The 55,390-nt window shown below is 68.8% G+C and carries 55 protein-coding genes and 1 tRNA gene (2 of these 56 cut by a window edge); 32 read left to right on the plus strand and 24 right to left on the minus strand.

The features are described 5' to 3' along the window. Positions 1-462 carry the 5' portion of a PA0069 family radical SAM protein gene (locus TSO352_RS18405; RefSeq protein ID WP_109108744.1) on the minus strand. The gene continues 630 nt to the left of window position 1, outside the view, so only the first 462 of its 1,092 coding nucleotides appear in the window; it begins with the start codon at positions 460-462; the stop codon falls past the left edge of the window. 50 nt (positions 463-512) lie between these two features. Further along, positions 513-1,394: a hypothetical protein gene (locus TSO352_RS18410; RefSeq protein WP_109108745.1), complete on the minus strand. Its 882-nt coding sequence runs from the start codon at positions 1,392-1,394 to the stop codon at positions 513-515. Between the two features lie 96 nt (positions 1,395-1,490). On the opposite strand from TSO352_RS18410, the gene TSO352_RS18415 reads away from it, so the two are divergent. Next, a complete protein-coding gene (locus tag TSO352_RS18415; protein ID WP_109108746.1) occupies positions 1,491-3,707 on the plus strand; it encodes a tetratricopeptide repeat protein in 2,217 nt (738 codons plus the stop codon). A gap of 152 nt (positions 3,708-3,859) precedes the next feature. Next, complete coding sequence (gene ahcY / locus TSO352_RS18420; RefSeq protein ID WP_109108747.1) at positions 3,860-5,158, plus strand: adenosylhomocysteinase; 1,299 nt, start codon at positions 3,860-3,862, stop codon at positions 5,156-5,158. A 250-nt stretch (positions 5,159-5,408) separates the two neighbouring features. Here ahcY and TSO352_RS18425 read toward each other — a convergent pair whose 3' ends face one another. From TSO352_RS18425 to TSO352_RS18440, 4 genes are all read right to left on the minus strand, one after another. Continuing rightward, a complete protein-coding gene (locus TSO352_RS18425) occupies positions 5,409-6,635 on the minus strand; it encodes a TIGR03862 family flavoprotein (RefSeq protein ID WP_109108748.1) in 1,227 nt (408 codons plus the stop codon). A gap of 136 nt (positions 6,636-6,771) precedes the next feature. Beyond that, a complete protein-coding gene (locus TSO352_RS18430; RefSeq protein ID WP_109108749.1) occupies positions 6,772-7,038 on the minus strand; it encodes a hypothetical protein in 267 nt (88 codons plus the stop codon). 264 nt (positions 7,039-7,302) lie between these two features. Beyond that, positions 7,303-8,349, minus strand: a complete 1,047-nt coding sequence (locus tag TSO352_RS18435) for an SH3 domain-containing protein (protein ID WP_247872239.1) — start codon at positions 8,347-8,349, stop codon at positions 7,303-7,305. 17 nt (positions 8,350-8,366) lie between these two features. Continuing rightward, positions 8,367-9,560, minus strand: a complete 1,194-nt coding sequence (locus TSO352_RS18440) for a hypothetical protein (protein ID WP_109108751.1) — start codon at positions 9,558-9,560, stop codon at positions 8,367-8,369. 332 nt (positions 9,561-9,892) lie between these two features. Here TSO352_RS18440 and TSO352_RS18445 point away from each other — a divergent pair, with 332 nt between their 5' ends. Continuing rightward, positions 9,893-10,213 (plus strand): ribbon-helix-helix domain-containing protein, encoded by a 321-nt coding sequence (locus TSO352_RS18445; protein WP_109108752.1) that lies wholly within the window; start codon positions 9,893-9,895, stop codon positions 10,211-10,213. A 31-nt stretch (positions 10,214-10,244) separates the two neighbouring features. On the opposite strand, the gene TSO352_RS18450 is transcribed toward TSO352_RS18445, so the two are convergent. Continuing rightward, positions 10,245-11,120, minus strand: coding sequence for a TIGR01459 family HAD-type hydrolase (locus TSO352_RS18450; RefSeq protein WP_109108753.1), 876 nt, complete (start codon positions 11,118-11,120; stop codon positions 10,245-10,247). Between the two features lie 68 nt (positions 11,121-11,188). Next, complete coding sequence (locus tag TSO352_RS18455; RefSeq protein WP_109108754.1) at positions 11,189-12,436, minus strand: glycosyltransferase family 4 protein; 1,248 nt, start codon at positions 12,434-12,436, stop codon at positions 11,189-11,191. A gap of 117 nt (positions 12,437-12,553) precedes the next feature. On the opposite strand from TSO352_RS18455, the gene TSO352_RS18460 reads away from it, so the two are divergent. Both TSO352_RS18460 and TSO352_RS18465 read left to right on the plus strand, forming a co-directional pair. Beyond that, positions 12,554-13,396 (plus strand): alpha/beta hydrolase, encoded by an 843-nt coding sequence (locus TSO352_RS18460; protein WP_109108755.1) that lies wholly within the window; start codon positions 12,554-12,556, stop codon positions 13,394-13,396. A gap of 70 nt (positions 13,397-13,466) precedes the next feature. Beyond that, positions 13,467-13,557: transfer RNA gene (locus TSO352_RS18465), tRNA-Ser, on the plus strand. Between the two features lie 632 nt (positions 13,558-14,189). On the opposite strand, the gene TSO352_RS18470 is transcribed toward TSO352_RS18465, so the two are convergent. Together TSO352_RS18470 and TSO352_RS18475 are read right to left on the minus strand one after the other, a co-directional pair. Next, positions 14,190-14,921 (minus strand): hypothetical protein, encoded by a 732-nt coding sequence (locus TSO352_RS18470; RefSeq protein ID WP_146210772.1) that lies wholly within the window; start codon positions 14,919-14,921, stop codon positions 14,190-14,192. Between the two features lie 17 nt (positions 14,922-14,938). After that, positions 14,939-15,607, minus strand: a complete 669-nt coding sequence (locus TSO352_RS18475; protein WP_109108757.1) for a recombinase family protein — start codon at positions 15,605-15,607, stop codon at positions 14,939-14,941. Positions 15,608-16,236: 629 nt separating this feature from the next. On the opposite strand from TSO352_RS18475, the gene TSO352_RS18480 reads away from it, so the two are divergent. The 9 genes from TSO352_RS18480 (at position 16,237) to TSO352_RS18520 (ending at position 27,315) form a co-directional block, all read left to right on the plus strand. Then, positions 16,237-17,610 carry an IS1595 family transposase gene (locus tag TSO352_RS18480; protein WP_158284548.1) on the plus strand — a complete coding sequence of 458 codons (1,374 nt, stop codon included), beginning with the start codon at positions 16,237-16,239 and terminating at the stop codon, positions 17,608-17,610. Between the two features lie 724 nt (positions 17,611-18,334). Then, positions 18,335-19,288 (plus strand): hypothetical protein, encoded by a 954-nt coding sequence (locus tag TSO352_RS18485; RefSeq protein ID WP_109108758.1) that lies wholly within the window; start codon positions 18,335-18,337, stop codon positions 19,286-19,288. Between the two features lie 268 nt (positions 19,289-19,556). Further along, positions 19,557-20,906, plus strand: coding sequence for an O-acetylhomoserine aminocarboxypropyltransferase (locus TSO352_RS18490; RefSeq protein WP_109108759.1), 1,350 nt, complete (start codon positions 19,557-19,559; stop codon positions 20,904-20,906). A 9-nt stretch (positions 20,907-20,915) separates the two neighbouring features. After that, positions 20,916-21,731: an alpha/beta hydrolase gene (locus TSO352_RS18495; protein WP_109108760.1), complete on the plus strand. Its 816-nt coding sequence runs from the start codon at positions 20,916-20,918 to the stop codon at positions 21,729-21,731. Between the two features lie 174 nt (positions 21,732-21,905). Next, positions 21,906-23,813, plus strand: coding sequence for a PAS domain-containing sensor histidine kinase (locus tag TSO352_RS18500; protein WP_109108761.1), 1,908 nt, complete (start codon positions 21,906-21,908; stop codon positions 23,811-23,813). Between the two features lie 72 nt (positions 23,814-23,885). Further along, positions 23,886-24,602: a 7-cyano-7-deazaguanine synthase QueC gene (gene queC / locus TSO352_RS18505; protein WP_109108762.1), complete on the plus strand. Its 717-nt coding sequence runs from the start codon at positions 23,886-23,888 to the stop codon at positions 24,600-24,602. A 352-nt stretch (positions 24,603-24,954) separates the two neighbouring features. After that, positions 24,955-25,431: a tripartite tricarboxylate transporter TctB family protein gene (locus tag TSO352_RS18510; protein WP_109108763.1), complete on the plus strand. Its 477-nt coding sequence runs from the start codon at positions 24,955-24,957 to the stop codon at positions 25,429-25,431. Beyond that, positions 25,428-26,930 carry a tripartite tricarboxylate transporter permease gene (locus TSO352_RS18515; RefSeq protein WP_109108764.1) on the plus strand — a complete coding sequence of 501 codons (1,503 nt, stop codon included), beginning with the start codon at positions 25,428-25,430 and terminating at the stop codon, positions 26,928-26,930. Before TSO352_RS18510 ends, TSO352_RS18515 begins: the two co-directional genes overlap by 4 nt. Positions 26,931-27,078: 148 nt before the next feature. Next, a complete protein-coding gene (locus tag TSO352_RS18520) occupies positions 27,079-27,315 on the plus strand; it encodes a hypothetical protein (protein WP_109108765.1) in 237 nt (78 codons plus the stop codon). Between the two features lie 19 nt (positions 27,316-27,334). On the opposite strand, the gene TSO352_RS18525 is transcribed toward TSO352_RS18520, so the two are convergent. Together TSO352_RS18525 and TSO352_RS18530 are read right to left on the minus strand one after the other, a co-directional pair. Continuing rightward, positions 27,335-27,700, minus strand: coding sequence for a cupin domain-containing protein (locus TSO352_RS18525; protein WP_109108766.1), 366 nt, complete (start codon positions 27,698-27,700; stop codon positions 27,335-27,337). A gap of 9 nt (positions 27,701-27,709) precedes the next feature. Further along, on the minus strand, positions 27,710-28,393 hold the full coding sequence (locus tag TSO352_RS18530; protein ID WP_109108767.1) for an HAD family hydrolase: 684 nt from the start codon (positions 28,391-28,393) through the stop codon (positions 27,710-27,712). A gap of 301 nt (positions 28,394-28,694) precedes the next feature. Here TSO352_RS18530 and TSO352_RS33560 point away from each other — a divergent pair, with 301 nt between their 5' ends. Next, positions 28,695-28,907 (plus strand): DUF1127 domain-containing protein, encoded by a 213-nt coding sequence (locus TSO352_RS33560; protein WP_199231651.1) that lies wholly within the window; start codon positions 28,695-28,697, stop codon positions 28,905-28,907. A gap of 206 nt (positions 28,908-29,113) precedes the next feature. Here the strand turns inward: TSO352_RS33560 and TSO352_RS18540 are convergent, their stop codons facing one another. Next, positions 29,114-30,250, minus strand: a complete 1,137-nt coding sequence (locus TSO352_RS18540; RefSeq protein WP_109108768.1) for a type III PLP-dependent enzyme — start codon at positions 30,248-30,250, stop codon at positions 29,114-29,116. A gap of 485 nt (positions 30,251-30,735) precedes the next feature. Between TSO352_RS18540 and TSO352_RS18545 the strand changes: the two genes are divergently transcribed. Beyond that, complete coding sequence (locus TSO352_RS18545) at positions 30,736-31,266, plus strand: MgtC/SapB family protein (RefSeq protein WP_247872243.1); 531 nt, start codon at positions 30,736-30,738, stop codon at positions 31,264-31,266. Here TSO352_RS18545 and TSO352_RS18550 read toward each other — a convergent pair. The 5 genes from TSO352_RS18550 to TSO352_RS18570 form a co-directional block, all read right to left on the minus strand. Beyond that, entirely contained in the window at positions 31,232-32,434 is a 1,203-nt protein-coding gene (locus TSO352_RS18550; protein ID WP_109108770.1) for a multidrug effflux MFS transporter, read from the minus strand. The genes TSO352_RS18545 and TSO352_RS18550 overlap by 35 nt on opposite strands. A 131-nt stretch (positions 32,435-32,565) precedes the next feature. After that, entirely contained in the window at positions 32,566-32,745 is a 180-nt protein-coding gene (locus TSO352_RS18555) for a hypothetical protein (RefSeq protein ID WP_109108771.1), read from the minus strand. A gap of 21 nt (positions 32,746-32,766) precedes the next feature. Beyond that, on the minus strand, positions 32,767-33,723 hold the full coding sequence (locus TSO352_RS18560) for a bifunctional riboflavin kinase/FAD synthetase (RefSeq protein ID WP_109108772.1): 957 nt from the start codon (positions 33,721-33,723) through the stop codon (positions 32,767-32,769). Positions 33,724-33,852: 129 nt separating this feature from the next. Then, positions 33,853-34,302 (minus strand): MaoC family dehydratase, encoded by a 450-nt coding sequence (locus TSO352_RS18565; protein WP_109108773.1) that lies wholly within the window; start codon positions 34,300-34,302, stop codon positions 33,853-33,855. A 477-nt stretch (positions 34,303-34,779) separates the two neighbouring features. Next, the gene (locus TSO352_RS18570) at positions 34,780-35,346 is read right to left on the minus strand and encodes a septal ring lytic transglycosylase RlpA family protein (RefSeq protein WP_109108774.1); all 567 of its coding nucleotides are present in this window, start codon (positions 35,344-35,346) and stop codon (positions 34,780-34,782) included. 186 nt (positions 35,347-35,532) lie between these two features. Between TSO352_RS18570 and TSO352_RS18575 the strand changes: the two genes are divergently transcribed. After that, positions 35,533-36,564: an alpha/beta hydrolase gene (locus TSO352_RS18575; protein ID WP_109108775.1), complete on the plus strand. Its 1,032-nt coding sequence runs from the start codon at positions 35,533-35,535 to the stop codon at positions 36,562-36,564. Positions 36,565-36,594: 30 nt separating this feature from the next. Beyond that, positions 36,595-37,620: a DUF6352 family protein gene (locus TSO352_RS18580; protein ID WP_109108776.1), complete on the plus strand. Its 1,026-nt coding sequence runs from the start codon at positions 36,595-36,597 to the stop codon at positions 37,618-37,620. A 207-nt stretch (positions 37,621-37,827) separates the two neighbouring features. Here TSO352_RS18580 and TSO352_RS18585 read toward each other — a convergent pair whose 3' ends face one another. After that, positions 37,828-39,000, minus strand: coding sequence for an AI-2E family transporter (locus TSO352_RS18585; RefSeq protein WP_109108777.1), 1,173 nt, complete (start codon positions 38,998-39,000; stop codon positions 37,828-37,830). A 125-nt stretch (positions 39,001-39,125) separates the two neighbouring features. On the opposite strand from TSO352_RS18585, the gene TSO352_RS18590 reads away from it, so the two are divergent. Continuing rightward, on the plus strand, positions 39,126-39,662 hold the full coding sequence (locus tag TSO352_RS18590; protein ID WP_109108778.1) for a CreA family protein: 537 nt from the start codon (positions 39,126-39,128) through the stop codon (positions 39,660-39,662). A 226-nt stretch (positions 39,663-39,888) separates the two neighbouring features. Here TSO352_RS18590 and TSO352_RS18595 read toward each other — a convergent pair whose 3' ends face one another. Beyond that, on the minus strand, positions 39,889-40,842 hold the full coding sequence (locus TSO352_RS18595) for a succinylglutamate desuccinylase/aspartoacylase family protein (RefSeq protein WP_109108779.1): 954 nt from the start codon (positions 40,840-40,842) through the stop codon (positions 39,889-39,891). Between the two features lie 212 nt (positions 40,843-41,054). On the opposite strand from TSO352_RS18595, the gene TSO352_RS18600 reads away from it, so the two are divergent. Further along, on the plus strand, positions 41,055-41,945 hold the full coding sequence (locus TSO352_RS18600; RefSeq protein ID WP_109108780.1) for an N-formylglutamate amidohydrolase: 891 nt from the start codon (positions 41,055-41,057) through the stop codon (positions 41,943-41,945). A gap of 33 nt (positions 41,946-41,978) precedes the next feature. On the opposite strand, the gene TSO352_RS18605 is transcribed toward TSO352_RS18600, so the two are convergent. Then, entirely contained in the window at positions 41,979-42,299 is a 321-nt protein-coding gene (locus tag TSO352_RS18605; protein WP_109108781.1) for a DUF1476 domain-containing protein, read from the minus strand. A gap of 162 nt (positions 42,300-42,461) precedes the next feature. Between TSO352_RS18605 and TSO352_RS18610 the strand changes: the two genes are divergently transcribed. The 4 genes from TSO352_RS18610 (at position 42,462) to TSO352_RS18625 (ending at position 45,129) form a co-directional block, all read left to right on the plus strand. Beyond that, positions 42,462-43,235: an NRDE family protein gene (locus tag TSO352_RS18610; RefSeq protein ID WP_109108782.1), complete on the plus strand. Its 774-nt coding sequence runs from the start codon at positions 42,462-42,464 to the stop codon at positions 43,233-43,235. Between the two features lie 122 nt (positions 43,236-43,357). After that, positions 43,358-44,122 carry a phosphoribosylaminoimidazolesuccinocarboxamide synthase gene (gene purC / locus TSO352_RS18615; protein ID WP_109108783.1) on the plus strand — a complete coding sequence of 255 codons (765 nt, stop codon included), beginning with the start codon at positions 43,358-43,360 and terminating at the stop codon, positions 44,120-44,122. Between the two features lie 54 nt (positions 44,123-44,176). Beyond that, entirely contained in the window at positions 44,177-44,419 is a 243-nt protein-coding gene (purS, locus tag TSO352_RS18620; RefSeq protein ID WP_109108784.1) for a phosphoribosylformylglycinamidine synthase subunit PurS, read from the plus strand. Positions 44,420-44,481: 62 nt separating this feature from the next. Then, entirely contained in the window at positions 44,482-45,129 is a 648-nt protein-coding gene (locus tag TSO352_RS18625) for a DNA-3-methyladenine glycosylase (protein WP_109108785.1), read from the plus strand. On the opposite strand, the gene TSO352_RS18630 is transcribed toward TSO352_RS18625, so the two are convergent. Beyond that, on the minus strand, positions 45,089-46,135 hold the full coding sequence (locus TSO352_RS18630) for a diacylglycerol kinase family protein (RefSeq protein WP_247872244.1): 1,047 nt from the start codon (positions 46,133-46,135) through the stop codon (positions 45,089-45,091). The genes TSO352_RS18625 and TSO352_RS18630 overlap by 41 nt on opposite strands. A 159-nt stretch (positions 46,136-46,294) precedes the next feature. On the opposite strand from TSO352_RS18630, the gene TSO352_RS18635 reads away from it, so the two are divergent. Then, the gene (locus TSO352_RS18635; protein ID WP_109108786.1) at positions 46,295-47,128 is read left to right on the plus strand and encodes a UDP-2,3-diacylglucosamine diphosphatase; all 834 of its coding nucleotides are present in this window, start codon (positions 46,295-46,297) and stop codon (positions 47,126-47,128) included. After that, the gene (locus tag TSO352_RS18640; protein ID WP_109108787.1) at positions 47,125-48,123 is read left to right on the plus strand and encodes a glycosyltransferase family 1 protein; all 999 of its coding nucleotides are present in this window, start codon (positions 47,125-47,127) and stop codon (positions 48,121-48,123) included. Before TSO352_RS18635 ends, TSO352_RS18640 begins: the two co-directional genes overlap by 4 nt. On the opposite strand, the gene TSO352_RS18645 is transcribed toward TSO352_RS18640, so the two are convergent. Then, positions 48,062-48,913: a YoaK family protein gene (locus TSO352_RS18645; RefSeq protein WP_109108788.1), complete on the minus strand. Its 852-nt coding sequence runs from the start codon at positions 48,911-48,913 to the stop codon at positions 48,062-48,064. The two genes, TSO352_RS18640 and TSO352_RS18645, sit on opposite strands and share 62 nt — an antisense overlap. 175 nt (positions 48,914-49,088) lie before the next feature. Between TSO352_RS18645 and TSO352_RS18650 the strand changes: the two genes are divergently transcribed. The 5 genes from TSO352_RS18650 to TSO352_RS18670 all read left to right on the plus strand — a co-directional run bounded on the left by TSO352_RS18650 (position 49,089) and on the right by TSO352_RS18670 (position 54,037). Then, positions 49,089-49,709: a LysE family translocator gene (locus tag TSO352_RS18650; RefSeq protein ID WP_109108789.1), complete on the plus strand. Its 621-nt coding sequence runs from the start codon at positions 49,089-49,091 to the stop codon at positions 49,707-49,709. Positions 49,710-50,122: 413 nt separating this feature from the next. Then, positions 50,123-51,424: a 3-deoxy-D-manno-octulosonic acid transferase gene (locus tag TSO352_RS18655; RefSeq protein ID WP_109108790.1), complete on the plus strand. Its 1,302-nt coding sequence runs from the start codon at positions 50,123-50,125 to the stop codon at positions 51,422-51,424. 10 nt (positions 51,425-51,434) lie between these two features. Continuing rightward, positions 51,435-52,433: a tetraacyldisaccharide 4'-kinase gene (gene lpxK, locus TSO352_RS18660; RefSeq protein WP_109108791.1), complete on the plus strand. Its 999-nt coding sequence runs from the start codon at positions 51,435-51,437 to the stop codon at positions 52,431-52,433. Then, positions 52,417-53,313: a lauroyl acyltransferase gene (locus TSO352_RS18665; protein WP_109108792.1), complete on the plus strand. Its 897-nt coding sequence runs from the start codon at positions 52,417-52,419 to the stop codon at positions 53,311-53,313. Before lpxK ends, TSO352_RS18665 begins: the two co-directional genes overlap by 17 nt. Before the next feature lie 52 nt (positions 53,314-53,365). Further along, positions 53,366-54,037, plus strand: coding sequence for a LysE family translocator (locus TSO352_RS18670; RefSeq protein WP_109108793.1), 672 nt, complete (start codon positions 53,366-53,368; stop codon positions 54,035-54,037). Positions 54,038-54,066: 29 nt separating this feature from the next. On the opposite strand, the gene TSO352_RS18675 is transcribed toward TSO352_RS18670, so the two are convergent. After that, positions 54,067-54,912 (minus strand): BglII/BstYI family type II restriction endonuclease, encoded by an 846-nt coding sequence (locus TSO352_RS18675; protein WP_109108794.1) that lies wholly within the window; start codon positions 54,910-54,912, stop codon positions 54,067-54,069. Positions 54,913-55,131: 219 nt separating this feature from the next. On the opposite strand from TSO352_RS18675, the gene TSO352_RS18680 reads away from it, so the two are divergent. Further along, positions 55,132-55,390 carry the beginning of a DUF3369 domain-containing protein gene (locus tag TSO352_RS18680; RefSeq protein ID WP_109108795.1) on the plus strand. It continues 2,813 nt past the right edge of the window, so 259 of the gene's 3,072 nt are visible here — the first part of the coding sequence; the start codon lies at positions 55,132-55,134; the stop codon falls past the right edge of the window.

Genomic DNA, 55,390 nt, shown 5'->3' on the forward strand with positions numbered 1-55,390 from the left:
CCGGGTGATGCCCTCCGTCCGTTCGATCGGCTGGTAGGGGTCGGTGTTGGCGCCCAGCGCCAGCGGCTGGCAGACGTAGGATTTCGCCCGCAGCTCCTTGGCCAGCAGCTCCGCCGCGTTGCGCTTGGCGAACAGCCGCGTCTCGAAATCCAGCCCAGGCGACAGGCCGAGATAGGCGTGGGTCGGCCGGGCGAAGCAGTAGATGCAGGCATGCTCGCACCCCTGGTAGGGGTTCACCGACTGGTCGAAGGCGACATCGGGCGACTGGTTGCGGGTGATGATCGACCTGGCCGAGGCGGCGGCGACGATGGTGCGGATGGGATCGGACAACGCCTCGTTGCCGCCCCAGCCGTCGCCGCTCCACCCGTCGTCGGTCAGGACACGGGTGTCGCGCTCGTACCGGCCGGTCGCGTTGCTGACCGCCCCCCGGCCCTTCATCGGCGGTCGCTGTATCTCGTCCATGCCCGCAGCTTAGCCGTGGCGGGGTGGAACGTAAAGAGAACAAAAGAGCCCTACAGCTTGCGGGCGGCCATCAGGCGGGCGTGGTGGTCGCGGATGCGCCGCTCCCAGCTCTTGATGAAGAAGACGCCGTCGCGCGCGGCGAAGGCGGCGAGCGCCCGGTCGCGGCCGGCCGGGCCGTCACCGGACGCGCGGTGGGCGGCGATGCGGTCCTGCATCTCCGCCCAGTCGTCGACGATCAGCCCGCCGCACGCGCGGTACAGCGGGTCGAGGATGCTGGTCCGCACCACCGGCACGGCGCCGACCGCCAGCGTTTCCCAGAAACGCAGCGTGTCGACGCCGTGCCCGCGCGGGCAGATCACATAGCGGGAACGGCCGAGCAGGCGCAGGTAATCGGCGTAGCCCAGCCGCTCCTCGCAGCGGTGGACGCCCGCGGTCGGGATGGCGTGGCGTTCCGGGGCGGTGTCGGCCATGGCGGTCAGCAGGACGTCGATCGGCCGTTCGTCCCACGGCAGCCCACCGACGGCGGCGAGGATCGCCGTCTGGTCGCCGTGCGGCCGCTCCCGTTCGGTGAAGCCGATGGGCAGTTGCAGGATCTTGTCCGACCAGAGCGGCAGGTTGGCGCCGCTCCACGACACCACGCGCTCGTCCTTCGCCAGATCGGCGAAGTCATGCGGGGTGGTGTCGCTGATGCCGGTCACCAGTCCGAACGGCACCGGGATGTGGGCCAGCGCCTTGGTGAAGGCGGACAGCCCGTCGGTCTTCACGAAGATCAGGTCGCCCGGCCTGATCGAGCCGACGTCCAGCCGGTCGTGATTGTGCAGCCGGGTGACCCCGGCGCGCCGGTAATGGTCCTCCGGCAGGTCCAGCACATGCGGGAACAGCGGCGGCAGGCTGTTGTAGCGCAGGAGACCGATCTCCGTGTCCGCTGGCATGGTTTTGCGTCCTCCCGCACTGGCGGCGGATGTCTTACCATGGCCCGGCAACCGCCGCCACGTCGGCACCGCCCCGGTAAGGATACAGCCCGCCCCATGGCCACCGTCGCGCAAGCCGTCTCGGCCGCCCTCGATCACCATCTGGCCGGCCGGCTGGAGCAGGCGGAACGGCTGTACGGGCGCATCCTGGCCGCGGTGCCCGGCCACGCCGACGCCAACCACCTGCTGGGGCTGCTGCTGGCCCAGACCGGGCGGGCGGAGGCCGGGCTGGTCCGGGTCGACGCCGCGCTGGCCGCCGATTCGACGGCGCCGGCCTACCACCTGACCCGCGGCCGGATTCTGCAGGCGCTGGGCCGCGACGAGGCGGCGGCGCACAGCCTGATCGCGGCGCTCACCCGTCAGCCGGATGGCGAGGAAGCGGCGGCGTTGCTGGCGCCGCTGCTGCGCGGGCTGGCCGAGCGCGCCTTTGACGCCGGGCAGCCGGTCGCCGCGGCGGCGCTCTACCGCCGCGCGCTGGCGCTTGCCCCCGACAGCCTGACCGCCGCCTTCGACCTCGCGCTCTGCGCGATGGGGGAAGGCCGGCTGCCCGAGGCGGCGCGGGCGGCGCGGGCGGCGGGCCGGCTCGACCCGACGGTCCAGCGCGCCGGCCTGCTGGAGGCGGAATGCTGGTCGGCGCTCGACCGGCCGGCAGAGGCCGCCGCCGCCGCCCGCCGCGCCGTGCTGGCCGGACCGGTCGAAGCGACGGCGCGGCTGGTGCGGGCGCTGGCCTTGCAGCGGTCCGGCGCCGGCGCCGCGGCCGCGGCCGCCTACCGCGCCTTCCTGGCGCTGGAGCCGGCCAGCGCCGCCGGCTGGGGCAACCTGTCCATCGCCCAACCGTCCGGGATGGCCGCCGCGACCATCACCGCCGCGCGCCGGGCGGCGGCCGTGCTGCCCGACGATGCCGGCCAGCGGGTCAATCTCTGCGCCGCGCAGTTGGCGGCGGAACAGCCGCTGGCCGCCGTCACCACCGCACAGCGCGGGTTGGCGCTCGACCCGTCGTCGGTGGAGTTGCTGCTGAATCTTGGCTCCGCGCTGTCGCTGCGTCACGCCGCCGACGCCGCCCGTCCGCTGCTGGAGCGCGCCTTGCGCCTGCGGCCCGGCGACCCGGCGGCGCTGTCACAGCTTGGGCAGGCGCTTGAGAGCCTGGGCGGGAGCGGCGCCGGCCCCCGGCTGCGTCGCGCGCTGGCCGCCTCCCCCGCCGACGCGGAGGGCTGGGCGGCGCTCGGCCGTGTCCGCCTGCGCAACGGCGCAGCGGATGAGGCGTTGCGGCTGGCGCGCCGGGCCTTGCGTCTGCGACCGGATACGCCGGCCGGCCTGCTGCTGGCCGGGGCCGCCGAGGAGGCGCTGGGCAACGAGGCGGCGGCGCTGGCCGCCTACGACCGCGTCATCCGCCGCACCCCCGGCGTCGGCGCCGCCTTCACCCGGCGCTCGATCCTGCTGCTGCGCCGGGCGGTCGGCGCCGCGCCGCCGTCGCGCACCGCCACGGTGGGAGCGGGCGGGCGGTTGATGGCGAGCCGGCTTGGCCAGGACGGGCGGTTCGGCAACCAGTTGCTGCAATACGGCACCCTGCGGGCCTGCGCCGGGCGGCTGGGGCTGGAGTTGGAGGTGCCGGACTGGATCGGGCGGACGCTATACGGATTGGACGATCCGCTGCCGGGTCCGCCGCTGCCGGTGCTGCTGGAAGGCGACCTCGATGTCGCGGCGGCGCTGGATGGGCGGTCGGACGCTTGCGCCGGGCGCGACGTCGTCGGCTATTTCTGCGGCGACACCACGGCGCTGGCGCCGCACCGGGCGCTGTTCCGCCGCCTGTTCACCCCCGCCGGACCGGTTGCGGCGCGGGCCGAGGCAGCGCTGGCGGCTCTGCGGGATGGCGGGCGGACGGTGGTGGCCATCCACCTGCGCCGCGGCGATTTCGGCGGCGACCGCTTCTGGATCGCGCCGGAGGCCTGGTATCTCGACTGGCTGGCGGCGCTGTGGCCGACGCTGGAGCGACCGGTGCTCTACCTCGCCACCGACGCGCCGGAGCTGGCGTCGCGCTTCGCCGCCTACCACCCGGTCTGCGCCGATGCCCTGGGCGATCCGCTGCCGGGGGCGGAGTTCTTCCTCGACCATTGGCTGCTGTCGCGGGCCGACGCGCTGGCCGTCTCCAACAGCTCCTTCTCGGTCACGGCGGCGATGCTGAACCCGCAGGCGCGGCTGTTCGTCCGGCCAGACCGCCGGCTGCGGCGGCTGGTCCCCTTCGATCCCTGGGGCAGCCCGGTGCTGTGGGAGTGACGATGGCTCCGCAGCATACCCAACATACATAAAGATATCTTTATGCTTGCGCGGTTCCGTCGCCGCTGATACACCCTTGGCCAATTCCACAGCGGCAAGGCCGGGGTTCCGGTCGGCCCGAATCACCACCTGTCTTCAGGAGTCACCCGCTCATGGCCGCCGAATTCACCGACTACAAGGTCAAGGACATCAGCCTCGCCAATTGGGGCCGCAAGGAGATCACGATCGCCGAGACCGAGATGCCGGGCCTGATGGCCCTGCGGTCGGAGTTCGGCGACTCCAAGCCGCTGTCCGGCGCCCGCATCGTCGGCTGCCTGCACATGACCATCCAGACCGCCGTGCTGATCGAGACGCTGACGGCGCTCGGCGCCACCGTGCGCTGGTCCTCCTGCAACATCTTCTCGACCCAGGACCAGGCCGCCGCGGCGATCGCCGCCGCCGGCATCCCGGTCTTCGCCTGGAAGGGCGAGACGGAGGAGGAGTTCTGGTGGTGCATCGAGCAGACGCTGCGCGGCCCGGACGGCTGGACCCCGAACATGATCCTGGACGATGGCGGCGACGTCACCCAGATCATGCACGACAAGTATCCGGCGATGCTGGACGACGTCCGCGGCCTGTCGGAAGAGACCACCACCGGCGTCCATCGTCTTTATGAGATGATGAAGAAGGGCACGCTGAAGGTCCCGGCCATCAACGTGAACGACAGCGTCACCAAGTCGAAGTTCGACAACCTCTATGGCTGCCGCGAGTCGCTGGTCGACGGCATCAAGCGCGCCACCGACGTCATGGTCGCCGGCAAGGTCGCCGTGGTCGCCGGCTATGGCGACGTCGGCAAAGGCTCGGCCGCCTCGCTGCGCTCCCAGGGCGCCCGCGTCATGGTGACGGAGATCGACCCGATCAACGCGCTCCAGGCCGCGATGGAAGGCTATCAGGTCATCACCATGGACGAGGCGGCGCCGCTGGGCGACATCTTCGTCACGGCGACCGGCAACGTCGACGTCATCACGATCGACCACATGCGGGCCATGAAGGACCGCGCCATCGTCTGCAACATCGGCCACTTCGACAGCGAGATCCAGATCGACGCCCTGCGCAATCTGGTCTGGGAAGAGGTCAAGCCGCAGGTCGACGAGGTCGTGTTCCCCGACGGCAAGCGCCTGATCGTCCTGGCCCAGGGCCGCCTGGTCAACCTGGGCTGCGCCACCGGCCACCCCAGCTTCGTGATGAGCGCCAGCTTCACCAACCAGGTGCTGGCCCAGATCGAGCTGTGGACCAACGCCGCCGCCTACGAGCGCAAGGTCTACGTGCTGCCGAAGCACCTGGACGAGAAGGTCGCCCGCCTGCATCTGGAGAAGATCGGCGCCAAGCTGACCACCCTGACCGACAAGCAGGCCGCCTACATCAGCGTGCCGACCGCCGGCCCGTACAAGCCGGACCACTACCGCTACTAAGCGCGTGTGGGCTTGATTGGAAAAAGGGCCGTCCCGGTGGGGCGGCCCTTTCTCTTTGGGGAGTGCGGGAGATGTCGGGCAAGATCGACACGGATGTCACGGATTTCACGGATGTTTTCCGGCAAGACCGCGCCGGCCAAAGAACACCCACTCCGGCAAGCCATAAGAAAAATCCGTGAAATCCGTGTCTAAATCCGTGACATCCGTGGAGATCTTGCCCCGGTGTTCCGAATCGACATCGAAGCCAAGCTCAGTCCGGCTCCGAAGTCTTGATCCCCAGCCACTCCACCATGCCCTTGCCGGCCGCGACGCCCATCGCGAAGCAGCCCTGCAGCAGGTAGCCGCCGGTCGGCGCCTCCCAGTCCAGCATTTCGCCGGCCAGGAACAGGCCGGGGCGGCGGGTCAGCATCAGGGCGTCGTCCAGTTCGGACAGGCGGACGCCGCCGGCGCTGGAGATGGCGCGCTCGATCGGGCGGACGCCGGTCAGCACCACCGACAGCGCCTTGATCTGGCGGGCCAGCGCCACCGGGTCGGTCAGGTCGGCGGCGGGGGCGAACTCGCGCAGCAGGGCGGCGCGCGGGCCGGTCAGCGACAGCGACTTCTTCAGGAAGGTCGACAGCGATTCGGCGCCGCGGCGGCGCAGGCGCTTGACCAACTCGGCCTCGGTCATGTCCGGCAGCAGGTCCAGCGTCAGGGTCGCCCAGCCCTCGGCGGCGATGGCGTCGCGTAGGGGGGCGCTCAGCGCGTAGACCGCGCCGCCCTCGATGCCGGTGTCGGTGATGACGAACTCGCCCTTCAGGCGACGGCCGGCGCCGGCCCGGTCGATGACGGAGAGGCCGACGCTCTTCACCGGCTGGCCGGCGAAACGCTCGCGCAGGTGATCGGACCACGGCACCTCGAAGCCCATGTTCGACGGCACCAGCGGGGCGATCCCGACCCCCAGCGCCTCCAGCCGGGGAACCCAGCCGCCGTCGGAGCCGGTGCGCGGCCAGCTCGCCCCGCCCAGCGCCAGCAGGGTGGCGCGCGGCGCGACGGTGACCGTCTCGTCGCCGTGGCGCAGGGTCAGGTTGCCCGCGGCGTCCCAGCCGGTCCAATCATGGCGGCTGTGCAGCGTGACGCCCAGCCCGTCCAGCCGCCGCAGCCACGCCCGCACTAGGGTGGAGGCCTTCATCTGCACCGGGAAGACGCGCCCGCTGCTGCCGACGAAGGTTTCGATGCCGAGGCCGGCAGCCCAGGCGCGCAGGTCATCCGGCGAGAATCCGGCGAGCAGCCGGCGGAACAGCGGCTCCGCCGCGCCATAGCGCGGGAGGAAACGGTCGAGCGGTTCGGAATGGGTCAGGTTCAGCCCGCCGCGCCCGGCCAGCAGCAGCTTGCGCGCTGGCGTGGGCGTGTGGTCGAACACGGCGACCCGCAGGCCGGCGGCCGCGGCGATCTCCGCCGCCATCAGCCCGGTCGGGCCGGCGCCGACGATCGCCACGTCAGGGGTGTGGTGGGGCAAGGCTGTTGGCTTTCGGCCGTATGGTTCGGCGTGTGTGGGCGTTTCGCCCCCTCCCGTCCCGGCTGTCAGCATGGGAAGGGAGGGGGCAAGAGCGGCAACCGGTGAGCGCCTGTCCTCAGTCCTCGTAATCCTGGTCCTGGGCGACCTCTTCGGCCAGATCGGCGGCGAGGTCGGCGAAATAGCCGGCGTCGACCTCCAGGCCGTTCTCCTCGCAGATGCGCATGAAGACGCGGTAGGCGTGCAGGATGGCGACGTCGAGAACGGCGAGATCCGCCTCCTCGCCGTGACGGTCGTTGATCTCCCGCTCCTGCAGGGTGGCGACGATGTCGTGCGAGGCGGCCTGAAGGACCGCATCCATGGCTTGCTTGTGTTGGGTCGACATCGTGGTGGATCCTTGTCCCGGTCGTGCTGCGCGCCCCCGCCCGGCCGGACCGGCGCCGCAGGACCGGCGGGGGGTGGTCGAACCGGCGGACGAGACTGGCGCGCCGGGCGTCCGTGTCGTCCGCAAAAGTTCGTCCTCCCCCTTGTTGTAGAATCCTTTTTCAGCCGCGAACAAGTCCCTTCGCGGGGACCTCCCGCCGAGTGCCACAGGCCCTTCCGGGTAGCTCCGTACCGCTTGTGTTCGAGCATTCGGTGGGGGGGGCGTTCAGCGCTTCGCCGGCGTCAGCAGGGCGGCGCCGACATAGCCCAGCGCCCGGCCGCCACGCCCGACCCTGTACCAGGAGCCGGCGGCCTCCAGCACGGTGACCCGCTCGCCTTCCTCCAGCACGTCCAGCACCTTGGCGTCGCAGACCGGGGCGACGCGCAGGTTGCTGGCGGCGCGCAGGCGGACGACGCTGCCGGCCGGCAAGCGGGGGCGCTGCACCCGCTCCGGCAGGTCGTCGGGCAGGGCGCAGCCGCGGTCTTCCCGATCGGCCTTGGCGTAACGGCCGGGCTTCGGCGCCGACGTGGCGGCGGGGGGCGATGCGGACGGCTCCGCATCCGGTGCCGTGGCCAGATGGCCGGTCGACACGTAGCCGAGCGGCCGGCCCTGGCGGCCGACCCGTTGCCAGCCGTCCACCGGCGCCCCGAACGCCTCCACCCGCTCGCCCTTCTCCACCGTGTCCAGCACCCGCCCATTGCCGTCGGGGGTGGCGCGCAGATAGAGGCCGGCGGTGGCAACGACGGTGCGCCGGGCCGGGGGAACCTTGGCCGGTTCCTTGGTGGTCTCCTTGGCCGCGGCCTTCGGCGCCTCCTGCGCCGGAGCCGTCTCGAGCGGCTGCGGCTTCACCGCTGGCGGCGGCGGCGGTGGTGGCGCGGTGGGTGCCGGCGACGCTGCGGTCACCGTTGGTGGCGACGGGGGCGGAGATGGCGGGGGCGGAGATGTCGGCTCGGGCGGTTTCGCCGCCGCGGCGGGTGGTGCGGTCATCGCCGGTGTCTTGGCCGGTGTCTTGACCGGCGCCGCCGTGCGGCCGGCGGGCGGGCCGGGCGGCGTGACCGGCGAGAGCGCGGCGGGCGCCTCCGGTGGGTGCTCCCACACCACGCCGGGCGTCAGCGGCGGCGTGCCGGGCGGTGGTGGGGCGGCCGGGGTCAGGCGGGGCAGGGCGACGATCGGGGCGGCGGCCGGGGTGAAACGCTCGCCCGGCGCCTGGGCGGCGGCGCTTCCGGCCGCCAGCAGCACCGCCAGCGCGAGGCCGGTCCACCCTGTCGCCATGGGTCCGCCAGCGCGCATCAGTCGAGCGTGACCCGGGCGATCAGCGTCGGCAGCGTCTGGCAGCGCAGCAGCCCGTCGAGCGTCTGATGCTCGGTCAGCCGCAGGGTCAGTGCGCAGCCGAAGGCGTTCACCGCCAGTTCGGTCTGCGCCAGCGTGCCGATGATGCTGGACGAGCGGGTGATGCTGTAGCCGGGGGCGCCCAGCTTGCCGGCCAGCGCGCCGTTGACCGGGTTGAAGCCCTCGACCTCCAGCGTCATCGGCCCCAGGTTGCGCACCACCGTCTCGGAGCTGGGATCCTCCTTGGTGGCGTAGAGCTGGACCGGGACGGCGCGGCGGCGGGCGATCCAGTCCTTCAGCGCCAGGTTGGCCAGCACGGCGTCGCGGCTCTGCAACGCCGTTTCCATCGCCATCTGGCGCAACGCCGGTTCGTTGCCGCCCAGCGCCGCTTCGAACGCGGCGATGCGGGCCGGGCGGTCGGACCCGGTCAGCTTGCCGCGCAGGTCGGCGATCTGGGCGATGCGCGCCTCGATGGCGCGGCGTTCGCTGTCGGCGCGGGCGGCCTCGGCCTTGGCGGCGGCGGTCTGCTGGGCCAGCCGTTCGTCCTCCTGCCGGCGCCGCGCGGTCTCGTCGGCCAGCCGCTGCGCCGCGTCGCGGTCGAGCTGCTCGCGCAGGCTCTTCGCCTCCGCCGTGCCGAGCACCACCGTGCGGCCGGGCAGTTCGGCGGCGGGCTTGCCGACGCCCTCCAGCACGCCCGCGTTCTGCGGGGTCAGGCTGACGGCCCAGCCGCCGGCGTCGCGGGTGGCGAGCGCGGTCGCGGTCCAGCTCTTGGCCAGCCCGGCTTCGGCGGCGGGGCGCAGGAAGGTCACCGGCCCTTCGCGGCTGTCGACGAGGTAGGTCGGGGCGCCCAGCACCACCCGCGCCGTCACGCGGGCGGCGGCACGGGCGTCGGGCGGCGTCGCGTCCTTGCCGCCGGCGGCGGCGGGCAGGGCCGGCAGCGCCTCCACCGTCAGCGATTCGACGCGCCAGGGCGGCGGGATCACTTGGTCGAGCTGGGCGCGGACCGCGGCCTCGGGGATCGGGGTGGCGGCTGATCCGGTCGTGACCGGTTCGGCGGCCCGCAAGCTCCCCACGGGCGGGGCGAGCGTGATCCAGCCGGCCGCCAAGCCCGCGGTGACGCGTGCCGCGATTCGCCCGTCCACCGGTCGCACCATCGCCGATCCTTCCCCTTTTGCCGCCTGACCGCCCCTGTCGGCCCGAGTCCGCCGAATGTCCGCCAACTCGTCTGCCGAACTCTGCCGGATCCGGAGGGTATTTCGGCACTGGTATAGCGAAGCCGCAGGCAAGGGAAGCAGCATTTCCCGGCAACCCTTCGCTCCGCGACCGTCGCCGATTCCCGTCTGCGCCCGATTGTCGCATCGGTCCGCGACCATGGGTCGAAATTGCGTTGGATGGCACACGCCACTTGCAATATCGTCACACAAATGGATGTATGTGCCCGCAATGGGCGGGCGGAACGCGCAACGTATGGGGAACAGGATTTCCGATGGCGGGCACGGGCGGAGGTAAGGAAGGGCCGGGGCTGCTCTGCCGCAACGTGAAGGTGAGCGGTCGCCGCACGAGTCTGCGGATGGAGCCGTACATCTGGGACTCGCTGAAGGAAATCTGCGAGCGCGAGCGGCTGACCCTGAATGAAATCTGCACCCAGATCGACGAGCGGCGCGGGGAGGCGAACCTGACCGCCTCGATCCGCGTCTTCATCGTCAGCTATTACCGCACCGCCATCGGCAACCGCGGCTTTTCCGAAGACGGCCCGTCGCCCCTGCTGCGCCGGGCCCTGGACGATGCGGTGCCGCTGGACGACTGACGGCCGCTCCCATGGGGCGCACCGCGTCCCGTCACCAGCGCAGGCTGGGCACCGCGTAGGTCGGCATGTGGCCGGAGGCGTCGGCCAGCGCCCGCAGGTTGACCGGGTCGACCCGCTCGCCCCAGGCGGCGCCCAGCTCCTCCTTGTGGATGCCGGCGGTGACCAGCGCCACATCGATGCCGGCGGCGTTGGCGCCGGCGACGTCGGTGCGCAGGCTGTCGCCCACCGCCAGGATGCGGCTCTTGTCGGCAATGCCCAGCAGCTTGAAGCAGCGTTCATAGACGGGGGCGTAGGGCTTGCCGTGCTGGCGTACGTCGCCGCCCATCGCCTCGTAGTGGGCGGCCAGCGTGCCGGCGCAGATCACCATCATCGGCCCGACCATGACGATCAGGTCGGGGTTGGCGCAGATCATCGGCAGGCCGGCGGCCAGGCAGGCGTCCAGTTGCGGCTGATAGTCGGCCACCGTCTCGCCGAAGGTGACGATGCCGGTGTTGACGACGAAATCGGCCTCGGCCGGGGTCGCCACCACCTGATAGTCCAGCCCGGCAAAGACATCGACGTCGCGCTCCGGCCCCATGTGGTAGAGCCGGCGGCCCAGCGCGGCGTGCCAGGGGTCGTCGCGGTCGCGCAGCGCCTCGTAGGTCGCCTCGCCCGAGGTCATGACGTGGTGGTAGCGCTCGCGCCCCAGTGCCATGCCGTTCAGCTTCTCGATCACGCCGGTGGTCCGGCGCGGCGCGTTGGACAGCAGGCACAGCGTCTTGCCGGCGGCGCGCAGGCGGTCCAGGCAGTCGGGCACGCCGGGATAGGGCTGTTCACCGTCGTGCAGCACGCCCCACAGGTCGAGGATGAACCCGTCGTAGCGGTCGATGACGTCGGCGAAGCCGGAGAGCTGTCGGATGTCGGCCATGGTGTCCGGTCGGTTGCTGGAAGGAGGGGCGCTGGCGGTAGGCGGCGGGCTCGCCGGCGGTGGTCTTGTCAGCGCGTGGGAGCCATCAGTTCGGCGTACACCGCCAGCGTGTCGGCGCACATGCGGTCCCGGGTGTAGCGGTCGGCGACGAAGGCCTGGGCGCGGGCGCCGATGGCGTCGCGCTGCTCCGGGGTCAGCGACAGCGCCTCGTCCAGCGCGTGGGCCAGCGCGTCGGCGTCGTCGGGCGGCACCACCCAGGCGGTTTCGCCGGGGACGACGGTCTCCTGGTAGGCGCCGATGGCCGACACGATGACCGGCTTGCCCATCGCCTGCGCCTCCACGATCACGCGCCCGAACGCCTCCGGCTCGCGCGAGGCGGAGACGACCACCGTCGACAACAGGTAGGCCGCCGCCATGTCGCTGCAATGGTCGGTCATCCGCACCACGCCGCGCAGCCCGGCGGCGGTGATGCGGTTTTCCAGCTCCTCCCGGTAGCCGGTGCGGCCCTGGTCGGAGCCGACCAGCAGGGCGATGACGTCCTTGCGCCCCAGCTTGGCCAACGCGTCGATCAGCACGGTCTGGCCCTTCCACCGGGTCAGGCGGCCGGGCAGCAGCACGACCGGGCGGTCGTCGGGCAGGTTCCATTGCCGGGCCAGCGTCACCAGCCGGGTCGGGCTGACCCGGTCGGGGGCGAAGACGTTGCGGTCGATGCCGCGGTGGATGACGCGCACCCGCGCCGGATCGACCGGGTAGTTGGACAGCACATGGTCGCGGATGAAGCCGGAAATCGCGATCACCCGCTCGCCCCGCGCCATCACCGAATTGTACCAGCGCTTCAGCCGGCCGCCGATCGGACCGCCGCCGAAATTGTAGGGCGCGTGGAAGGTCGTCATATAGCGCGCGCCGGTGACGCGGCAGGCCAGCCACGCGCTCCAGGCCGGGGCGCGGGAGCGGGCGTGGACGATGTCCACCTTGTGCTCGCGGATGATGGCGGCCAGCCGGCGGGCGTTGCGGCGGATGACCAGCGGGTTCTTGGAGGCCAGCGGCAGCGTCAGGTGGGTGATGCGGGCGCGGTCGAGTTCGCGCACCATCGTCCCGCCTTCCGACGCCACCAGCGGCGTGCCGCCGGCCTCCGCCAACGCCAGCGCCATGTCGATGCAGCCGCGCTCCGCGCCGCCGGTGACCAGGGTCGGCACCACCTGCAGCACCGTCGGCGCCCGCCCGCCCGGCCAATGCACCGGCCAGTTCGGGTGCGCATCCGGAGTGGCGGCGTTGCGCGGATCGTCGTCGGTGGTAAGTTGCGGTTCGAAATCCATGATGCCGGCTGCTCGCAAGGGGCGGCCCGGAGCGGTCGCGGGCAGCGGCCCACCGAGGCTCCATCGAGGCCGGTGTGCCGGGCCTTGCAGCCGGTGTCCGTTGTCGAGGGTGACCGTATGACCGAAACCGCAGCCGCCGCGGGCGGCGCGCACCATAGCCTAACGCGCGGTGCGGCGACCATAGCCTATCACCACACGCCAGCCGCCGCGTCCGGGCAGGGCTCGGCCCCGGACTCGGCCGCCGCGCCGGGCATCCTGTTCCTGGGCGGCTTCATGTCCGACATGACCGGCGGCAAGGCGATCGCGCTGGAACGCTGGGCGGTCGGGCGCGGCCTGGCCTTCACCCGGTTCGACTACCAGGGCCATGGCGCCTCCAGCGGCCGTTTCGCCGACGGCACCATCGGCTTGTGGGCCGACGACGCGCTGGCGGTGCTGGACCAGGTGACCCGCGGACCGCAAATCCTGGTCGGCTCCTCGATGGGCGGCTGGATGATGCTGCTGGCGGCAACGCGGCGGCCGGAGCGGGTGGCCGGGCTGGTCGGCATCGCCCCGGCCCCTGACTTCACCGAAGACCTGATGTGGGATGTCTTCGACGCCGACGTCCGCCGCCGGATCACGGAAGACGGCGTGTGGAACCGCCCGTCGGACTACGGCCCGGAACCGCAGCCGATCACCCGCGCCCTGATCGAGGACGGCCGCAACCACCTGCTGCTGCGCGGCCCCATCGGCTTCGCCGGCCCCGTCCGCTTGCTGCACGGCCAGCGCGACCCTGACGTCCCCTGGCAGCTCAGCCTGCGCATCGCCGAAGCGCTGACCACCGACGACGTCCACGTCACCCTGGTGAAGGACGGCGACCACCGCCTGTCCCGCCCGCAGGACATCGCCCTGCTGTGCCGCACCGTCGGCGCCCTGGTCGACCAGATCGCGGGTGTGCCCGCAGCCTCCGCCGAGGGCGTGTAAAAAACCGTCACCCGGATGCAATCGGGGGCTTGCATCGCCGGCCCCTGCTGGCTATAACCCGGGCCTCTGCGGAGGGGTGGCCGAGTGGTTGAAGGCGCACGCCTGGAAAGTGTGTATACGTCAAAAGCGTATCGAGGGTTCGAATCCCTCTCCCTCCGCCACTAACTTTCAGCCCTGCTAAGCGGTTGATTTCTCTGGAAAGTTGGCAGAGGAAAACAACCCGGTAGGGTACACGGATGGGGCACACGTTTGCCCCTCCGTTTCGTCCCCAGCAGACGGTAAGAGCTTCCGATCTGACCCTCTGCGGTGACGTGTTCGCAAAGCCCCCTAGAGACTCGATAGAGCGGCCATTTCCAGCGCCGCTACCCTGGTAGCTTCGCATCTTCCAAATCCCGCCAGAGCGCCGCCTATGGGCTTTTGAGAGGCGATGCGCCCCGGATGCTGTAACGGGTTCCTGTTTCCCGAACCGCGGTAGGCCCGTTTTCGTTCAATGATTGCTGGCCTATATTGCCTATAATCTCTGTAGGGAATTAAGGTGGTGGCCCATTGCGCGATGTGCAACTTTCAGTGCTTCCGACGTCCAAGGTCCACGCAACAGGCTGAACCCCAGATCGCAACCGATCAATCGGCCCTGCCTGCCCCAATTCCTCCAAACACGGTCGAGAAACGGCTATTGGCCTATAGCTACCAACGCCTACAGCATGGTCCGCGTTGATTGTGGATGTACCATTGGTACAGAAAGGGCCAAAGCCTCTAGGGTTTCCAAGGGGTCCAGCCAATTTTCCACTATCAATTAAAACTCATCCAGGCCATCCGAAGGCGGGGGAGGCACCCAAGGTCCAGCGGCTTTCACGGCACCGATAGCGGCCTCCAGCTCCGCGATGAGAACGCCCCGTGCTTCCTCGCTGGTAAGGCCCCGTGCCGCTGCAACCACTTGGTCAAGAGCCTTCGTGGCGAGTCCAAGGTAGTGGGCTTCACTGTCAATTTCTTTCAAACCGCCCTTGCCCTTGAAGTCTTCTGGCCCTCCCATGCGCTTCGCAATGTCCGGGTAGTCCTGCACCATCCACCGCCGTACAGTGTTGAAGCTGGTTCCAGTGCCAAGTTCTTCCGCAATTTCTCGGTACGTCTTCAGCTTTCCCCGGCCTTTGAGGTGCTTTCTTGCACGGATGTAGGCCCGGAACACGTTCTTAACTTCCTTGCCCTTCAGCGGCAACCCATGGGCCACATTCGCCTGTGCCGCCATCCATTCCGCGTCCGCCCTGGTGATGCCCTCGATGACGATTGCCGGTGCCATGGGGCTGCCGATGCTTTCCAGCGCGGCCAGCCGGTGCCAGCCGTCCACCACAAGCGGGACGCCCTCCACCACAGCGACCTTCACCGGGGCCATGTCCACGCCTGCCTTGTATTTCCCGGCATAGGCCCGGATCGTCGCCTCATCCAGCTTTGCCCGGACCTGTAGGGCGTCGTCACGGACCAGTTCGGCAATCGCCACAGTCCGCACCGCCTCGTTCACCGCCTCATCCATCGCCATTTTCATCCCGCTCAGTAGTCCAACAGCCGCTTGACCTGTGCGGCGCTGAAGGGCTTGCCCGTGGCTGTCGTATGCCCCAGGGCGGCCAGCTCGCCAGCGATTTCCCGAAGACTCCGCACCTTCCCCGTCTTGGGGTTCTTCCGGCTCAGGCGCTTCGCCTCGCGGACCAGCTCCGGGTTGGTGTCATCGTAGCCCTTACGCCCCTCCACACGCTTGCCGGCGCTGGCCGCAGCCCGGTCCCGTGCCCCTTTCAGTTTGGCGACCAAGTTCGCCTTCTCAAACTCTGCAACTGCCCCCAGGATTTGCCGAACCATCTTGGCTGTGGGGGTGTCTCCGGTGAAGGCGTCGGGATCGTCTGCTGCGATGAGTGTGAACCCCTGTCCGGTCAACAGCGCATAGCCCGTTTCCTGCACAATCAGGTCACGCGCGAACCGGCTGGCGTTTTCCACTACCACCGTCTTAACGCCGCTTTCTGTCGCCCAGGCCAGCAGGTCCGTAAAGCCTTTCCTCTGGTCAATGGGGTCCGCCCCAGACACCGCCGCATCGTAAAACTCGGCTGCGATTTCCAAGTCACTGCGAGCTGCATAAGCCTGAATGGCTTCTCGTTGCCGCTGGTCGCTGTCGCCCCCGACATTGGCCGCTGAACTGGTCCGAAGATAAGCTATTGCCGGGGTCTTCATTGCCGCATTCTCCAACAAATCCGCCCAGCATTTTCAATGCTTGCGGCGTGTTTTTTGTTCCTAATTCCTGAGAAAAAGGTACGGCAGGCCGTGGGTTACGGTCAATCGGAAATCGCAGGCTCGCGTTAACAGGGGCCTTCGCCAGCCCGATGCCCCGACCCGCTGGAAGCCAAAGCGCACTAGGTGAGGGGAATAACTGGCTGCCTCACTCGCTCGGTTGTAGGTGACATTCCTTGGAGGTAATCTCATAGGGAATGGTCGATGAGATTGAAAGGGCGCAGCATGGCAAGCAAAACGGGATATAAGAAACCCAGAACACCAGCCCAGCAAGCCGCGGACTTCAGAAGATCGAAATATTACAAACGCGGCTACACGAGCATGGCGGAGGTTGAAGTCGCTAAAAGAAGGGCATCTAATTGGGGCTTCATTGCACAGCTAGTTGATGCCTTGTTTAAGTTTTTCCGATGACGATTTGATTTCGTAGCTATATGACAGACACAGGTGCTGGCGCAGCAATGCTTTAGAAACAATGGCTTAGCGCTAAAACGCCTCCCCCCGCCTATGCCACTAGATATTGATTCAAATCCGGTGCGCCTTTCGGTAGAATGCCGGCCTCGCGGAGGTCGGTCGTGGACAACGAACGCTTTTACAAAATCTGCCGGGACTTCGACCTCAGTATCCACACTGATGCCGACGAGCTGACGCATCGTTTCACAGACGACGTCCAGGCCCGCGCCTTTCTGGAAGCCCTCGTCTGGCCCGACCAACCGTTCTGTCCGCACTGCGGCTCCGTTCGCGTCTACCGTTTCCGCCCGGTCAAGACGACCCGCGGCGGCGAAGCCCGCGCCCCGCGCGTTGGCCTTTTCGAGTGCGGGGATTGTGCCGCGCAGTTCTCCGCGACGACTCACACCCCGCTTCACGGGACGAAACTCCCCCTGCTGAAGTGGATAAAGGCGCTCTTCTACCTACTCAGCAGCAGCAAGGGCGTCTCGTCCGTCGTCCTGGCCCGCCATCTCGGCGTGACTCAGCCAACGGCCTGGAAGATGGCACACGCCATCCGTGAACTTCTCGACCATCGGCACGAGGCCGAGCCGGTTCTGGACGGCGAGGTCGAGATCGACACGAAGCGGATTGGCGGAGAGCCGCGCAAAGACGCCTACACGAAATACGTGTGGAATCCACGCGGCAAGGGGTCGGACAAGTCGATCGTTCTGGTTATGGCCGACCGGGACGGACGGGTCCGAACCAGTGTCGTTTCCGGTGAGTCGGCTGCCGAGTTGGCGCCAGCCATCAAGGCGGTTGTGAAGCCAGAAGCGCACCTGATGACCGACGGGGACAAGGCCCTCGCCGTCGTTGGACAGGACTTCGAAGGACACTCCAGCGTCAATCACGGAGCCGAAGAGTACGCCCGGGTCGAACGGAAGGACGGAAAGCCTCCGCGTAGACGGCGTCGCAATGGAAAGTTGCGGGACGACGAGCGAAACGTTCACGTCAATCACGCCGAGGGCTTTTCGGCTCTTCTCGAACGCAGCCGTTTCGGCGTCTACCATAGGTTTAGCCGCGTTCACATGAGTCGGTATCTCGACGAAGCCGCCTGGCTGTGGAGCGCGGCTTCGTCCGGAACCCTGACGACCGCTGAAGGACATTCACAGGGCGAAGTTCAGGCCGAACCGTTCGTTCTCCAGTTGATGACGTTGATGCCGCGGGCGTTCGGCCGGCAGGTCCGCTGGTCGGCGAAGGGCGGCCTGTTCTGGCCCCCGCCACTTCGGGCGGAAGATCCCCCAGCGCCGTCGCGGGCCCTGATGCTGGCTCGGGCGAAAGAGAAGAACGGCGCTGGACATGACCTCCCCCGGAAGGACCGTCCCGCCGGAATTTCTTCGAGGGGCTCTCGCCCTCTGCCCGCCCCCGTCCGGCTTCGGGCGACGTCTCCGCCGTTTCGACCGCTGCCGCCCGGCCGCCCGCCGCCGGATTTCACAGACGAAGAGATAGACGGCCTCTTCTGACGCCGCCGCGCCGACGGCCAGTGGCCAGTCGCGCCCGAGGTCCGTCTGGCCTACCTAAAAGTTGTCGACTCCTTCAGCGCCGATTGCCAACCGGCTCTTCATGATCTCACTTACCCACTACATATGGGGGTGTGTAGTCAACAATCCGCTTTCAAACCTGTGTCTGTCATATAGCTACGAAAAAATATTTCCAGAGCAGTTGGATGCTGTATTTCAGAGGCTAGGTATTTGTATCCTAGGTCTCAGGAGGCTGCTCGGCCAAATACTCTTTCTTCCCGTTACGGGAAAGAGGCGTTTCCGATGCATACAGATTTTGTTTTGCGCCCCAGACCCGCGAAATACATTCTATTAGTGTGCCCAATCCCCCGTGATGCAAGAACTATAATTTATGAAAGTTTTGTGCTGTGGGACGAATTCTACGAAAAAGCGGCCAGAAGTTTATTCCTAGTTCAAGGAGGGAAATCCTCTTTCGTGTCGCGTCTTGTCGAAAGGGAAGGGGCGCAGAAGCTGATAAGGTATAATCCGGCTATTATGCGTCCTCTTAATCACGAGGCTATTGATATGGAGAACCACCTTCATAATGATATAGGACAACGTATATTCGTAGATTGGTCTTGTTCTGGAGCCGCTATAATTGACAACTGGAGATGTTTGCATGGTAGAGAAGCTCTAGCGAATGGGTCCGATAATGGTCTGTGGAGAATAGCTATGGGGGAGAGATAAGGTGTGGAGTAGCCAGAAGTACTTTACAAAGGGGCAGCTTTATTGGGAGCATGCTACAAAATATGAGCGTGGATCTGAGCAATTTCTCCTTAATGTCGCGTTTTGTTGTGAGTTTGTTGTTCGAGGCGCCATCACGCATGTTAATCCAGCTCTTAACGCCGCGAATGACAGCGACAGTATCCTTTACGCCAGTGGTATTGCTCCCCAGAGTCCGCCTCGCACAATCGATCTCCGTTATGCTCTTGATCGTCTGCAACGGATTGCTCCTGAAATAACTAAAAGCGAATTGGAGAAAGTCGCAGTATTAATCGAGGCGCGTAATACAGAGCTTCATGGAGATACATCGGAGATCTCTGGCATATCTGCTAAAGAGATAATGCCAAGCATATACGCGTTCTTGATCAAGGCGTGTAAGGTTAGCAGTCAAGAAATATCTATTCTGATTGGTGCGGAAGAAGCTAAACAAGCAGAGGAAGTTGCGAAAGCTATCTCTAACGATAGGAACGCACGCGTTAGAGATTGGATTAGGATACATAAGGATAGGTTCTTCTCCCTTGCCCCTGATTTGCAGAAAGAAAAAAGAGAAAAATCAAAAGTAAATTATGAAACCGCAGTTCTGGCTAGCGGTCGTCACGTGAAGGTAGAAAAGTGTCCGTCTTGTGCGGAACTGGGGCTTCTTATGGGGGTTCCGGTTGGAGAAAGTTCTCCTATGCTGAGAGGTCAGGAGATAGTAAAAGAGGTGCGGGTATCTCCAATATCATTCGTCTGTAAATGTTGTGATCTGAACATAAAGGGCCTCGATGAGCTGATGTCTGCCAAATTTTCACATGAGTATTATGCGTTGAATGAAATAGATCCCATTGAACATTTCTCCATTGACCCTATGGATTACATTGATGTTGAGGAGGTTGCCAGGGAGTATGGAAGTGATATGTATGATTATCAGGATGAATGATGTAGACATCAAAAATGTTTTGCCGGTCAATATTAATTGTATCACCGAAATATCTCATATGTAAGCATCTGTCTGATGTCGTGCGCCTGCAAGCCGTGAACCGGTCTGCCGCCGCTTGACGCGCGCGTCACGTCTCCATACGCTTCCGCACCGTCAATGCCGCTGATTCGCGGGTTGAACAGGGCTGGCAAGAACAAGAATGAGGGCCGCTCACCGCAAGCGGCCCTCTCGTCCGCTCATAGGATCCGCTCACAGGGGAGGGAGGAGCATGGCCGGCGCCAAGTTCCTGAAGTTCGACACGCAGAGCCTGCACGCGGGGCAACGGCCCGATCCGGCGACCGGGGCGCGGGCGGTTCCGATCCATCTCACCTCCTCCTACGTCTTCTCCGACGTCGATCAGGCGGCGGCGCTGTTCAACCTGGAACGGCCCGGGCACATCTATTCGCGCATCTCCAACCCCACCGTCGCGGTGCTGGAGGAGCGGCTGGCGACGCTGGAGGGCGGGGTGGGCGCCGTCTGCACCGCCAGCGGACAGGCGGCGCTGACGCTCGCCATCATGACGCTGATGGGGGCGGGCGGGCACATCGTCGCCTCGTCGTCGATCTATGGCGGCAGCCGCAACCTTCTGGCCTACACGCTGCCGCGCTTCGGCATCACCACCAGCTTCGTCCACCCGCGCGACCTCGACGGCCTCCGCGCGGCGATCCGCCCGGAAACCCGGCTTGTCTTCGGCGAGGTGCTGGGCAACCCGGGGCTGGAGGTGCTCGACGTCCCGAAGGTCGCCGCCATCGCCCACGAGGCCGGCGTCCCGCTGCTGATCGATTCGACCTTCACCACCCCCTATCTCTGCCGTCCGTTCGAGCATGGCGCCGATCTGGTCATGCATTCCTGCACCAAATGGCTGGGCGGCCACGGCACCGCCATCGGCGGCGTGGTGATCGACGGCGGCCGCTTCGACTGGGAGGCGTCGGGCAAGTTCCCGACCCTCACCGAACCCTACGCCGGCTATCACGGCATCGACTTCGCCGAGGAATACGGCCCGGCCGCCTTCATCATGCGCGCCCGGGCCGAGGGCCTGCGCGACTTCGGCGCCTGCATGAGCCCGATGAACGCCTTCCAGATCCTGCAGGGCGTGGAAACCCTGCCGCTGCGGATGAAGGGCCACATCCACAACACCCGCAAGGTCGTCGGCTTCCTGGAAGGGGAGCTGTATTCGGACAAGGGCGGCAAGCCGGGTGCCGCCGCCGGGGCCGTCGCCTGGGTGTCCTATCCGGAGCTGGTCGACCACCCCGACCACGCCCTGGCGTCCCGGCTGCTGCCGCGCGGCGCCGGCTCCATCATCTCCTTCGGCATCCGCGGCACCGGCGAGGGCGGCAGCCGTGAGGCCGGCCGCCGCTTCATCGAGGCGCTGACCCTGTTCTCCCACCTCGCCAACGTCGGCGACGCCAAGTCGCTGGTCATCCATCCCGCCAGCACCACCCACGCCCAGCTCGACGCCGAGGCGCTGGCCGCGTCCGGGGTGGGGGAGGACATGATCCGCCTGTCCATCGGGCTGGAGGATTGCGACGACCTGATCGACGACCTGAAGCAGGCGCTGCGCGCCGCCACCAAGGGCTGAGGCCGCATCATGCTGCTGACCGTCAACGGCACCCCCGTCTTTGTCCACACCGGCGGCCGGGACGTCGACCTCTCGCGCCCAGCCGTGGTCCTGATCCACGGCGCCGGCATGGACCACAGCGTGTGGAGCCTGCAAAGCCGCTATCTCGCCCACCATGGCCGCTCGGTGCTGGCGGTGGATCTGCCCGGGCACGGCCGCTCCGGCGGGGCGCCGCTCGACAGCATCGCGGCGATGGCCGACTGGGTGGCCGCGCTGCTGGACGCCGCCGGGCTGGAGCGGGCGGCGCTGATCGGCCACTCGATGGGCGCGCTGGTCGCGCTCGACACCGCCGCCCGGCACGGCTCGCGCGTCGAAGCGGTCGCCCTGCTCGGGGTGGCGGAGCGGATGCCGGTCCATCCCGACCTGCTGGCCGCGGCGCGCGACGGCGACCCGTCGGCCATCGAGATGGTGATCGGCTGGGGCCACGGTCCGCGCGGCCATGGCGGCGGGCAGGGCGGCGGCTGCCCGACCCCCGGGCTGGCGCTGATCCCCGGTGGGCGGCGCCTGATGGCGGCGGTCAAGCCGGGGGTGCTGGGCGTCGATCTGGCCGCCTGCAACGACTATGGCAACGGCGCCGATGCGGCCCGGGCGCTGGCCTGCCCGGCGCTGTTCCTGCTGGGCGCGCTCGACAAGATGACGCCGGCGAAGGCCGGACGGGCGCTGGCGGCCCGCGCCGCGTCGGCGCAGGTTGTCGTGGTGCCGCAGACCGGCCATATGGTGATGACCGAGGCGCCCGACGCCACCCTGGACGCTCTGGCGGCGTTCCTGTCCTTGCGCCGGGGTTGACGGACCCTGCCAGGATCTGACCCAGGGTAATCCCCGAGTGGCGCGGCACGCACCATTCGTGGTGGGCTGCCGGCCGTCGCGGTTTGGAAGGGGCCGTCCGGCTGCAGCGCGTGTGGCGCCGCCCGGAGCGTCCCGGGCAACGCGTCGTCTCGCCGAAAGGGCCAGCCCGTGCCGATGAACGAGCAGTCGATCCGCGCCCTGTTCCGCAACGCCCGCGAGGTGGTTGCGGTGCTGGCGGCGGATGGCCGCGTGCTGCAGATCAGCGAGGCGGCGGCGGAGGTGCTCGGCCACCGGCCCGCGGCGCTGACCGGTGCGCCGCTCGACCGCCACATCCATCCCGACGATCTGGCCGAGGCACACCGCCGCCTTCAGGCGCGGATCGCCGCCCCGGCCGGCAGTTCCGGCACCGCCGTGTTCCGGTTCCGGCACGCCGACGGTGGCTGGCGCTGGCTGGAGGCGACCACACGCAACCATCTGGCCGATCCCGCCATCGGCGGGCTGGCGCTGAACATCCGCGACGTCAGCGACCGCATGGCGATGTCGGAGCGGCTGCGCGCCAGCGAGGCGCGTTATCAGACGCTGGCCGAATCGGCGCCGGTCGGCATCCTGCAGACCGATCCGGCCGGCCGGGTGCTGTTCGCCAACGCCCATGTCGGCGCCATCACCGGCCTGCCGCTGGACCGGCTGCTCGGCGACGGCTGGCTCGACGCCGTGCATCCCGACCACCGTGCCCGGGTGGAGGAGGACTGGCGGCGCGACCTGCCCGGCGGTGCCGGGGCGCCGCCGTTGCTGCTGAACGTCCCGATCGCGGACGACCGCGACGTGGCGGGTGGCGACCGGCCGGTGCTGTGCCGGCGTGTCCGGCTGGAGGACGGCAGCGGCTTCATCGCGACCATCACCGACATGAGCGAATATGCGCGCACCGCCCGCGCGCTGCTGCTGTCGGAGGCGCGCAACAACGCCATCCTCGACACCGTCGCCGACGCGATCCTGACCGTCGATGATCGTGGCGTCCTGCTCGGCTTCAACCGCGCGGCGGAGGCGATGTTCGGCGTGGCCGCGGCCGAGCTGCTGTGGCGGCCGCTCGACCGCCTGATCCCGCTGGACCGGCTGCGCGAGACCGGTGGCGTCCGGCTGGCGTTCGCGCCCGGCCAGACCACCGCGCTGATCGCCCGCGACCGCGCCGGGGAGGCCGAGCGCGCCGACGGCACCCGCTTTCCGGTCGAGCTGTCGGTCAGCGCCAGCGAGGTGGAGGGGCGGCGGCTCTACACCGCCATCGTCCGCGACGTCACCGAACGCCGGCGGGCCGAAGCCGAGCTGCTGGCGGCCAAGGAGGCGGCGGAGGCCGCCGACCGCGCCAAGTCGGTCTTCGTCGCCACCATGAGCCACGAGTTGCGCACCCCGCTGAACGCGGTGATCGGCTTCGCCCAGCTGATGGAGATGCGGATCGGCCTGCCGGGCGAGGTGGACCGGCTGCGCGCCTGCGTCGGCTCGATCCGCCACGCCGGTGAACAGCTTCTGACCATCATCGACGACATCCTGGACATGACCAGGGTCGAGGCCGGCGGGCTGTCGCTGGTCGAGCGGCCCGTCGATCTGGCGGAACTGGCGGCGCAAACCGTGGCGCAGTTGGAATTCCAGGCGGGCCGGACGCCGGTGACGGTGGAACTGCAGGCCGACGGCGACCTGCCGCCGCTGCGGGGCGACGAGCGGCGGCTGCGCCAGGCGCTGTGCAACCTGCTGTCCAACGCGATCAAGTTCAGCCATCCGCAGGGCACCGTCACCCTGTCGCTGGCGCAGGCGACGGACGGCTGGGTGGAGCTGGTGGTGCGCGACCACGGCATCGGCATGCGGCCGGAGGACGTCGCGACCGCCCTGACCCCCTTCGTCCAGATCGACCAGTCGATCAACCGGCGGTACGAGGGCATCGGCCTGGGGCTGCCGCTCGCCCTCCGGCTGGTGGAAGCCCATGGCGGCACGCTGGCGCTCGACAGCCGGCCGGGGCAGGGCTGCACCGCGACCGTCCGCCTGCCGCCGTGGCGCGTCATGACCGTCGAGGAGATGCTGGCCGCGCTGGGCTGATCTGTCCAACCGCGCGCATCTGTGCCAGAAGCTGTTGACGGGATGCGACGGCTTCGGAAGGGCAGGTGGGTGATGACGGGTCAGGGAAAAGTCCAGGATGCGGTGGTGCTGGTCAGCGGCGGGCTCGATTCGACGACGGTGGTCGCCATTGCCCAGGCCGAAGGCTATCGGGTCAACGCGCTGAGCTTTCGCTATGGCCAGCGCCATTCGGTGGAGCTGGAGGCCGCAAGACGGGTGGTCGCGGCGATGGGGGTGGATCGGCACGTCGTCGCCGACATCGACCTGCGCGCCTTCGGCGGCTCGGCCCTGACCGACGCCATCGACGTGCCGAAGCACGACAGCGCCGCCGCCTTGGGGGACGGCATTCCGGTCACCTACGTGCCGGCGCGCAACACGGTGTTCCTGTCCTTCGCGCTGGCCTGGGCGGAGACGCTGGGGGCGTCCGACCTGTTCATCGGCGTCAACGCCCTGGATTATTCCGGTTATCCCGATTGCCGGCCCGAATACATCGCGGCGTTCGAGACGCTGGCGAACCTCGCCACCAAGGCGGGGGTCGAGGGAACCAGCCGGTTCCGCATCCACGCGCCGCTGATGGCGCTGGACAAGGCGGCGATCATCCGCCGCGGGCTGGAGCTGGGGGTGGATTACAGCCTCACCCACTCCTGCTACGACCCGACGCCGGAGGGGCTGTCCTGCGGCGCCTGCGACAGCTGCCTGCTGCGGCTGAAAGGCTTTTCCGAAGCCGGAACGACCGACCCTATTCATTACGCTGGCGGAAAGAGCGCCTGAGCGGCGGGAACGTTTCGTCTCCGGTCATCCCGATCCTCCTCTCTCCGCATTTGCGTGTTGCGCCGGATAGTATGCCCGTTTCTCGGGAATGAGTGCACCGGTAGCCTGGATATTCGCTGCTGTATGGTGCTTTGCGGTAATTTTCTGACGCGTAAGCGGATGGAACGCGCTCGACGGCGACGGGTGTGTGGGTAATAATGCAACCAACGGATTCAGGGCCTCGGCTGCGCTGAAGCCGGGACCCTGCACGCCCGATCATACCGGTGGGGCGCCCGGCCGTGCGCGTGGCGCCGCGCCGTGTTGCCCTGGGGGCCGTCGCCCGCCTGAGAGAAAATTGGACACACCGCCTCCAATGACACACACCCGGACACCGCCGCGGCGGAGATCCCCTCGCCTGAGGTCGCCGCAGGATCTGGTCGCCGGCCTGCTGCTGAGCGCCATCGCGCTGGGTGGGCTCTGGCTGGCGCGCGATTGGGCCGCCGGATCGCTGGCCCTGATGCAGGCCGGCTTCTTTCCGCGGCTGATCTGCGCTCTGCTGCTGGCGATGGGGCTGGCGACGATGCTGCGCGGCCTGACCGCCGACGGGCCGCCGGCGCAGGGCTGGGCATGGCGGCCGTCGGTCGCGATCACCGTGGCGGTGGTGGCCTTCGCCGCGCTGCTCGACCGGCTGGGGCTGGTGCTGGCCATCCTCGCCCTGATCGGCATCGGCGGGCTGGCCGGCCGGCCGTTGCGCCCCGGCCCCCTGACCGCGCTGTGGGCGACGCTGGCCACCGGCTGCATCGCCATCTTCTCCTGGGGGCTGGGCTTGCCGCTTCAGATCTGGCCATGATCGACATCTTCGCCAACCTGTGGCTTGGGCTCGGGGTGTCGGTCGAGCCGATGAACCTGGTCTATTGCTTCCTCGGCGCGCTGATCGGCACCCTGATCGGAGTTCTGCCGGGCATCGGGCCGACGGCGACCGTGGCCCTGCTGCTGCCCATCACCTTCTACCTGCCGCCGGTCGGTGCCCTGATCATGCTGGCCGGCATCTTCTACGGCGCCCAGTATGGTGGCTCGACCACGGCGATCCTGGTCAAGCTGCCGGGAGAGTCCTCCTCGGTGATGACCTGCCTGGACGGCAACGCGATGGCGCGCCAGGGTCGCGGCGGGGTGGCGCTGGCCACCGCGGCGCTGGCCTCGCTGTTCGCCGGCGTCGTCACCACGCTGGTGATCGCGGTTGCCGGCCCGCCGCTGGCCGGCGTCGCGCTAGCCTTCGGCCCGGCGGAGTATGTCGCGCTGATGCTGGTCGGCCTGATCGGCGCGGTGATCCTGGCCCACGGGTCGGTGATCAAGGCGGTGGCGATGATCCTGATCGGCCTGCTGCTGTCGATGGTCGGCACCGACATCAACTCCGGCCAGATGCGCTTCACCTTCGACATCCCGCAGCTCTATGACGGGCTGGATTTCGTGCCGCTGGCGATGGGGCTGTTCGGCTTGGCCGACATCATCGTTAACCTGGAGGAGACGGAGGGCCGCGGTGTCGAACCGGCGCCGATCCACCGGCTGTGGCCGACCCTGCAGGACTTCAGGGACGCCTGGCCGGCCGCCCTGCGCGGCACGGTGCTGGGCGCCTTCCTGGGCATCCTGCCGGGCGGCGGTGCGACGCTCAGCGCCTTTTCCTCCTACGCGCTGGAAAAGAAGATGGCGCGCGACCCGGCGAGCTTCGGCAAGGGCGCCATCCAGGGCGTCGCCGGACCGGAGGCGGCGAACAACGCCGGTGCCCAGGCCAGCTTCATCCCGATGCTCAGCCTCGGCATCCCCTCGAACGCGGTGATGGCGCTGATGGTCGGCGCGATGATGATCCACGGCATCACCCCCGGGCCGCAGATCATGACCAAGCAGCCGGAGCTGTTCTGGGGTATGATCGCCAGCATGCTGATCGGCAACGTCATGCTGGTCGTGCTGAACCTGCCGTTGATCGGGCTGTGGGTGCGGCTGCTGCGCGTGCCCTACGCCTACCTGTTCCCGGCCATCCTGGTCTTCTGCTGCATCGGCACCTACAGCCTGAAGAACGACCCCTTCGACGTCCTGCTGATGGCCGGTTTTGGCGTGTTCGGCTATGCGCTGAAGAAGCTGGACTGCGAGCCGGCGCCGCTGCTGCTGGGGTTCGTGCTGGGCCCGATGCTGGAGGAGAATCTCAGCCGCGCCATGCTGCTGTCGCAGGGAGACCTGACGGTCTTCGTCACCCGGCCGATCAGCGCCGGGTTGATGGCGGTGGCCGTCGGCCTGCTGGCGCTGATCCTGCTGCCGACCTTCCGCCGCCAACGCGAGGTGGCGTTCAGGGACTGAACGGGCGCGGCCAGGCTTCCGCCGCGCCTCGCACCGCGCGTGACGAATCCTGCGACGGGCCGCCGCAGGATTCCCGTCTTGCCCAACAAGATAAAATTTTATATAAAAGCGCTACGAATTGACGCCAATGCCGGCAAGGGGACCCATCATGGCCGCCACCGCGTGGATCGGACAACGCCTGACCACCCGCACCGGACGTCTTGCCGTCGCGCGCGAGCATCGGCGGGCCAACGTTCGCAAGCGCGCCTGGTCGCGCGATGTCGCCCGGCTGATGCTGGTCGCCTCGGTCCTGGCGCTCGGTGTGCTGGCGGTGGAGATCAGCCGCAAGGCGGTCACCATCCTTGGTCACAGCGCCGCCCAGAACTCGGTCGAGATCACCGGCTGACCAGCCCGTCGCGGAACCGTTACGGCAGCACCACCACATAGCGCTTGGTCGTGGTCGTCACCACCGTCCAGCGGCCCTGGAAGCCGGGCTCGATCACGAAGCGGTCGCCCGCCTTCAGCGTCCAGGAGCGGCCGTCGTCATGGGCGACGACGCTCTCGCCTTCCAGAATCTCGCAATACTCCCACTCGTCGTAGGCGATCCGCCAAGCCCCGGGCGTCGACCGCCATGTCCCGGCGAAGCGCTTGCCATCGGCCGACTCATAGCCGTTCCAGGTGGTGAAGACCGGCGCGCCTGCGAGGATGCGGTCGGCGGCCGGGCCGCCGGTTTCCGGTTCGATGCCGCTGGGGTCGGCGAGGGGGGCGAGGGCCGGGATCGGGGGCGTCATGGCTTCACCTCACCACGCCGCCAGCAGCGGCGGCAGGTCCAGCACCGAATCGATCCGGCGGTAATGGTCGTCGGGCACGTCGGCGTCCTCGTGCGCCCAGGTGATGGCGTAGGGGACATGGACCGCGTGGGCGCCGATGGCCAGCACCGGCAGGATGTCGGAACGCACCGAGTTGCCGACCATGACGAAGCGCTCCGGATCGACGGCGTGCCGCTCCAGAACCCGCTTGTAGGTCGCCGGGTCCTTTTCGCTGACGATCTCCACCGCGTCGAAATGGCCGGCGAGGCCGGAACGGGCGATCTTGCTCTCCTGGTCGAACAGGTCGCCCTTGGTGATCAGGACCAGGCGGTAGCGGTAGGCCAGCGCCTCCACCACGTCGGCGACGCCGGGCAGCAGTTCGACCGGATGCTCCAGCATCGCCTTGCCGAAATCGATCAGGCTTTGCAGGTCGCGGGCCGGGACATGGCCGTCGGTGACGGAGATCGCCGTCTCGATCATCGACAGCACGAAGCCCTTGATGCCGTAGCCGTAGACGCGGAGGTTCGCCCGTTCGGCCTCCAGCAGGCGGCGGTCGATGTCGGTCGGGTCGGCGACGTGCGCAAGCAGGGTGCGGAACCGCTCCTGCGTCATCGAGAACAGCGACTCGTTGTGCCAGAGCGTGTCGTCGCCGTCGAAGCCGATGGTGTCGATCATGAGCGTGCCAACCCGTGTGCCATATTCGTCCGTAAGTAAAACAATACATGACCCAAGATGGGTCGACTTGTCCAGGGGGCAGCGTTCATTGTCCGTAAGGCTGACGGTAAGTATCCGGAATGACGCTTTTGCCACAGGTCGGTGACATTGCGTGGCGAGTTCTTCGCTGCCTGCAAAGCGGGCATGTTGCCGCAAGGGGTGGCAACATGGCTGAGAAGAGCGTAATTATCTTTCCACAGACAGAGGAAGCGATCGCCGACCGGCGGGCCCCTCATAAACAAGACATCTGGGAATCATCACCATGGCCACCCTTCTGCATTCGGCCGACGCCGGCCGCAGCACCTCGTCTTTCGCCCACGTGATCGAGGCGGCGTCCAACATGCTGGGCCTGTGGCGCCAGCGCATCGTCACCCGCCGCGAACTGGGCTATCTCGACGACCGTATGCTCCAGGACATCGGCTTCAGCCGTCTGGACGCCGATCGCGAAATGTCGAAGCCGTTCTGGCGCGAATGAGCGCCTCTACGCCGGCCGGCGAACACATCGAAAAAGGCCGCCCCCGTTGATCGGGAGCGGCCTTTTTCTTTGCCCATAACTCGGCACCGCCCAAAAAACGGGCTGCCTGAAAAAGCGTCGGCTCAAAACGAAACAGCCCGCCGGCCGGGATGAAACGGCGGGCGGGCTGGTGCTGTCGGGAGCGGGGGCCGAAACCCCCGTGCTCCTCAGATGCAGTAGTGGTGCAGCGGCTCGAAGCCGTTGAAGCAGACGGCCGAATAGGTCGTCGTGTAGGCGCCGGTGGCGTGGATGCGCACGCGGTCGCCGGCCTTCAGCCCCATCGGCATGCGGTAATCGGCCCGCTCGTACAGCACGTCGGCGCTGTCGCAGGTCGGACCGGCCAGGATCACCGCCTCGCGGTCGTCGGCGGGGTCATCGCCCAGCACCTCGATCGGGTACTGGATCGCCTCGTCCATCGTCTCGGCGAGACCGCCGAACTTGCCGATGTCGAGGTAGACCCAGCGCTTGGGATCGTTGGCCGACTTGCGCGACACCAGGACCACTTCGCTCTCGATCACGCCGGCGCTGCCGACCATGCCGCGGCCGGGCTCGACGATGGTTTCCGGCAGGTGGTTGCCGAAATGGTTGCGCAGCGAGTCGAAGATCGCCTGGCCGTAGGCCGTGCATTCCGGCACGTCGGTGCGGTAGCGGGTCGGGAAGCCGCCGCCGAGGTTGATCATGCCCAGATCGACGCCCAGCACCTCAAGCTCGCGGAACAGCTGCGCCACCTGGAAGATGGCGTGGTCCCACTGCATCAGGTCCTTCTGCTGCGAGCCGACATGGAACGACACGCCATAAGGCTGGACGTCCATGTCGCGGGCCTTCAGCAGCAGCTCGCGCGCCATCGGCAGATCGCAGCCGAACTTGCGCGACAGCGGCCACTCGGCGCCCTCGCCCGAGGTCAGGATGCGGCAGAAGACGCGGGCGCCGGGGGCGGCGCGCTCGATCTTCTCCAACTCCGGCTCGCTGTCGAAGGCGAACAGGCGCACGCCCAGTTCGAAGGCGCGGCGGATGTCGCTTTCCTTCTTGATGGTGTTGCCGAAGGAAATGCGGTCCGGGGTGGCGCCGGCGGCCAGCGCCATCTGGATTTCCGGGACCGAGGCGCAGTCGAAGGCCGAGCCGAGGCGGGCCAGCAGGCTGAGGATTTCCGCGGCCGGGTTCGCCTTCACCGCATAAAAGATGCGGGCGTCGGGCAGGGCATCGTGCAGATCGTTGTAGTTCTGCTCGACGACGTCCAGATCGATGACGAGGCACGGGGTCTGCGGGCGCTGCTCTTCGAAAAAGCGCGCAATCTTCTGGGTCATCTCAGTCTCCTGGGACGCAAGATGATGGAACGGAAAGGTGAAGTCGGGGGGACGGAGCGGCCCGGCGCTCGACCGATCAGCAGGAATAGACGCTGATCAGGCGCTCAGGCCGCCAATACTGGATTGCCCCGTACAGAACCCTGTTCTGTTCGTATTACCCAGAATGGTCAAATTTCGGAGACGGGTGAGCACGCGCCCACCCACAACAACATCAACCATCGTAACCTCCAAGTCGCCGCCTTGTTTAAGGGACGGTCGGGGATCACGCGTTACGTCGTTGCATAACCACATCTCGGAGACGCCGAGGGGCGGGCCAGCGGCACGTGCGCTTGCGAGTTCGCGTTACATAGATCCAACGCGTCCGAATGCAAAGTGAAAAATGCCGCCGGTCCCAAAAAAGTGGCAGGTCTGGGGGCGCTGTAAAAAACCGGAGTGATTTCATGGGCTTGACTACGGTTCTGACGACGGGCGAAATCGGGCTCCGCTTGTTGGCCGCGGCCCTGTGCGGGGCGCTGCTGGGGCTGGACCGCGAGATGCGGGGAAAGGCGGCGGGGCTGCGCACCCACACGCTGATCGCCGTCAGTTCCGCCGTCACCACGCTGGTGGCGCTGGAGTTCTTCGTCGACCTGCAAGCGCCCGAGGGCAAGGGGTCCAGCGATCCGGTGCGCGTCATCCAGGGGGTGGCGCAGGCGGTCGGCTTCATCAGCGCCGGGGTGATGTTCCGCTCCGGCGACAGCGTGCATGGGGCGACCACCGCCGCGGTGATCTGGGTGGCCGGTGCCCTCGGCATCGCCTGCGGCGCCGGTTACTACCTGTTGGCCGGGATGGCGCTCGGCCTGTGCCTGCTCGTGACCATCCTGTTCACGGTCCTGATGCGCCTGTTTCCGGCGGGGCGCGGCAAGCGGGAGGACGACTCGGACACCGACGGCCGGGAGAGCGCCCGGTGGGCGCGGGAGCGGCGGCGGGCGGGCGGCGGGCGGATCAGGCGGATCGCCCGCTCCTCGCCGCGGGGATGACCAGCAGCCGGTGCGACAACAGGGCGCCCAGCGCCACCAGCCCGATGGTGCCCATCATCGGCAGCGCGCTGCCGTCGTTCAGGTGGCCGACGACGATGCCGATCGCCGCGGCGATGGCCATCTGCGCGAAGCCCAGCAGGGAGGAGGCCAGACCGGCCATGGTCGGGTAGGGGCCGACGGCGTTGGCCGTCGCGTTGGGCAGGGTCAGCCCGGTTCCCAGGATGAACAGGAAGACCGGCACGACGATGGCCAGCAGGTGCGGCACCCCGGCCAGCGCCAGCCCGGCGCCGAGCCCGCCGCCGCCCAGCGACACCAGCGTGCCGATGCGGATCATCCGGGCGCCGCCCAGCCGCGGCGTCAGCCGCCCGGCCAGGAAGGTGCCCAGCATGTAGCCCAGCACGACCGCGCCGAAGCTGGCGCCATACTGCGCCGGCGTCAGGTGCAGCCGGCCGATCAGCACGAAGGACGAGCCGGAGATGAAGGAGAAGATGCCGCTGTAGGAAAAGGCCACCACCAGCACATAGCCGATGAAGCCGCGGTTGCGCATCAGCATCAGGTAGTTGCCGGCCAGCCGGCCGGGGCGCAGCGCCTCTTCGTCGCGGTGGATGTTGGTCTCGCCCAGCATGCCCCACACCGCGGCCAGGATGCCGCAGGCGAACAGGGTCAGCAGCACGAAGTTGGCCCGCCAGCCGAACCATTCGGTCAGTACGCCGCCCAGCATCGGCCCGACCGCCGGGGCCAGTGCCATCGCCATCGACATGTAGGCCAGCACGGTCGCCGCCCGCTCGCGCCCGAAGACGTCGCGCACCACCGCCCGCGCCACCACCGGACCGCAGCAGGCGCCGAGCGCCTGGAAGAAGCGGGCGACGATCAGCGCGTCGATGCTGGGAGTCATGGCGCAGACCGCGCTGGCGGCCAGATAGATGGTCACCCCCACCAGCAGCGTCGGCCGCCGGCCGAAGCGGTCGGACATCGGGCCATAGACCAGCTGCGACACCGCGAAGCCGACCAGGAAGACCGACAGGGTGAGCTGCACGGTGGCGACGTCGGTGTCGAACACCCGCACCAGGGCCGGCAGCGACGGCAGATAGAGATCGGTGGACAGCGGGCCGAAGGCGACCAGGGCGGTCAGCAGGATGCGGATCGGCAGGGAATCGGGGCGCGGCATCGGAACTCGGCAGACGGGCCTCGGGCAAGGCGGGGAGCGGAAACGCGGCCGTACTGTATCAGATGAAACGAAGTCCGCCACCCGCCCGATCGGTGACGCGCCCGATCGGAAGCCCGTCATGCCGGCCCGGATCAGTTCTTCGCCGGCAGCACCATGCGGATGCAGCGGGACAGCACCGTGTTGCCGGTCATCTCGCGGTAGTTCTGGATGATGATCGGCTCCGCCGCCTTGCATTGCTCCAGGCTGGCGAACTCCAGCGTGGTCGGACCGCCTTGGTTCAGCATGAACAGCAGCATCAGCACGCGTTCCATCGCACCAATCCTCCCTTCGGGTCAGTCTTGCGGGTGTCCGTCGGCGGCCAGCGTGGCACGGGCGGCGGCGGCGTCCTGGACGATCTGGTCCTTCAGCGCGTCGAAGCTGGGGAACTTCATCTCGGGCCGCAGGAAATCGATCATCTGCACCCGCAGGTGCAGGTCGTACAGATCGAGGTCGACGTCGAACAGGTGGGCCTCCAGCCGGGCCACCGTGCCGTCGACGGTCGGCCGGGCGCCCAGGTTGGCGACGCCGGGCAGCCAGACGGTCTTGCCGCCGCGGTCGATCCCGGCCCGCACCGCGTAGACGCCGAAGGCCGGGCGCAGATATTCCCCCAGCTCGATGTTGGCGGTGGGGAAGCCGATGGTGCGGCCGCGCTGGTCGCCATGGACCACCCGGCCCTCGATCTCCCACGGGTGGCCCAGCACATAGGCGGCCTCGCGCGGGCGGCCGGCGCTCAGCGCGTCGCGCACGCGGGTGGAGGAATAGACGCCGCCGCGGTCGTCGGACACCGGCCCGACCTCGGTCACGCCGAAGCCGTGGGCGCGTCCGGCCTGCAGCAGGAAGGCGGGGTCGCCGGCGCGCCTGTGCCCGAACAGGAAGTCATAGCCGCAGACGACGTGCCGCACGCCCAGGCCGCGCAGCAGGACATCCTCGACGAAGGCCTGGGCGGTCTTGTGCCGCAGCTCGTCGTCGAAATGGCAGACGATCAGCTGGTCGACGCCCAGCGCTTCGACATGGCGGGTCTTGACGCGGAAGGGCGTCAGGCGGAAGGGCGGATCGTCGGGGCGGAAGACGCTGCGCGGGTGCGGTTCGAAGGTCAGCACCGCGGACGGGGCGGCCATCTCCGCGGCGATGCGCTGGGCGGTGCCGATGACCGTCTGATGCCCGCGGTGCACGCCGTCGAAATTGCCGAGCGCCACGACGGCGCCCCGCTCGTCGGCCGGCAGGTCGGCGGTGTGTCTGTACAGTCGCATGCGCGCCCCGATGCTGTGGGCGGGTCCGGACAGGCTCCGGCTCCGCTGGCTAGGGCGTCTATATAGACCGCCGCCGGCGCGGGGTAAACGCGCCGGCGGCGTTTTGGAGCCGGAACCGGGTCTTGCCGTTCAGCCGCGCGACGGAACCATCAGCAGCGCCTCGCCCTCGACCACCACGGTCTCGCCGACGGTGCAGACGGTCTTGATGACGGCGCGGCGCTTTTCCGGGACCAGTTCGGTGATGGTGGCGCGGGCGGTGACGGTGTCGCCGGCGCGGACCGGCGCCTTGAACTTCAGCGTCTGGCTCATGTAGATGCAGCCCGGCCCCGGCAGCTTGGTGCCCAGAACGGCCGAGATGAAGCCGACCGTCAGCATGCCGTGGGCGATGCGGCCCTGGAACATGGTGGTGGCGGCGTATTCCTGGTTGATGTGCACCGGGTTGGTGTCGCCGCTGATGCCGGCGAACAGGACGATGTCGGCCTCCGTCACCGTCTTGGCAAAGCTGGCCGTCATGCCGACGGCGAGGTCTTCGATGCAGTAGCCTTCGGTGTCCTTGCGGACCTGACGCACGTCGTCCATCACACGGTTCCTTTTTCTCTCTCGGTGCCTGCCCGGCGTCGGGCACGCTGGCGCCGCCGCCTTGTGCTGCGGCGCGTGGTGTGCACCGCAACGTGGGGAATGGCACCACGTCTCCTCCAAAAAAGCAAAAAAATCTCTAACGCCGCCTCAAAGAACCGCATCGGTCGTTCGCCTGCACAAGATCGGGCGGGTCAGGGACAGGCGCAATGGAAGGGGGCGGGGTGGGACAGGATTACTTCACGAGTTGGGAACCTGCCAAGAAGCCGCGCGTCATCAACCACTTACCCGAAAAGCTTACACCCGGCGACCGGAACGCTGCCCTTGGCCAGCGATTGCCGGACGCCTTGCCGATCCGGTCACAGTAAGATCTCGGATGTTTCAGATGCCGGACCATTTGGAGACGATTGGTTTGGCGACGCAACCTTTTCCGGCGCAGGAAGACGGCGAATCGGGAGCCGTCTTCGCTGCGCCGCAGCATTACTTGCCGGACCCCGAATGCGACACCTTGTCGCGTCCGCTGCTGCCCGACGCCTTGTTGGGGCGCTCGGCCACCTGCGGGGCGGGGGCGACCTGATCGACCTTCGCCTCGACCTTGTCGCGAACCTCCTCGTTCGGCTGTTCGGACGGCTTGGCCTCCACCGTCACCGGCGCCGTGCCGTCGTCGATCATGTCGAGTTTCCGGGCGGCGTTGCGCGACAGGTCGATCACCCGGCCGTCGACATAGGGGCCGCGGTCGTTGACGATGACGTCGACGCTCTTGCCGTTGTCCTCGTTGGTCACCGTCGCCTTGGTGCCGAGCGGCAGCGCGCGCGAGGCGGCGGTCGGCTTGTTCTGGTTCATCGGTTCGCCGCTGGCGGTGGTCCGCCCGTGGAACTTCTTGCTGTAGAAGGACGCCTCCCCCTTGTGGACCAGCACGTCTTCGCCATTCTCGTGCTCGACGTGGACCGGCGGGACCTTGGCCTTCTGGCCGGCTTGCGCCGGTGCGACGGCGCTAGTAAAGGTTGCGGCGGCGATGGCCATGGCAATGATGTGTTTCGCGTTCATCTGTGCACCTCCAACGGCGCACCAACGGAAGAGAAGGAAAAGAGTTCCCTTCCCGATGCCGGTGCAAGACTTCCGTAGGGTCTCGCCTGTTGGCCTTTTATCAATTAGGTCCCATGCCGGACTTCATAATGGACGGCTGCCGCACGGACTGCTCCAATCGGCGAAGACATTGAAAAGAGGACTGGAATGGGCGACATCGCCTTGGACGGGGATCGGGAGGGGACGGCCGCGCCGGCGGTGGTCCGCCATGCGACGATGGCCGACGGCGTGCGGCTGCGCGTCGTCGTCCGTCCGGTGCCCGGCCGGGTCCGCGGCACCGCGCTGGTGCTGACCGGCCGGGCCGAGTTCATCGAGAAATACACGGAAACCGCCGATGCGCTGGCCGCGCGCGGCTTCCGGGTGATCGCCGTCGACTGGCGCAACCAGGGCCTGTCGGACCGGCCGCTGGCCAACCGGCAGATCCACCACATCACCGACTTCGCGACGCTGGTCGACGATCTCGACGCCCTGCACGACCAGATGGTGGCGCCGCTGGTCGCGGAGAGCGGCGGGCCGCTGGTGCTGCTGGCCCATTCGATGGGCGGGCTGGTGGCGACGCTGGCGCTGGCCCGCCACGCCACCGGGGCGCCGGGAACCGACCCGGACCGCTACGCCGCCGTGCTGCTGTCGGCGCCGATGTACGCGATCAACACCGGCCCGCTGCCGCGCTGGCTGGTGCGGGGGCTGGCCTCGCTGGGGCTGGCCTGTGGCTGGGCGGAACGCTACGCGTTGGGGCAGGGCGACTACGACCCGGCGGAGGGGCGCTTCCGCCCCGACAATTCCATCACCTCCGACCCGCGGCGCTACGCCGCCTTCCATGGCCCCTTCGCCGAACGGCCGGAGTTGCGCGTCGGCGGCGTCAGCTTCGCCTGGGTGGCCGCCGCGCTCGACGCGGAGGACGCGCTGTGCGGGCTGCCGCTGGAGCGGGTGCGTACGCCGGTGCTGCTGCTGTCCGCCCCCGCCGACCGGGTGGTGCGCGCCGACGCCTGCCGGGCGGTGGCGGCCCGGCTGGGCAACGCCCGCCTGATCGAGTACCCCGACGCCCGGCACGAGCTGCTGATGGAGCGCGACGCCATCCGCGACCGGGTGTGGACCGACATCGACGCCTTCCTGGACGCGGCGCTGGACGGCGCCGGCGACAAGACGCTTGCGCCGGCGGGCGGCTCTGTCGTGGGATAGGCGCCTTCAGGACCAGAGGTGCCCCTCAGCATGACCGATTTCTGGACGGCGTCCGGCTTCCACCTGTTGACCCGCGACGCCGACAACCATCTGGCGGTGACGCCCGATTTCCTGCGCGCCTATCTGCTGCGCCCGGAGATGCGCCCGCCGGAGGAGGCCTGCGACGCCGAGCGCACGCTGCACGCGGCGCTGCTCGACGACCCGGCGCGGCCGGTGCCGGCCCCGCTGCTCGACGCCATGGCCGACGCCGACGCGCGTGACAACTGGCGGGTCTGGCTGGGCTTCCGCGACCGGCTGCGGGCGGCGGGGACGCTGGAGGGCTGCTACATCCGCCTGTTCCGCGACGGCGTGCGCGGCGTGCCGGGGCTGTTCATCGACCAGCTGGTCCATGCCATCCTGCGCGGCGTGCTGGACGAAACCCCGTCCGGCCTGCGGGCGCGGGCGGGCGAGCTGTTCTTCCGCGAGCAGACCGTCTCGGTCGCCGACGGCCGCGTCCGTCTGGCCGACGCCGAGACGGTCGAGACGATGTCGGCCATTGGGGCGACATCCGGCGGCTTCGGCTCGCTCGGCCGGCTGGTGGCTGAGGCGGGGACGCCGCTCCGCAGCGTCGAGCTGGACATCCTCGACGAGACCAACCACCCGCTCTATTGGGGCCGCGACGCCCGGCACGACACCGTGCTGGACATCACCTTCGCCGCCGCCGGGCTCGACGCGCTGGCCCGCGTGCTGGAGGCGTGGGTGGCGCATTTCCTGGGGACGGCGGTGTCGATCCAGCCGGTGCAGTCGATCCGCGACGACCGCTGGGTCTGGCATGTCGGGCTGGACGGCGCGGCGACCGCGATCCTCAACGACCTCTACAACGGCGTCGCCGTGGGGGAGGAGCGGCTGGCGCAAATCCTGGCCCTGTTCCGCCTGGACTTCGCCGACCCCGCCGCCATGCGCCCCGACCTCGCCGGCCGCCCGGTCTATCTCGGGCTGGCGATGAGCGAGGGGAAGCGGCTGAAGCTGAAGCCGCAGAACCTGCTGGTGAATCTGCCGCTGGCGTCGGTGGCGTAGGGGGCGGCGCCCCTTTGGGCTCTCTCCCTTCGATCCGATCGACAGCCACGTTCCCAAGCCGTCATCCCCGCGAAGGCGGGGATCCGGGCTGCCCAGCTCAAGCGCCTGGAATGGCTGGATTCCCGCCTGCGCGGGAATGACGGTCGATATGACGATGTTTCGGCCCTGGTCGAGCTTGGCTTCTAAAAAAGTCAGCGCAACGCACCCTCAGTCCCCCAGCAGCGCCCCGACCGGCTTCAGCGGCTCGTGCGCGTCGAACAGGATCTTCAGGATGGCGAGGATCGGCACCGCCAGCAGGGCGCCGGGGATGCCCCACAGCCAGCCCCAGAACAGGATCGACACGAACACCGCGATCGGGTTCAGCGACAGGCGGCGGCCGACGATCATCGGCGTCAGGAAATTGCCCTCCAGCGTGGTCAGGGCGATGAAGGACAGCGGCGGCAGGATGATGGTGCCGATGCCGTCGAAGGTCAGCACCGACACCAGGAAGAACACGCCGGTCATCACCGCCGGGCCGATGAAGGGGATGTAGTTGGCCAGCGCCACCAGCACCCCCCACAGCGCCGGGTTGGGCAGTCCCCACATCCACATCACCAAGCCGGCGGCCAGCCCGAGCACGGCGTTGATGAGGGTGATCGTCAGCAGATAGGCGGCGATGTTCTGCTGCAGCGTCGCGGCGACCATCGCGTAATGCACGCGGTCGTCGACGTTGCGCATGGTGCCGATCAGCGCCTCCAGGCTGTGGCGACCGCGCGCCAGGAAGAAATAGAGCAGCACCTGCAGGATCACGACGTTGACGATCACCGCCTCGACCTGGCTGATCGCCTGCTCCATCAGCGAGGGGCCGCGCACCACCACCTCGCGCACCGGGGCGGCGTTGTTGCCGGTGTCCTTGGCGATCTCCTCGATCTGGCGCGACGCCTCGCGCGCGCGGTCGATGCCGGCGCGGATGTCGCCCAGCTTGAACTCAAGCTCGTGCAGGACGCGCGGCATGCGGTTGACCCATTCGGCGGCCGGGGCCGACAGGGTGTAGATGGTCAGCAGCACGCCGCCGAACACCATCAGCACCATGACGGCGGCGCCGAGCCCCTCCGGGATGCCCAGCCGGTAGAGGGCGCGGACCAGCGGGCGCAGCAGGAAGCTGAGAATCAGCGCCAGCATGATCGGCAGCAGCACCTCGCGCCCGAAATACAGCGTGAACAGCACGGCGATCACGAACAGGCCGACGGCGGCGATGGCCAGCGGGTCGCGGCGGTGGCCCGGCGGGGGCAGCGGCTCGGTCACCGGTTCGGGCGTGTCCTGGAGCGGCGCCTCGGGAGCGGTGGCCGGGGTGGTGGCCGGGGTGGGGGGGAGCGAGGCGAGCGGGCTGCGGTCAGTCATCGCGGTGGCCGGACCTCCGAAGGACGGCGCTTGACGGTGGCGCCCGCTCCTCCGATCTAGGGGAGTGTTTTGCCGGGTCCGCACCCCTTGCGGTCCCCACCGTCCTTGCCGGAGACCCAGTCGCGATGCGCAGCCCGTTTCCCCTGATGAACGTTCGGCCCGGCCTTTTGGTTCTGGGTCTTTTGGCGGCGGGTCTGGCGCCGGCGCTGTCGGCCCGGCCGGCCGCCGCCGACGCGGTGATCGGCCGCTTCTCCAACGACTGGACCGGCAACGGGCTGGAGATCCAGGCGGTCGAGGACCCCAAGGTGAAGGGCGTCACCTGCCATCTGGTCGATTTCGACCGCAGCCTGATCGACCGGCTGAGCAAGGGCAACTGGTTCGAGGATCCGTCGAACGCCTCGATCGCCTGCCGCCAGACCGGTCCGGTGACCGTCGGCGACATCGAGCTGTCGCAGAAGGGGGAGGAGGTCTTCTCCGAACGGAAGAGCCTGATCTTCAAGTCGATCGCCATCCGGCGCATCTATGACCGCCCGAACGACACGCTGGTTTATGTGGTGTACAGCCGGCAGGTGAAGGACGCCTCGGCCAAGATGTCGATCTCGACCGTGCCGCTGTTCAGCGCCAACGCGACCTGGACGAAGGGGAAACCGGCGGCGAAGTGAGCGGCGGCGGATTCTTGAGTTGATACCGCTTCGTCTGGCAAGATTGACACGGATGTCACGGATTTAACGGATTTTCTAGGCTTGGCGGCGCTTTGGCTGTTCCGGAGAAGCGATGCGATGGCAACGCCACATCCGTGTCATCCGTGTCAAAATCCGTTGAATCCGCGTCAATCTTGCCCGCGATTCCCGCACTCTCCAGGCCGCGCGCCGTCTAAAAAGCCTGGCCTCACCCCACGATGCGCCCCAGCCGGACGGCGGTCTGGCCGGGCTTGACGCGGCGGGCGGGCATGATCAGGACGCAGTCGTCGTAGGGGGTCAGGATGGCGCGGCCGTCGTCCCAGCCGATGACGGTGCCGGCGCGGCCGATCACCTCCATGCCGACGAAGGGGGCGGTGAAGCGGAAGCGCTCGCTGATCGCCGTGACGGCGTCGGTGACCTCGACCACCCGCTGCGGGTCGCTGCGCGGACGCAGGCGCGGGCCGGCCAGCAGCGGGTCGATCATCTCCAGCCCCACCAGCAGGCGCAGGCAGCTTTCCAGCGCCACCACCGCGGTTTCGGTGCGCCAGTGCTGGCCGCATTCGACCAGGATCGCGGTGCGCGAGCCTTCCGCCTCGGCGAAGCCGCCATAATCGATCAGCCGGCGTCCGCCGGCGTGCCCCTCGTCCGCCACCACCCAGGCGGGATAGCCGAGGCCGAGCGCCAGATCGCGCCCGCGCGTCGTTTGTCCGCACAGGGTCAGCGGCGCGGTGTCAGCCGTCATCGAATGGAGGTCGAGCAGCAGGTCGGCCGACTCGTAGACCGGGCGGAGCTGGCGGGCGCGCCGCAGCTCCACGCTGTCGCGCCGGCCGTCGAGATGCTCCGGCGACCACAGCCGGTTGAAATCCTCGTCCAGATAGCGCGAGGCGTAGGGGTTCTGGCGGTCGAAGCCGGCGTAGGCCGCCGTGTTGGCGAAGACGAAGCTGAGCCGGCCGCGCCGCGGCCGCACCCCCAGGCGCAGCAGGCTGTCCAGCGCGATGGCGCCGGCGATCTCGTTGCCGTGCACCAGCGCGTTCAGCACGACGTGCGGCCCCGGCGAGGCCGCGGTCAGGCTGGTGACATGGTCGATGCCGGTGTTGCCGCGCCGGTAGGGCGCGATGTCCGGCGCGGTCAGTTCGACGGGGGCGAAGAGCGGGTCGGTCAAGCGGCAGGCTCGCCAGCGGTGGGCTTTCCCGTCAGTATGGCGAACCAACCGGCGGCGCGCCAGCCCGGCGCATGGCAAAATTCGCTGCGGCACCCGTGACGCCGGCGCAAGGCTTTGTTGCAGGGATGTGGCGGGTCGATGACGATTCGCCGTCGACGCCAGGTTGACGCTTGGGTTATAGGATCGGCCGGTTCCATGGGGCGGGCCAGGCGATGAGCTTCGTGATCGACGACGTGCTGGTCCGCAACGACCCGGCCAACGGGTCCGCGATGGGGACCATGGGGCGGCGCCTGCCGGTCCTGTTCGATTCGCCGCACAGCGGCCGGGTCTATCCCGCCGACTTCCAGGTGATCTGCCCGCACCCCCTGCTGCGCCAGGCCGAGGACACCCATGTCGAGGAGCTGTTCGCCACGGCGCCCGACCATGGCGCGACCCTGCTGTGCGCGCTGTTCCCCCGCACCTGCATCGACGTGAACCGGGCGGTCGACGACATCGACCCGGCGTTGCTGGACGGCGCGTGGCCGACCCCGCTGCACCCGACCGCCCGCAGCATGATGGGCATGGGGCTGATCCGCAGCATGCTGCGCCCCGGTGTGCCGCTCTATGACGGAAAGCTGCCGGCCGCGGTGGTGGCCGACCGGATCGACCGCTACTACCGCCCCTACCACGCCCAGATGCGGGCGACGCTGGATCGGCTGGCCGAACGGTTCGGCGCGGTGTGGCACGTCAACTGCCACTCCATGCCCTCGACGCTGGGGCCGGACGGCCGCGACCCGCTGGCGGCGGACTTCGTCATCGGCGACCGCGACGGCACCACCAGCGAGGCCGGCTTCGTCGCCCTGGTGGCGGAGACGCTGCGCGGCTTCGGGCACCGCGTCGCGATCAACGACCCTTACAAGGGGGTGGAGCTGCTGGCGCGCTACGGCGATCCGGCGCGCGGCCGCCATTCGATCCAGCTGGAGATCAACCGGCGGCTCTACATGAACGAGGAGACGCTGGAGCGTCACGACGGCTTCGCCCGGCTGAAGGGCGAGATCGACACGCTGATCCGCCGCATCGCCGACCATGCCGAACGGCGGGTGCTGCGGCGCGCGGCCGAATGACCGCAACGGCAGCACCCGGGCCGGGCGGGACGGTCAGCCGGTGGTGATCTGGTCCCGCGCCATGTCCAGGAAATGGGCCATCTGCTTCTCGACGCGATGGTCGGAGATGTCGACGCCCCGGGCGTGCAGGTCGCTGCACAGCTTTTCGCGGATGTCGTGCGGGCCCGCGGTGGTGATGTCGGTGTCGACGATCTGCCGGGCGTAGGCCTCGGCGTCGGCACCGCTCAGCCCCATCAGATCGGCGGCCCACTCGCCGGCCAGCCGGTCACGCCGGGCGCGGATGCGGAAGAGCAGGTCCTCGTCATGCTGGAACTTAGTCTCAAAGGCCTTTTCGCGATCGTCGAAGGTCGTCATGGGACCAGGCTCCTTGGATTGGTTTTCGCTCCCGGATGCATGATTATATAGCTCCGAGGCGGTTGTCGTCACCGTCCCGCGGCGTGGTCGCCGCGGAGATTTTGTAGAGTTTCCCCCGGGGCGGCGGCATACCCTTGGACATCACAAAAGACAAGGTACGGCATGTGCAGCGTGATCCTCCTGCGGCGACCCGACGCAACCTGGCCGCTGGTCGTCGCCGGCAACCGTGACGAGATGGCGGGCCGGCCCTGGCAGCCGCCGGCGCGCCATTGGCCCGACCGGCCGAACGTGGTCGCCGGGCTGGACGAGCTGGCGGGCGGCTCCTGGATGGGGCTGAACGACGAGGGCGTGGTGGCCGTCGTCCTGAACCGGTTCGGCACCCTGGGGCCGGAGACCGGCAAGCGGTCGCGCGGCGAACTGGTGCTCGACGCGCTCGACCATGCCGACGCGGCGGAAGCGGCGCGGGCCTTCGCCGACCTCGACATCCGGGCCTACCGCCCGTTCAACCTGGTGATCGCCGACAACCGCGACGCCTATCTGGTCGTCCACCGCGGCGCCAACCCGCGCCACCGGCCGGAGGTGTCGTCGATCCCCGTCGGCGTCCACATGCTGACCGCCTTCGAGCTGGACGACGCGCAGGACCCGCGCACCGCCTTCTACCGCCCGCTGTTCCAGCACGCCGAACCGCCGACGGTCGACGCCGCCGATGCCGGCTCCTTCGGCTGGGGCGGCTGGCCCGAGCTGATGGGCAGCCGCATCTGGGAGGGCGAGCATGGCGAGCGCGGCGCCATGGACTTCCGGATGCCCAGCGGCTTCGGCACGACGTCGAGCAGCCTCATCGCCGTGCCCGCCGTCGAGCGGCCGGAGCTGAAGCCGATCTGGCACTTCGCGCCCGGCCGGCCGCACGCCGTCGCCTACGAGCCGGTGGAGCTGTGAGTGATCCCGCCCGTCGAACCCCCGTCGTTGTGTTCGCCAACCCGGCTTGCTATATCACAGGGGCACTTTCCTGGGCCGGCAAGCTCGCTTGACCGGTCCTTACGTATTTGGACGAACACGCGATGACACGACGCCGGCGCATCTACGAAGGCAAGGCGAAGGTACTCTTCGAAGGGCCGGAACCGGGTACCCTGGTGCAGTACTTCAAGGACGATGCCACCGCCTTCAACAACCAGAAGAAGGGCGTCATCACCGGCAAGGGGGTGCTGAACAACCGCATCTCCGAGTATCTGATGAGCCGTCTGTCCGAGATCGGCGTGCCGACGCACTTCATGCGCCGCCTGAACATGCGCGAGCAGCTGGTGCGCGAGGTGGAGATCATCCCGATCGAGGTGGTGGTGCGCAACGTCGCCGCCGGGTCGCTGTCGCAGCGCTTCGGCATTCCGGAAGGCACGCCGCTGCCGCGGTCGATCATCGAGTATTACTACAAGTCGGACGAGCTGAGCGACCCGATGGTCTCGGAAGAGCACATCACCGCCTTCGGCTGGGCGGCGCCGCAGGACCTCGACGACATGGTCGCGCTGTCGCTCCGCGTGAACGACTATCTGTCCGGCCTCTTCCTCGGCATCGGCCTGCGGCTGGTCGACTTCAAGCTGGAGTTCGGCCGGCTGTGGGAGAACGAGGAGATGCGCATCGTCCTCGCCGACGAGATCAGCCCGGACAATTGCCGGCTGTGGGACGTCAAGACCAACGAGAAGCTGGACAAGGACCGGTTCCGCCAGGATCTGGGCCGCGTCGAGGAAGCCTATCAGGAGGTCGCGCGGCGCCTCGGCATCCTGCCGGAAGGCGGGCCGACCGACGTCAAGGGCCCCAAGACCCTCCAGTAACCACCCTCCAGCAACCACCCCTTACCCACTACCCCCAAGCGAGCGGACATCCCGATGAAGGCCAAGGTTCACGTCACCCTCAAGCGCGGCGTTCTCGACCCCCAGGGCAAGGCGATCGCGCACGCGCTGCACACGCTGGGCTTCGACGGCGTCGAGGACGTCCGCGCCGGCAAGGTGATCGAGCTTCAGCTCACCAGCACCGACGAGGCGACCGCCCGCCGGGAGGTTGAGGCGATGTGCAGCAAGCTGCTCGCCAACACCGTCATCGAGGACTACGCCATCGAGCTGGTGGCCTGAGCCAGCGGTTCCAGGGGGTATGAGCGCGGTCCGCCAATGACTCCGTCACTGGATTCACGGCCATGAGCGTCGAGCATCTGGCCGCGCTCGACCCCATCTTCGCCGAATGCCTGCGCGTCGGCGGCCCGGCCATCCGCGACTTTTCGCGGCCGACCGGCTTCGTCGGCCTGCTGCGCATGGTGATGGAGCAGCAGCTCTCCACCAAGGTCGCGCTGGCGCTGTGGGCGAAATTGCAGGAGCGCCTGGGCGGTGTCGTCACCCCCGACGCCATCCTGGCGGTCGACGACGACACGCTGCGCGCCTGCGGCTTCTCCCGCCAGAAGGTCGGCTACGCCCGCGGTCTGGCCGAGGCGGTGGCGAGCGGCCGTCTCGATTTCGACGCCATCCACGCCATGGCCGATGAAGAGGCCATCGCCCATCTGGTCGCGCTGAAGGGCATCGGCCGCTGGAGCGCCGAGGTCTATCTGATGACCACGCTCGACCGGCCCGACATCTGGCCGATCGGCGATCTGGCGATCCAGCTTGGCGTCCAGCGGCTGAAGGGCTGGGCCGACAAGCCGACGCCGCGGCAACTGATCGAGGTCGCCGAACCCTGGCGGCCCCACCGCAGCCTCGCCGCCCGGCTGGTCTGGCACCATTACGTCGCGCTGCAGGAACAGGCGCGCGCTCTCAAGACACCAAAACGGGCAGCGTCCACCCCGCCAGCGTGATTTCCACCGGCAGGCGGGCCAGCACGTCGCCGTCGCCCTGCACCGTGTCGGCGAACAGCCCGTCGCCTGCCGGTCCTTCGATCCGCACCCGCCGCGCCGTCACCACCCGGTAGTCGGGAAAGCGGGCCAGCCGTCCGGCGGTGACGCCCCAGACATAGCGCAATGCGTTCAGCCGCCCGCCGCGCGGGAACAGGCAGACGTGCAGCTCCGGTTCGGTCAACCGGGCGTCGGGGGCGCAGATGAAGCGGCCGCCGTAGAAATGCCCTTTGGCGACGATCACCGACGCCACCTCCTCCGCCGGGCCGCCGTCGAGGCTGACACGGTAGCGGTGGTCGGGCCGCACCGCCAACTGCACCAGGGTTTCCAGCACATAGGCGCCCTTGCCGATCCGGCGCTTCACCCGCGGGTCGACCCGCTCGACCACCCGGGCGTCCAGCCCGACCCCGGCCATCAGCGAAAACACCCGTCCGTTCGCCAGCGCCGGCCAGATCGCCGCCCGCCGGCCGCCGGCCAGCACCGCGGCGATGCCGTCGGCGTCGATCGGCAGGCCGAGTTCCGCCGCCAGCACGTTGGCGGTGCCCATCGGCACGATGCCAAGCGCCACCGGCCGGCCGGCGGCGGCGTGGACGGCCAGCCCGTTGATGACCTCGTTGATGGTGCCGTCGCCGCCGGCTGCGATCACGGCGTCGACGTCGCCGGGATCGACCGCGCGGGCGAAGGCCTCCGCATCGCCGCGCTTGCCGGTGGGCGTCACGGCGACGGCGATGCCGCGCTGCTCCAGCCGGGCGACCACCGCGCGCAGCCGGCGCGCCCGCCGCCCGCCGGCGGTCGGGTTGTGGATGACCAGGACCCGCCGCACCGCGCCGGCCGTTGCCCCGCCCGCCGTCGCCGCTGTCCGGTTTGCCCCCCCGTTGACCGCGCCCGTCATCTCCACCACGTCACGCACCGATTCGCTCTCCCTGGTCGGCGCGCCGAGCGCCTTCTGTTGCAGAAGCATGAAGGTCATGCGGCGGTTCTGTTTCAGTAAAAGTGCAATACAGTGACCAATCATCAAAATACAGTGGCGAATAGGTGCTGCCGATACAAACCATTGTCAAGAGGTGTCTCTTCCATCTATACCACGCTTGTCTTGGTACCCCCGGTCATGGCGACGACGGAGTGGAAGATGGACGCCGTCCCAGCGGTCAAGCGTTACCGCAGCATCTGGATATCCGACGTTCATCTCGGAACGCGCGGCTGTCAGGCGGACATGCTGCTCGATTTCCTCAAGCACACCGAATCGGACCACCTGTTCCTGGTCGGCGACATCGTCGACGGCTGGCGGCTGAAGAAGGCCTGGTACTGGCCGCAGCCCCACAACGACGTGGTGCAGAAGATCATGCGCCGCGCCCGCAAGGGTGTGGAGGTCTATTACATCCCCGGCAACCACGACGAGGCGGCGCGCGACTATGTCGGCCTGCAATTCGGCGGGGTGCATGTGGTGGACGAGTGGGTGCACACCACCGCCGACGGCCGCCGCCTGCTGATCACCCACGGCGACCGCTTCGACGCCGTGGTGCGCTACGCCAAGTGGCTGGCCCTGCTGGGCGACCACGCCTACGTCACGCTGCTGCACATCAACACCGCCTTCAACTGGGTCCGGCGCAAGCTGGGTTTCGACTACTGGTCGCTGTCGGCCTACCTGAAACACAAGGCCAAGACCGCGGTCGAGTTCATCGGCAAGTACGAAGAGGCGCTGGGCGAGGAAGCCCGCCGCCGCAAGGTGGACGGCGTCGTCTGCGGCCACATCCACACCGCCGAGATGCGGGACATCGAAGGAATACTCTATTGCAACGACGGCGATTGGGTCGAGTCCTGCACCGCCTTGGTCGAGCACGACAGCGGGGCGCTGGAGATCATCCACTGGGCGGAGGTCATGGCCCGGCGCTCGGCCGACCGGGACTCCAACTCCGCGACGCTTCCGGCCAAGACGACCAGCAAGGAACGGGAAGCGGCGTGAACATCCTGATCGTGAGCGACGCCTGGCACCCGCAGGTGAACGGCGTCGTCCGCACCATCGGCACCGTCCGCGACGAGCTGGAGGCGATGGGCCACAGCGTCGAGGTGATTGGTCCCGACCGTTTCCACACCGTGGCGATGCCGACCTACCCGGAAATCCGGCTGGCGCTGGGGGCGAAGCGGCGGCTGTGGGCGATGATCGAGGGGTTGCGGCCGGACTGCATCCACATCGCCACCGAAGGGCCGCTGGGCTTCGCCGCCCGGTCCTATTGCCTGAAGCACGGCAAGCCCTTCACCACCGCCTACCACACCCGCTTTCCCGAATATCTGCGCGACCGCGCGCCGATCCCGCTGGCGCTGTCCTACGCCGTCGTCCGCCGCTTCCACAAGCCGTCGTCGGCGGTGATGGTGGCGACCCAGACCATCGAGGACGCGCTGACCTCGCGCGGTTTCGCCAACATCCGCCGCTGGACCCGCGGGGTCGACACCGCGCTGTTCCACCCGCGCGACAAGGGCTTCCTCGATCTGCCGCGCCCGGTGTCGATGTATGTCGGCCGCGTCGCGGTGGAAAAGAACCTGGAGGACTTCCTGCGCCTCGACCTGCCGGGGACCAAGGTGGTGGTCGGCGACGGCCCGGCGCGCGAGGAACTGCAGCGCAAATACCCCGCCGTCCATTGGGCCGGCGCCCGCCATGGCGAGGATCTGGCCCGGCACTACGCCGCCGCCGACGTCTTCGTCTTCCCGTCGCGCACCGACACCTTCGGGCTGGTGCTGCTGGAGGCGCTGGCGTCCGGCGTTCCGGTCGCCGCCTACCCGGTGCCCGGCCCGCTGGATGTCGTCAACGGCTCTGGCGCCGGCTGCCTGGACGTCGACCTGAAGCGGGCGGTGGAAGGGGCGCTGGCGATCCCCGGCCAGACCTGCCGGGATCACGCGCTCAGCTATTCGTGGCGGCGCTCGGCGGAGCAGTTCCTGTCGAACCTGCGGCCGTTCTCGTAACGGGCCGGCGGCGCCCGCCGTGGACGTGGTAACGCAGGAACAGCCGCGTCCGCGTCCGCGCGTCGTCCACCAGCGGCACGACGGCGAGCAGGACTAGGAACGCCGCCAGCGGCAGGGTGGTGACATAGCCGGCATGCTTGAACCCGACCGCCCCCGCGGTGCCGCCCAGGCAGAAGGACAGCAGCAGCGTCAGCAGCAGCCCGAGACGCCGCCAGTTGGTGCGCACCGGCGTGTAGCGCGCCGATTCCCGGCCGAGGTTGATGTAGACCAGCTTGCCGAGTTCGATGCCGACATCGGTGACGATCCCGGTCATGTGGGTGGTGCGGATCTCCGCGTTGGAAACCTTGGTGATGATGGCGTTCTGCAACCCCATGATGAAGCACAGCAGCAGGACGGTCAGCGGGGTGAACAGCGCCCGATGGTCCTCCAGGCTGTTGCCCAGCAACCCGAAGGCCAGCAGCAGCAACGCCTCCCAGAACAGCGGATAGGCGTAGGCGCTGCGCATCCGGTGGTGCCGTCCCCAGTTGATGAGGATCGTCGAATAGGCCGCGCCGGAGACGAAGGACACCACCGACGCCACCCCGGTCGCCAGCGCCGTCAGGTTGCCCAGCACCAGATTGTCGGCCATCGACGACACGATGCCGGTCATGTGCGAGGTGTATTGCAGCACCGCCAGAAACCCGCCGGCGTTGATGGCGCCGGCGACGAAGGCCAGCGACACCCCCAGATGGATGTTGGCCCGTCTGGTCCGCTTGCTCCCGGACAATCGGCGGAGGTAGGACACCGGCATGCTGCACCACCGAGGCGGAAACTATTCTGCAACGCAGCATACAGGATGACGGGCGGAGGGAACACCGCGTCGGCGTCGACGCAGCGATGCATGCCCGCAGGTTCCGCCCCTTGGCGCGCTGCCGATGCTGTGTTTCCCTGTTCGGACGGCATCACTCGTCCCAAGGGCTCCCGCCATGACCCCCGAGTTCCTCATCACCTCCCTGATCGTCGTCGCCTCGCCCGGGACGGGCGTGCTGCTCACGCTGGCGGCGGGGCTGTCGCAGGGCGCGCGGGCGAGCGTCGTCGCGGCGTTCGGCTGCACGCTGGGGATCGTGCCGCACATGGCGGCGGCGGTGATGGGGCTGGCGGCGGTGCTGCACACCAGCGCGGTGGCGTTCCAGGCGCTGAAGCTGCTGGGCGTGCTCTACCTGCTCTACATGGCCTGGATGACGTTGAAGGAACAGGGGGCGCTGAGCGTCGAGACGGCGGGGGCGGGAGCGGCGCCCAAGTCGGCCGGGCGGATGATCCTGTCGGCGATCCTGGTCAATGTGCTGAACCCGAAGCTGTCGATCTTCTTCCTGGCCTTCCTGCCGCAGTTCGTCAGCGACGCCGACCCGCAGCCGCTCGCCCGCATGCTGGAACTGAGTGGCGTGTTCATGGCGCTGACCTTCGCGGTGTTCGTCGTCTACGGCCTGTTCGCCGCGGCGGTGCGCGACCAGATCGTGTCGCGCCCGCGGGTGATGACCTGGATGCGCCGCAGCTTCGCCGCCGCCTTTGCCGCGCTGGGCGCCAAGCTGGCGCTGGCGGAGCGGTGAGATCACGGATTTTCACCCCGTGCTTAGGGGGGCTTGGCCGTCGTGGTAGGAAGGGGGTGCCCGTTCCTTGCCGCGGAAGGTCCCCCGATGTCCCGATGCCGGCGCTTTTCCAACAACTCCCGGCGCGACGCCGCCCTGCGGGTCCTGCCGCCCGTCATTGCCGCTTGGCCATCGCCGTCGCGGGTTGAACAGTGGAACAGGGCCGGGAAAATGTTCCATCCGGTTTCAAATGTTCCATTCGCCGACCTGACGGCACGTTCCCGCATGCGTCCCGGCGGCCGGTCCGGTGTGTGCGCATGCCCATCGCACCGGCAATCGCCCCGTGCTAAGGTGCCGCCGGGCGCGCTGCAGGTCGACCGTACAAGGGAGACCGGCAACGCGCCCGTTGTCGTGTATCAGTCTTTTCGGGCCTTATGCTGCAATCCCTCTACCATGGCCTGACGACCGTCGCCGGGCCGGCGGTGCGCCTGTATCTCGACCGCCGCCGCGCCGCCGGCAAGGAAGACCCCGCCCGTCAGGCGGAGCGGTTCGGCACGGCCTCGTGCCCGCGCCCCGACGGGCCGCTGGTGTGGATTCACGCCGCCAGCGTGGGCGAGGCGAACTCGGTCCTGGTGCTGGTCCGCCGACTGCTGGAGACGGCGCCCGAGCTGACCGTGCTGATGACCACCGGCACCGTCACCTCGGCGGAGCTGATGGGCAAGCGGCTGCCCGGCCGCGCCATCCACCAGTATGTGCCGGTCGACCTGCCGGGGGCGGTGGACCGTTTCCTCGACCATTGGCGGCCCGACGCGGTGCTGTGGACGGAATCGGAGATTTGGCCGAACCTGCTGGCCGGCATCCGCGCCCGCGGCATCCCGGCGGCGCTGGTCAACGCCCGGATGTCGGAGCGCTCCTTCGCGCGCTGGCGCAACGCGCCGGGCCTGATCGGCGGCCTGCTGTCGACCTTCCAGATCACCCTGGCCCAGACCGAGGGCGACGCGGAGCGGCTGCGCCGGCTGGGCGCCCCCGCCGTCGTCAGCGTCGGCAACCTGAAATTCTCCGCCGAGCCGCCGCCCGCCGCCGCTGAGGCGATGGAGCCGCTGCGCGCCGCGCTCGACGGCCGGCTGGTCTGGCTGCTCGCCAGCTCCCACCCCGGCGAGGACGAGATCGCGGCGGCGGTGCACATGGCGCTGGCCCCCACCTTGCCCGGCCTGCTGACCGTCGTCGCCCCGCGCCACGCCCACCGCGGCGAGGCCATCGCCGCGCTGATGCGGTCGCGCGGGCTGTCGGTGCTGCAACGCACGCCGCCCGATCCCGCGGGCGGGCCGCTGCTGCCGAAGCCGGAGCATGCGGTCTACGTCGCCGACACCATGGGCGAGCTGGGGCTGTTCTACCGCGCCGCGCCGGTGGTGTGCATGGGCGGCTCCTTCATCCCGCATGGCGGCCAGAACCCGGTGGAGCCGGCGCAGCTCGGCTGCGCGGTGCTGTACGGCCCGCACATGTTCAATTTCGGCGAGATCACCCACAAGCTGGAGGCGGCGGGCGGCGCGCTGCCGGTGGCCGACGCCGCCGCCCTGACCCGCGAGACGCGTCGGCTGCTGACCGACCCGCAGGCGCGCGAACGCATCGTCGCCGGCGCGGCGCGGGTGACGGCGGACAACCGCCGGATCGTCGACCGCGCGCTGGGCGCGCTGGCCCCGGTGCTGGGCGCCGCCGGCATCCGCCCCGCCGCCTGAGGGGGCGCCGGTGAAGACCCCCGCCTTCTGGTACCAACCGCCCGGTCTGGCGTCGGCGCTGCTGGCGCCGCTGGGCGCGCTCTATGGGCTGGCCGGGCGCAGGCGGCTGGCCGGGACGGCGCCCGGCCGGGTCGGGGCGCCGGTGGTCTGTGTCGGCAATCTGGTGGCGGGCGGCGCCGGCAAGACGCCGGTCGGGCTGGCGCTGATCGCGGCGTTGCGGGGCCGCGGCGTGGCGGTTCACGCGCTGACCCGTGGCCATGGCGGGCGCGAGGCCGGGCCGTTGCGCGTCGATTCGCAGCGTCACACCGCCGCCGATGTCGGCGACGAGGCGCTGCTGCTGGCCGCCGCCGCGCCCTGCTGGGTGGCGCGCGACCGGCTGGCCGGCGCCCGGCGGGCGGTGGAGGCCGGGGCCGGCGTCATCGTGATGGACGACGGCTTCCAGAACCCGGCGCTGCACAAGGACCTGTCGCTGGTCGTCGCCGACGGCGCGGTCGGCTTCGGCAATGGCCGGCTGGTCCCGGCGGGGCCGCTGCGCGAGCGGGTGGCCGACGGGCTGGCCCGCGCCGACGCGCTGGTCGTCCTGGGCGAGGACCGCTGCGGGCTGGCGGCGCAGGCCGGTGGGCGGCCGCTGCTGCGCGCCCGGCTGGAGCCCGACCCGCAGGCCGCCGCCGCGCTGGCCGGCCGCGACGTCCTGGCCTTCGCCGGCATCGGCCGGCCGGAGAAGTTCTTCGCGACGCTGGAGTCGCTCGGCGCCCGGCTCGTCGAACGGGTGCCCTTCGCCGACCATCACCCTTACCGCCCGGCCGAGATCGCCGCCTTGATCGACCGCGCCGCCGCGCGCGGCGCCGTGCCGGTCACCACCGCGAAGGACGCCGTGCGCCTGGCGCCGGCGCTGCGGGCGCGGGTGGCCATGCTGCCGGTGGCGGTGCGTTGGGAGGAGGAGGGCGCCGTCGAGGCGCTGCTGGACCGTTTGTGCCTGAAAGGAAGCCATCATGGCGAAGCCGCGTAGCCCGTTGCGGAAATGGCTGACGCGCCGCATCGGCTACCCGGTGGAAGCGCTGCTGGTCCATGGCGTGAACGCGGTGTTCCGGGCGCTGCCGCTCGACCGCGCGTCGGCGCTCGGCGGCTGGATCGGGCGGACGGTGGGGCCGTGGCTGTCCGGCACCCGCCGCGCCCGGCGCAACCTGACCCGCGCCTTCCCGGAGAAATCCAAGGCGGAGATCGACAGCATCCTGCGCGGCATGTGGGACAATCTCGGCCGCACCATCGCCGAATACCCGCATCTGGAGCAGATCGGCCACGAGCGGGTGGAACTGGTCGGGCGCGAGCATGTCGACGCGATGCGCGAGGATGGCCGGGCCGGCATCCTGGTGTCGGGCCACCTTGCCAACTGGGAGGTGGAGACGGTCACCGCCCGCATCTGCGGGCTGGAACTGGCGCTGGTCTACCGCGCTCCCAACAACCCGATCGTCGGCGCGCTGCTGATGAAGCTGCGCGGCGCCGCCAGCCAGACCCAGATCCCGAAGGGGCCGGACGGCGCGCGCATCCTGCTGCGCCACCTGTCGAAAGGCGGCCATGTCGGCATGCTGATCGACCAGAAGATGAACGACGGCATCCCCATCCCCTTCTTCGGCCGCGACGCGATGACCGCCCCGGCGGCGGCGTCGCTGGGGATGAAGTTCGGACTGCCGCTGTGCGCCGCGCGGACCGAACGGCTGGAGGGCGCCCATTTCCGCGTCACCGTCCTGCCGCCGGAGGAATACCCGACCAGCGGCGACCGCAACGCCGACACCCGGATTCTGATGGAACGGCTGACCCGGCTGTTGGAGGATTGGATCCGCGACAAGCCGGCGCAATGGCTGTGGCTGCACCGCCGCTGGCCGGATTGAACGTCGGTTCCACCACCTTCCCGTCCACGGTCCTTTCGAAAGCACCCCGACCATGACCCTGCCGCTCGACCCCCATCTGCTTCAGCTCTATCTGGTGGCTGTCGGTGTCCTGGTGCTGGCGCCGGGGCCGGACTCGCTGCTGGTGCTGACCCGCAGCATCGCCGACGGGCGGCAGGCCGGGGTGGTGGCGACGCTGGGCATCACCGTCGGCAACCTGATCCATTCGCTGCTGGCCGCCGCTGGCATCTCCGCCCTGATCGCCGCGTCGGCCGCGCTGTTCGATGTGCTGCGCTACGCCGGTGGCGCCTACCTCGCCTGGATCGGCCTGCGGTCGCTGTGGAGCGTCTGGACCAGCCGCGGCGGGGCGGGGGAGGGCGACGCGCTGGCCGCGGCGGCGTCCGCGTCGGCCCGGCCGGCCCGCGTGTTCATGCAGGCGCTGCTGACCAACCTGCTGAACCCGAAGGTCATCCTGTTCCAGCTGGCCTTCGTGCCGCAATTCATCGCCCCGGCGCTGGGGCATGTCGCATTCCAGACCTTCATCCTCGGCAGCATCATCTCGGTGGTCGGCGCCGCCTATCTGGCCGGGGTGGCGGCGCTCAGCGCCGGTGCGGCGCGGCGGGTGCTGGCCAGCCCGCGGGTGCGGACGGTGCTGGACGGCGTGGCCGGGGTGCTGTTCCTGGGCTTCGCCCTGCGGCTGCTGCTGACCGACCGCAAGTTCGCCTGAGGGAGGGGGCGACCGCCCTCACCCGGCCGTCACCACAGATCGTCTTCGTCGTCCGCGCCGCTGTCGACGTCGAAGACCGCGGCGTGGCGGACCACCGGGTGCCGCTCCTTCCACTCGTCGAAGTCGGACACCAGCGCCGGGCGGATGCCGAGCGCCAGCACCGGGCAGCCGCCGCCGCGGCCGGCGTCCAGCCGGTACAGCAGCTTCTTCATCCAGGTGGTGCTGGCGCCGTACTTGTTCTGGAAGTTCTTGCCGTCGACCCGCCGCGCCACCTCGGTGAACAGCGGCACCAGCTCGGCGCTGCGGGTCAGCAGGACGCCGGCGTTGATGATGCCGCATTCGTAGAAGGTGCGGGCGGCGTAGAGGTCGCGGTCGAACGTCTGGTCCTTGCTGTTCCATTCCAGGTCGAAGGACACCCGCCCCTTCACGAAGTCGATCTTGTGGCCGTCGATGAAGCCCTTGACCTGATACAGCTCTTCGCGCTGGCGCTGCTCGGTGACGGTCTGGCCGCGGTTCTTGCCGGCGACGCGGCGCTTCTCCTCGTGCGTCACGATCATCTTGGTGATGAACAGGTCGCCGCGGATGCGCGTCTCGTTCCAGCCCAGCGGGTTCAGCATCCGCTCCATCGTCTTGGCGATCTGCGACTTGTTGCCGCCCGACGCCACGATGTCCTCGGTGCGGATGCGGAACTCCATCAGCCGCTCGGTGATCTCGCGGAATTCCGGCGCGCAGGCGTAGGCCAGGATGCGCGCGGCGTTGCGGTAGCTGTGGACCTCGTACAGGTCGAGGAAGCCGGGCGGGAACAGGTCGCCCAGGTCGGAATCCCGGGCTTCGATCAACGGGGCTTTGTCGTGGATGCAGGCGAGCAGGTTCATGGCAGAAGGCGGCCGCGCGATGGGGAAAGACGGAGAAACCGGGCCACCATGGCGGTTGCGCACCGGCAAATCCACCCTTTCCACGCGCTCCGGCCGATCCGGCCGGCGGGCGCGAACTGGCAGGGCGGGGAAATCCTGTGGTAAGGTCGCCGCGCGCCGGGGTGGTATAAGCGCGGGTTCCACACGGGAATCCGGGCCGGGAACGTGCCGAGGGACGTGATGAGCGACGAATTCCTGTTCGCCGAGGAGGAGCCTGCGGTCGAACCGGCGGCGGAGGCCCCGGAGCCGGTCGAGCCCTGGCTGATCCTGATCGTCGACGACGACCCGGCCATCCACGCCACCACCAAGATGGTGCTGCGCGGCTTCGCCTTCGAGGGACGGCCGGCGCAGTTCCTGTCGGCCGGCACCGCGGCGGAGGCGCGCGGGGTGCTGCGCGACAACCCGGCGATCGCGGTCATCCTGCTCGACGTCGTGATGG

It is taken from the genome of Azospirillum sp. TSO35-2 (genome assembly GCF_003116095.1).
GTDB lineage: Bacteria > Pseudomonadota > Alphaproteobacteria > Azospirillales > Azospirillaceae > Azospirillum.

Excerpts from the sequence above, each read along its gene's own strand:
- TSO352_RS18410 (WP_109108745.1), bottom strand. The coding sequence starts at position 1,394 with ATGCCAGCGGACACGGAGATCGGTCTCCTGCGCTACAACAGCCTGCCG.
- TSO352_RS18415 (WP_109108746.1), top strand. The coding sequence starts at position 1,491 with ATGGCCACCGTCGCGCAAGCCGTCTCGGCCGCCCTCGATCACCATCTG.
- ahcY (WP_109108747.1), top strand. The coding sequence starts at position 3,860 with ATGGCCGCCGAATTCACCGACTACAAGGTCAAGGACATCAGCCTCGCC.
- TSO352_RS18430 (WP_109108749.1), bottom strand. The coding sequence starts at position 7,038 with ATGTCGACCCAACACAAGCAAGCCATGGATGCGGTCCTTCAGGCCGCC.
- TSO352_RS18435 (WP_247872239.1), bottom strand. The coding sequence starts at position 8,349 with ATGGCGACAGGGTGGACCGGCCTCGCGCTGGCGGTGCTGCTGGCGGCC.
- TSO352_RS18440 (WP_109108751.1), bottom strand. The coding sequence starts at position 9,560 with ATGGTGCGACCGGTGGACGGGCGAATCGCGGCACGCGTCACCGCGGGC.
- TSO352_RS18445 (WP_109108752.1), top strand. The coding sequence starts at position 9,893 with ATGGCGGGCACGGGCGGAGGTAAGGAAGGGCCGGGGCTGCTCTGCCGC.
- TSO352_RS18450 (WP_109108753.1), bottom strand. The coding sequence starts at position 11,120 with ATGGCCGACATCCGACAGCTCTCCGGCTTCGCCGACGTCATCGACCGC.
- TSO352_RS18455 (WP_109108754.1), bottom strand. The coding sequence starts at position 12,436 with ATGGATTTCGAACCGCAACTTACCACCGACGACGATCCGCGCAACGCC.
- TSO352_RS18460 (WP_109108755.1), top strand. The coding sequence starts at position 12,554 with ATGACCGAAACCGCAGCCGCCGCGGGCGGCGCGCACCATAGCCTAACG.
- TSO352_RS18470 (WP_146210772.1), bottom strand. The coding sequence starts at position 14,921 with ATGGATGAGGCGGTGAACGAGGCGGTGCGGACTGTGGCGATTGCCGAA.
- TSO352_RS18475 (WP_109108757.1), bottom strand. The coding sequence starts at position 15,607 with ATGAAGACCCCGGCAATAGCTTATCTTCGGACCAGTTCAGCGGCCAAT.
- TSO352_RS18490 (WP_109108759.1), top strand. The coding sequence starts at position 19,557 with ATGGCCGGCGCCAAGTTCCTGAAGTTCGACACGCAGAGCCTGCACGCG.
- TSO352_RS18495 (WP_109108760.1), top strand. The coding sequence starts at position 20,916 with ATGCTGCTGACCGTCAACGGCACCCCCGTCTTTGTCCACACCGGCGGC.
- TSO352_RS18500 (WP_109108761.1), top strand. The coding sequence starts at position 21,906 with ATGAACGAGCAGTCGATCCGCGCCCTGTTCCGCAACGCCCGCGAGGTG.
- queC (WP_109108762.1), top strand. The coding sequence starts at position 23,886 with ATGACGGGTCAGGGAAAAGTCCAGGATGCGGTGGTGCTGGTCAGCGGC.
- TSO352_RS18510 (WP_109108763.1), top strand. The coding sequence starts at position 24,955 with ATGACACACACCCGGACACCGCCGCGGCGGAGATCCCCTCGCCTGAGG.
- TSO352_RS18515 (WP_109108764.1), top strand. The coding sequence starts at position 25,428 with ATGATCGACATCTTCGCCAACCTGTGGCTTGGGCTCGGGGTGTCGGTC.
- TSO352_RS18520 (WP_109108765.1), top strand. The coding sequence starts at position 27,079 with ATGGCCGCCACCGCGTGGATCGGACAACGCCTGACCACCCGCACCGGA.
- TSO352_RS18525 (WP_109108766.1), bottom strand. The coding sequence starts at position 27,700 with ATGACGCCCCCGATCCCGGCCCTCGCCCCCCTCGCCGACCCCAGCGGC.
- TSO352_RS18530 (WP_109108767.1), bottom strand. The coding sequence starts at position 28,393 with ATGATCGACACCATCGGCTTCGACGGCGACGACACGCTCTGGCACAAC.
- TSO352_RS33560 (WP_199231651.1), top strand. The coding sequence starts at position 28,695 with ATGGCCACCCTTCTGCATTCGGCCGACGCCGGCCGCAGCACCTCGTCT.
- TSO352_RS18540 (WP_109108768.1), bottom strand. The coding sequence starts at position 30,250 with ATGACCCAGAAGATTGCGCGCTTTTTCGAAGAGCAGCGCCCGCAGACC.
- TSO352_RS18550 (WP_109108770.1), bottom strand. The coding sequence starts at position 32,434 with ATGCCGCGCCCCGATTCCCTGCCGATCCGCATCCTGCTGACCGCCCTG.
- TSO352_RS18555 (WP_109108771.1), bottom strand. The coding sequence starts at position 32,745 with ATGGAACGCGTGCTGATGCTGCTGTTCATGCTGAACCAAGGCGGTCCG.
- TSO352_RS18560 (WP_109108772.1), bottom strand. The coding sequence starts at position 33,723 with ATGCGACTGTACAGACACACCGCCGACCTGCCGGCCGACGAGCGGGGC.
- TSO352_RS18565 (WP_109108773.1), bottom strand. The coding sequence starts at position 34,302 with ATGGACGACGTGCGTCAGGTCCGCAAGGACACCGAAGGCTACTGCATC.
- TSO352_RS18570 (WP_109108774.1), bottom strand. The coding sequence starts at position 35,346 with ATGAACGCGAAACACATCATTGCCATGGCCATCGCCGCCGCAACCTTT.
- TSO352_RS18575 (WP_109108775.1), top strand. The coding sequence starts at position 35,533 with ATGGGCGACATCGCCTTGGACGGGGATCGGGAGGGGACGGCCGCGCCG.
- TSO352_RS18580 (WP_109108776.1), top strand. The coding sequence starts at position 36,595 with ATGACCGATTTCTGGACGGCGTCCGGCTTCCACCTGTTGACCCGCGAC.
- TSO352_RS18585 (WP_109108777.1), bottom strand. The coding sequence starts at position 39,000 with ATGACTGACCGCAGCCCGCTCGCCTCGCTCCCCCCCACCCCGGCCACC.
- TSO352_RS18590 (WP_109108778.1), top strand. The coding sequence starts at position 39,126 with ATGCGCAGCCCGTTTCCCCTGATGAACGTTCGGCCCGGCCTTTTGGTT.
- TSO352_RS18600 (WP_109108780.1), top strand. The coding sequence starts at position 41,055 with ATGAGCTTCGTGATCGACGACGTGCTGGTCCGCAACGACCCGGCCAAC.
- TSO352_RS18605 (WP_109108781.1), bottom strand. The coding sequence starts at position 42,299 with ATGACGACCTTCGACGATCGCGAAAAGGCCTTTGAGACTAAGTTCCAG.
- TSO352_RS18610 (WP_109108782.1), top strand. The coding sequence starts at position 42,462 with ATGTGCAGCGTGATCCTCCTGCGGCGACCCGACGCAACCTGGCCGCTG.
- purC (WP_109108783.1), top strand. The coding sequence starts at position 43,358 with ATGACACGACGCCGGCGCATCTACGAAGGCAAGGCGAAGGTACTCTTC.
- purS (WP_109108784.1), top strand. The coding sequence starts at position 44,177 with ATGAAGGCCAAGGTTCACGTCACCCTCAAGCGCGGCGTTCTCGACCCC.
- TSO352_RS18625 (WP_109108785.1), top strand. The coding sequence starts at position 44,482 with ATGAGCGTCGAGCATCTGGCCGCGCTCGACCCCATCTTCGCCGAATGC.
- TSO352_RS18630 (WP_247872244.1), bottom strand. The coding sequence starts at position 46,135 with ATGACCTTCATGCTTCTGCAACAGAAGGCGCTCGGCGCGCCGACCAGG.
- TSO352_RS18635 (WP_109108786.1), top strand. The coding sequence starts at position 46,295 with ATGGACGCCGTCCCAGCGGTCAAGCGTTACCGCAGCATCTGGATATCC.
- TSO352_RS18645 (WP_109108788.1), bottom strand. The coding sequence starts at position 48,913 with ATGCCGGTGTCCTACCTCCGCCGATTGTCCGGGAGCAAGCGGACCAGA.
- TSO352_RS18650 (WP_109108789.1), top strand. The coding sequence starts at position 49,089 with ATGACCCCCGAGTTCCTCATCACCTCCCTGATCGTCGTCGCCTCGCCC.
- TSO352_RS18655 (WP_109108790.1), top strand. The coding sequence starts at position 50,123 with ATGCTGCAATCCCTCTACCATGGCCTGACGACCGTCGCCGGGCCGGCG.
- TSO352_RS18665 (WP_109108792.1), top strand. The coding sequence starts at position 52,417 with ATGGCGAAGCCGCGTAGCCCGTTGCGGAAATGGCTGACGCGCCGCATC.
- TSO352_RS18670 (WP_109108793.1), top strand. The coding sequence starts at position 53,366 with ATGACCCTGCCGCTCGACCCCCATCTGCTTCAGCTCTATCTGGTGGCT.
- TSO352_RS18675 (WP_109108794.1), bottom strand. The coding sequence starts at position 54,912 with ATGAACCTGCTCGCCTGCATCCACGACAAAGCCCCGTTGATCGAAGCC.